Below are 56111 nucleotides of genomic sequence, written 5' to 3'. Positions count from 1 at the left end.
CGATTTCTGGACGTTCGCGAAACAGGGTTTCCTTGTCGATGGAACTGGTATGCAGGCGGACAAGGCGGCGAGACCGATGGGCCAAATAGCTCACCAAAGCGCCTGCAAAACTGTCACCGAAAAGCAGGATCGACGGCCCATCCGGATCACCCCCTTCCCAAATACTGACATGCCCGTGATTGGTAATCCCATTGTTAAAGGTGCACTTCGCGCGGCCGCCACGGATGACAGCGTGCCAGCCACCCAAACCTATGGGCGGATCAAATTTGTTTGAAAGGTCTCCGATTTTTGAGACTGACCAATGGAATTCAACCTCATCCGAAATCGGCTCGATACGGCGGGGAATTTCCAGACCCTTGAAGATATGGTTCGCGACATGCCAAGCGCCAAGCGTAGACCAGTGGGTATCTCCTTTGTTGAAGAAGGAGAGGCGTTCAGCATGTCCTAGAATGAACTTTTCCAAAAACATTGCATGGACAAGGCCCTTGGCGGCTGCCTCAACCTGGTGCACCAGCCTTGACGAAGCTTTCTGAAAATCTGCTGGTACCTGTTCGGGAAACACACTTTCCTTGTTCGGGGCGACGATGACCGGTAGTGAATGTTGTGCCTGCTCATCAAGGCACCACGTTCTGCAAACTCGCGTCGCCAAGCTGCCACCTCGTTATCGTCTAGAAGCAACCGACCTTCGAACTGATCCCAAGTTCGATTTGTGTCATTTGACAGAAAAAGCCAGCCGTCTTTGCCAACGACCGCCTTGGGAACTATATTCATATTAACTCTCGTAATCTCAATATGGTTCAGAATTTAACGAAACACTTATTGGAAAGAACTTCGAAACGCAATTAAATATCCTTTGTTAGAAAGCAGTTGGCGGTTAACCTTGTACCTAATGCTCTCCATTCACGAGGTTCATCCGTGGCCCGCTGTCCGCAGCGCAAGGAAGCGGCGGCAGAGGTTGTGAACCGCGAAGGGCGACAGCGAGTGCAGGCAGGCCATGGCGCGGTGGCATTGTTCGGCCATGGCGATGTAGCAGGGCGCGCAGCTCATGTCACGGCGCAGGGCCACCGCCGAGGGGCCGAGCGGTCCCCATTCCTCGGAGGAGACCAGCGCCGAATGCACCGCCACCGTTGGCACGCCCAGCCCCGAGGCGATATGGCTGGGGCCGCTGTTGTTGCCGACGAACAGCACGCTTTCGGCCATGATGCGCGGCACCTCGGACAGTTTCGACCGGCCGACCAGATTGAACACCCGGTCCTGCCGTTTCACTGCCGCCAGCACCCGTTCGGCGATCTCGCGTTCGTCGGGGCCACCGATCAGCGCGATGCGCATGTCGTCCTGATCGGCCAGCAGGTCGATCAGCCGGCCGAAGAAGGCGGGCGACCATTGCCGCAGCGGCGTGCCCGCCGCCGGGTGGATCACCACATAGTCATGGGCGAAAAGCCCGGCGAATTCGCTGCGCAGCGCATCAGACAGCGGCGGTAACCGTTCGGCCGAGGTGGCGATGGTGCGCCGGTCGGTGGTGAAGGCGGTGCCCACCGCCTCGACCATGGTCAGAAGATCGGTGGTGACATGGTTGCGCTTGTCCGATTGCAGCGGGTCGCGTTCCCATTCCAGGGCGATGTCCAGCCAGGGAAAGCCCCGATCATGGTCGAAACCGGCGGTCAGGGGCGCGCCGCTGCGTTGCAGGATATGCCGGGTGTCGCCCTGTTTGCGCAGATCCACCGCCAGATCGAAGCGCCGCGCCGTCAGATCGGCCTCCAGCGCGGCATAATCGGCCTTGGTCAGCTTCTTGCGCCCGAGGCCCGAGCGGGCATCGAAGAATTCGAAGGGGATCAGCTCGTCGATGGCGGTTTCCATGCTGGCGATGCCCATGGCGGACCGACCGACCAGCGCGGTCAGATGCGCCTGCGGGAACAGCTCTTTCAGTCGCCGGAAGGCGGGCAGCGCGGTGACCAGATCGCCAATATGATCCAGCTTCACCGCAAGGATGCGCCGGATTTCGGTGCGCGCGCCCAAAGGATGCCCGGCATAGACCTCGCGCAGCGGCTCTTCCTCGGGGGCGTAATCATCGGCTTCGCTGCTGATGGCGGGGTTGAGATAGGGATCTCCAGCCAGACAGATATCGCCCCAGGTTTCCAGAAAACCACTGCGGTCGAAAACGTCCTTCAGATTGGCGCGGCTGGCCAGTTCATAATGGGTCAGCCGCGTATGAGGGGTGAAGATCACCGACAGGCCTGCGCGGTGCAGGCGCAGGCAGAAGTCGATGTCGTTATTCACCACGCTATGCGCCTCGTCGAAGCCCGAGACCGCATCGAAGACCGCTCGCCGCACCATCATGCAGGCGCCGGTGACGCAGAGCAGGTTGCGCTGGCTGAGGGCGAGGCCAAAATAGCAGGGGTCGTCGGCCTCGGCGAAGCGGAATGCATGCCGGGCGCTGCCGGGCATGGCGCGCGACAGGAACATGCCCGCATGCTGCACCTTGCCATCGGGATAAAGAAGCTGCGGCCCCACTACACCGACTTCAGGACGCTCGGCCTCTGCCATCAGCACAGTCAGCCAGTCGGGGGTCAGCACCTCGATATCGTCGTTAAGGAACAGCAGATAATCGCCGCTCGCCGCTGCCGCACCCAGATTGTTCAGCCGCGACCAGTTGAAGGGTTCGTCCACCTCGACCACCACATCGGCATTGTCGCGGAACCATTTCTTCCAGGCGCGGCCCTCGGGGGTGATCCGGCGGCGGCGGATGTTGTCGACCACCACGATCTCGAATTCTGCATCCCGCGTCTTGCGGTGGATACTCTCGAGACAGCGCAGGATATGATCCTTCGCGCCGATCGATGGAATGATGATCGATACCTTGCCGGGGTGGGCGGGGCGGCGCTCCAGCCGGTGCAGGAAGGGGGCGGCGCCGGGCCGCACCTTCGCCAGATCGCCCCGGTCGCGCAAATGGGCCTGAAGTGCCCGGCGTTCGGCGGAGGGGCTTTCGCCCTTGCCAGCGGCCCCCAGCATCAGGCCCGGCACATGACGGATCGCACCGCTGGCCGCCGCAGTCAGCCGCAGCACATTGGCATAATCGCCCGTCGCGGCCAGATCGGCGGGGGTGAGACCCGCCCGCTCCGCCAAGTCTCGCGTGGCAAGCCAAGCCCGGCCGATGTAGTTCTGCGACAGCAAAAGGTCCGGCGACCAAGCAGGTTTTAGATAGGCGGCCAGGGAGCTTGGGGCAATTGGATCTGCGCGACGGTCATCGCCATAAAGCAAGCCGTCGCCTGGTTCCGCCGCCAGCAGCGGGGCGAGCAACCCGGGTTCTGTCGCAAAGTTTGTTGGAGTTTGAGTGCGGGCATCGCCCGGACATAATTATGCTGCGAGCTCCGCAAACTGCTGAAACGCGGTAAGGCCGTTGGCATAGATCTGCCCCTTTCGGATCATGTGCGCGGTCTCGATCCCAGCCAAGGTCGCCTCGGCAGAATGGAAGGCCTTGAAGCCGAGCATGGGGCCCGTGATCCGCTTCACGAAGCGATGATCTTGTTCGATGATGTTGTTGAGGTATTTGACCTGCAGGATCTTGATCGTGTTGCCTGAGCCCGTGAACTTCAGGATCACATTGACGCTTTGCAGACCCGCCAGATTGGCGCCACTCTTGTCGATGACGACACGGTCGGGCACGCCGTTCGTGCCAATCGCACCCTTAAAAAATCGACGGGCTGCCGCCTTGTCGCGACGCTCAGATAGCATGAAATCAAGAGTTTTTCCCGTGTTGTCGACCGCCCGGTAATAGTAGGTCCATTTGCCTTTAACCTTGATGTAGGTTTCGTCCATGCGCCAAGATTTGGCGGTTGGCTTCTTGCGGGACTGCGCTTGTGCCGCCATCAGCGACCCAAACTTAACCACCCAACGGTTCAAGGTTGCATGGTCAACTTCAGCCCCACGCTCCTCCATGATTTCTTCCAGGTCGCGATAGGAAACTCCATATCGCACATAGAAATAAACAGCGTACAGGATTACGCTTTTAGGATAATGGGCTCCCTTGAAATCAACCGACATCCGATACACCCTGTTGCTTGCTTGTTTGAGAACCATGTCGCAAAATCAGCCAACAAACGAAAGATCCCAAAAGTTTGCGACAGAACCGCTTTTTTCCCTGTCGGCCCGCTCAGGGTCATTCGATCTTCTGCTTTGGCCCGAAACCGCCTGGCCTGGGTTCCTTGCAGAGGATCCTGGCGCACGGGTCATGTTGGGGTGGCTGTTGTCCGAAACTGGTGTCTTGCTCACCGGCAGCCCGGAGCGGGAAAAAACCGGGGCGGGAATGGTCTACCGCAATTCCGTCCTCGCTATCGCTCCGGACGGCACAATCCTCACACGTTACGCCAAGCATCACCTCGTACCCTTTGGCGAGTATGTTCCCTGGCGCAGTGTGTTGCAGTTTCAGCGGTTGGTTCAATCTCTGGGTGATTTTGCGCCCGGCCCTGGACCGCGCACGCTGGCGATTGGGCCCCACCCCTATGTTGGAGTGGCGATATGCTATGAGGCAATCTTTCCCGGCCATGTCGCCGATGACGCGATCCGTCCGGACTGGATCTTCAACGCAACCAACGATGCCTGGTTCGGCACCTCGATCGGACCATGGCAACATCTGGCTTCAGCCCGAATGCGAGCGGTCGAAGAAGGTCTCCCGCTTGTTCGTGCCGCCAACACCGGAATATCCGCCGTGGTTGATGCCTACGGTCGGACGGTGGCTATGCTCGAGCTTGGAACGGCAGGAATAATTGACACGCGCTTGCCACGACCGCTTTCGCCGACCCCTTATGCTCGCTTCGGCGACTGGACCGCGCTGGCGCTGGTCCTGCTTGCATGGGCTACCATCAGACTGCGACCGCGACTGTAGAATTCAGCGTTCTTGACAAGGAAATCGCCATGATCGGACTGCTATTTGGGGGCATCGGATTTGTGTGGGGCTATCTTCTCGCGCGACAGCGTGGAGGCAAACGGATGGACCGGCTGCAGCATGGGGCCGGTTTCGCCATCGCATTTGGTCTTTTCGGTATCTTCCTAGGGATCGCCTTGGGGCGGTTTCTTGGGGCGCACTGATCGGCGAAACATCGCCGGTCGTCAAAAAACTCACACCAATGTCGCTTGAACCTCTAGCTGCTCAAGGTTCTAGACCACTCAAATGAACCTCTTGGTCGGATATTTCGATGCGCCTTAGACGCCTTCAAATTGGGTTATGGGTCGCCGCCATCGCGGCGATGATCATTTTTGCCGGAACAAGGTGGGCCATCCAAGGCGAGGGTGTTGCTGAAACCAGTCCGGCTTTCACGCCAGTCTTTACACTTGCGGATGAGGAAGGCCGTATCAGGACGAGTGCAGAGTTTCGCGGGAAATTCCTTCTCGTCTTCTTCGGCTTCACAAACTGCCCCGATGTCTGCCCTACGACGCTTTCTGACGTAGCCCAAGTTATGGACGATCTCGGGGCGGATGCCGAGAAAGTTCAACCGCTTTTCGTCTCGATTGACCCCGAACGCGACCGGCGGCTCGGCCTTGCGGCCTACACTGCAGCCTTTCATCCGGCGATCCTGGGTCTGGCAGGGACCGAGACCGAGACGAAAGCCGCGGCCGACAGCTTCAAGATTTTCTATGAACGCGAGAACGATGCTGCATCGCCTGACGGCTATTCCATGGCGCACAGTCCCGGCCTTTTCCTGATTGGTCCGGATGGTGAATGGCTTCGCCAATTCACCTACGGCACTCCGGCCGCCGACATCCTTTCCGACCTTCAGACGAGGTTTTGACCCATGAAACACTTGTTGCTTGCTGCGACCCTGTCGTTGACTGCATCAGCGGCCTTTGCCTGCGAAACCGTGACAGTCGGTGATCTGAGCGTCGAGCATGGCTGGTCTAAGGTCACCATCGGCGCTGGCCGTCCTGGCGTTTTCTATGTCTCGATCAGCAATGCTGGCGCTACCGACGATGCTCTTGTCGGCATTTCCACGCCAGCAGCGGGGATGCCGATGTTGCACGAGACTGTGCTCAAGGATGGCGTCGCGTCGATGCCGCATGCCATGTCGATCCCTGTCCTGGCGGGCCAAAGCGTCCAACTTTCGCCGGGTGGCTATCACGGGATGCTCATGGGTCTGACTGCGGCCCTGAAGGAGGGTGACAGTTTTCCTGTCACGTTGTCTTTCGAGAAGGCAGGCGAGGTGACAGTGAATGTAGAAGTGCTTTCCGTGCGTGCGGAGGGTCCGGATTGCGCCGACGCAGAACAATAATTCTTGGGGTTGGGAGCGTAGTCGGCGCCATGGCCTTCATGTTGGGCCTTGGCGCCTACCGCACGAGCAATGGCCCGGTCTTGAATGCGGCCCTGCCGCTGTCGATGAGCGAAATGAGTTGGCAACTGACCGACCACCGCAAACGGGCCGTTCGATCCGCTGACTGGATCGGCCGCTCGACAATGGTGTTCTTCGGCTTTACCTGGTGTCCCGATGTTTGCCCAACCACGCTAAGTGACATATCCGGCTGGCTGGAGGAGTTGGGGCCAGATGCCGACCGGCTGAACATCGCCCTCATCTCGGTTGATCCCGACCGCGATACGCCGGACGTGTTGGCCGAGTATGTCGCCAATTTCGACCCGCGGATTGCTGGTCTGACCGGAACTCCCAGTCAAATTGCTCAGGCTGCTGAGGATTTTCGTGTGTCCTACCGCAAGGTACCGCGTGATGGAGACGACTACACAATGGACCATACAGCTGGAGTTTTCCTGTTCTACCCGGACGGGCGCTTTGCCAGCATCATCGACTTCCACGAAGACCGGCGCTTCGCCGTGCCCAAAATTCGCCGTGCCCTCAGTTGAAAGGCCATCCTGCCAGATGATCAGACACACCACGCTTTTGCTTCTTGCTTTCGGGCTTGCCGCACCCGTCCCGGTCTTCGCGGACCCACCGACGTCACATGTTCTTTCGCAGTCGACGGCGACGATCGCATCCGGTGATACTCTGGACAGCGTTCTTGGCAGAGCGAGCATTTCGCCAAACGTCAGGGCCGAGGCAGCATTGGCCCTTGCGGGTGTTTATGATCTGACAGAACTGCGCCCCGGACATCGGCTGGAGTGGGCTGCAGAAAAAATTGACCCCACGAGACTCTTGCGACTGTCGCTGTTTGTTGATGATGGGGTCGAGATCAACTTGTCGTTCAACGGACCGATCACAGCCGAGAGGCTTGATCCCCCGATCCGGGAAGTCGACAGACGGGAGACTTTGACCCTGCAGGGTCCCCTGTATGAGGCGCTTGTCGCAGCCAACGCGCCCGAAAGGTTCGCCGTTGACCTGACAGCGCTTCTCGCGGGCCAGGTTGATTTCAGGCGCGACATAAAAGGTGGTGAAAGCTTCGCTCTTGTCTGGCGGGAGGACCAACTTCCCGACGGAAGCATCGCGGGCGAGCCACGCTTGAACTATGCGCGGCTGGAACTGACAGATCGCGTTCTCGAACTTGTAGCGTCTGACGCTGCAGGGCCAGTCATCGTTTTTGAGGATGGAGAAGCCGTCCAACGCTCCGCTGCGCCAATCCTTGGGGCGCGTCTTTCCTCTGTCTTTGGCAGGCGCAATCATCCTGTGCTGGGCGGGGTACGGATGCATACCGGTATAGACTATGCAGCGCCTGTAGGGACCGAAGTGTCAGCAACCGGGGCGGGCCGCATCATCTTTGCCGGGACAATTCGCGGGTACGGTTTGACGGTTGATATTGATCATGGCGGTGGCGTCGTGACGCGATATGCGCATCTGTCGGAAATCACCGACACGGCGGAACAGGGAACAAGGGTAAAAGCCGGGAGCAGGATCGGAGCAGTCGGAGCTACAGGGCTCGTGAGTGGACCAAACCTTCACTATGAAGTTCGTGTGGACGGTCGGCCCATCGATCCGACGGATCGCGAGGCCCTTTCTGCTCAGGAGATCGCTTCAGTTGACGATCTGAATGCTCTTACAACCTGGCGAAAAGAGACCGGCTTCAAGTCGGCCAAAATGGAGGATCGGGGATGACGGGATTGCTGGTCAAACGACGTGAATTTATACTTGCTGCGGCGGCCTTCTGGGCCTTGCCAGTAGACAGTGCAAATTCGCAGGTAGAGCCCCCCATTCATGTCGTCAAAGGGCGCGGTTGTGAATGTTGCGAAGCTTGGGTCGACTACCTGCGCGAGCAAGGCTTCACAGTGACTGATGAAGTCTCGATGGGGACCCTGTTGATCCGCTACAAGATGGACCACGGGGTCCCGGTAAAAGCCTTCTCTTGCCACACAGGAACCGTCGACGGGTATGTGCTCGAAGGACATGTTCCCGCTGCCGACATCCGCCGGTTGCTCGTCGAAAGACCGGATGCGTTTGGACTTTCTGTGCCAGACATGCCCTACGGCTCGCCAGGCATGGGTTCAGAAGACAGCCGCGACGCATATGAGGTGCTTCTGATCAAGCGCGATGGCAGTTTGAAAGTGTTCACCAGCTATCCATCCGACTGAGCGACCAGAGGTTAAAGGAGACCACGGATCTGGGTGGCGGTGTCATCACTGTCCCAATCAAACGGGCCTTGCAGGCGCCCGATCTCACGACTTTCTCGGTCGATCAGTAGCGTCGTCGGAAGTCCGACAAAGGCGAGGGCCAGTTGAACACGAAGGGATTCAGCCCAGAACAATGACAAATTCGCAATGCCAACCTCATTGTAGAAACGCCGCCCCCTGTCAATTCCCGCATCATCGATGCAAAGAGGCAGCACCATGAAATCTGCACCGCCGATCCGCGCCTGAAGTCGGTCGAGCATTGGCATTTCTTCCCGGCACGGCGGGCACCATGTTGCCCAGATGTTCAAGAGAATCACACGGCTCCCGAAGTCTTCGAGACGCCGGTCGCGCCCTGACTCGTCCACGATCGGGGGCGAGAGCAAAGGCTGCGGGTCCCCACGAAGTCGAAAGGGCGCGCGCGCGTGTGCGCGCTGCGTGACGAATGGCATGGCCAGTGCCGCAAGAACGGCGCGTCGTCCAAAGAATCGCGTCATTGCCTATCTCCTGCGAAAAGGGCCGAGGCCCGCAGGCATACTGCGGGCCTCGGCGGCTTTTAGGCCGATACTGCGAACTCCGTCATCATGCCCGTCGAAAGGTGGGGCATGTGGTGGCAGTGCAGCATCCACCGCGCAGCTTCGCCTGCATCCACCGCGACCGTCACCATGCCCATCGGTGGCACATGCACGGTGTCGCGCACCGCACCTGCAAAGCGCGCACCACCCGTGCTGACCACTTGAAACGCATGACCGTGCAAGTGCATAGGATGCGCCATCATCGACATGTTGTGGAACGTGATCTCTACTCTGTCGCCGGATTTCGCGGTGACAGGGACATGGTTGCCCCAGGTCTGGCCGTTGATCGTCCAGACATAGGGCATCATCGACCCGCCCAGCATCAGCATAGGCTGCGAAGCCGGCGCGCGTTCGGGCAGGGGCGTGACAGCGCGCAAAGCAGCCTCTTGCGAAAGGTCAGCGCTGAATGCCGGATGTTCAGCGTCAGACAAGCCAACAACCTTCGTCACTGAAGCGCCCGGGGTCGCAAGAATTACACCCGTGCGCTCTTTTGCCCCTTCTCGCAGCGCGAGGATGGGGAAAGCTCCGCCCTCGGCTGGCACGTCCAGCTCGATGTCAAGACGTTGACCCATGGCCAGGCCGAAACGGCTGCCGGTCATTGGCTGGACCGGCTCCCCATCCACAGCGACCAGCCGCCCCGGCAAGCTGCCAGAGTCGATCCAGAAGACCGTCGCTGCTGCCGCATTGATCACCCGGACAAGGACCCGGCCGCCCTTGTCGACCTGCAAAACCTCTGGATCGTCAAGAGTGCGGTCGTTTGCGAGATAGGCATCAAAGTTATAGTCGTTCAAGTCCATGGCCATGCCATCCATGCCCGGCATCGACATCGCGTCGCCCTGCCCCATCGCACCCATGTCCATCGCGGCCACGCCATCCTGCCCCATCTGGCTGTGATCCATCCCGGCCATCGAAGTGCCGCCAGTGATCTCGGCCAGCACTTCGGCTGGTGGTCTGAAGGAGAAGTCATGCAGGAACAGCGTCACTTCCTGCCTGTCGGCCGACACATCTTCCGGCCGACGGACCACAAGCGGGGCAGCAAGCAGTAGCATTTCATGCTCCGGGATATGGGCATGCATCCAATGCGTCCCGGGACGTGCGGCAAAATCATAGCCGCGAGACTCTCCGGGTTGGAGCATCGGCATCGGCAGGTCGGGCACCCCGTCCTGCATATTGGGCGGGATCTGACCGTGCCAGTGGATGATGGTCGGTGCGTCAAGCGTATTGGTCAGATCAACCGCGAATGCCTGCCCCGGATCAAAGACAAGGCCGGAACGTCCGTTGCCGTCGAGCAAGCCCCAGACTGTCGCAGCCTTGCCTTGCACCTCAATGGTGCGCGATGTGGCCGAAAGGATCATCCGGGTGGATTGAGCACGCACTTGGGCGGGCAAAAGCAAAGTAGCGGCCGAAGCCGAAGTAGCGGCAAGAAAGCCGCGTCGGGTCAAAAGCGACATGTGAGTTCTCCTGTAAGTCGCAGAAAATAGCAGACTGGCAGACCATGGCGCGAGCGCCTGTTCTGCGGGGTCAGATCACTACGACTTTTGGAGGATGTCCGGGGGGCGGAAAGGCCAGGGAGGAAACCAGAGGATCATCTCCGGTCACAACGTCAATCGGGTGCCCGGCTATTTCAATCGTTTGATCTGCTGCCGGCAGGGTCGCAACCACAACCAAACAATGTTGCTGGCACAAGAGCATTGTTTGGTCTGACTTGTCGCTGCCCATATCGGCCGTGGTCATTTCGTGACCGGCCATGGCCATCATCTGCGCATGTTCAGCCTGAGTTTGCTCTCCAACCATGGTCCAACCGGGAACAAGCATCGCCAGCATATAGGCTGCGAAAACCAGGACTTTAACGAAGGGGGCCGACTTGTTCATGGAACTGTGGTTATCAGCATGATGCGGCACAGTCATTTGACATTTTGGTGTCTCAGAACATCCCCAAAAATCTGCGGGCTATGCGGCAGAATTGTCGGAATTTGTATACACCACCTGCCCTATCAGAAAGTTTACTGGATGACCGAAGTTTTGCGAATAATGGTTTGGCTACACGGACGGGTGATACAGATGATGAAGATTTTTCTAGCCATAGCGACAACCCTGAGTTTGGCGGCCTGCGGGGCGGAACCGATCTGGGCACCGGAGGCGGCCGTTGTCGCATCACGCTACACGCATCCCGGCCCGACGTCGGTAACACTCTACACCGTGCTTTCGACACGCAACGGCTCTGGTGCGCATGCCGGGCTTCTGATCAACGGCGCTCAGAGGGTCATGTTTGATCCCGCCGGAACATGGCGCCACCCGCAGCTTCCCGAGCGCAACGATGTGCATTTCGGTGTTACGCCAAAAATGGTTGATTTCTATATCGACTACCATGCGCGCGAGACTTTCGACGTGGTGGAGCAGACGGTCGAAGTTTCGCCCGAAGTGGCCGCACTGATCATGCAGCGGGCAATGGCCTATGGTGCCGTTCCAAAAGCGAACTGCACCATTGCGCTCTCTCGGGTCCTTGAAGGTGTCCCCGGCTTTGAAGGCTTGCCGATGACGTGGTTTCCCAAGCGCATGATGGAAGCTTTTGCTGATTTGCCCGGGGTCGAAACCCGCAAGATTACGGATGACGACGCAGACAACAATCATGGTGTTCTTCTGGTGCAAGCTGATGATCCGCGATTGGAGTAATCTTTCGGTGATCGGGCACAAATCCACCAAAGATTGATGGCTTGGATGCCTGCCGACCACTATAACCACGCCAACGTGTTCAACCGCGAGGGACAAAAACATGCAGATATCTCGACGCACCATGATCGGAGCGATGAGTTGGGCCATCAGCCTCGCCACCACGCCCGTTTGGGCCAAAACAGACGCGAGCATCCACGTGGTCAAAGATCCGGGCTGCCCCTGCTGCAATGCCTGGATCGGCCACCTTCGCGAGAGCGGCTTTGCTGTCAGCTTCGAAGAGCGCAGCGTTGAAGAACTGGCCGCATTCAAGCGCGAACGTGGCATCCCCGATGATCTTGTCTCGTGCCACACGGCGACGATCGGCGACTACACCATCGAAGGCCACGTCCCCGCCGCCGATATCCGTCGCTTGGTGGCCGAACGTCCTGCTGCTACCGGGCTCACCGTTCCAGGCATGCCTTTCGGCTCTCCCGGCATGGGGCCAGAGGCCGAGCGCGAAGCTTATGACGTTCTTCTCGTCGGACTTGACGGCAGCAGCAGCATGTTCACCAGCTATCCGGCAGCCTGACCTGGACTAGGCGAGCGGGGACGCGCCAAAAGCACCGACTCGCAGCGGCGGGGCGCAGGCGGCGATTTCCGAGAACTACAAATTACCAAGGCAGCCCGGACGAGGTTGACCGCCAAGCGTCTTCCAGAGCCGCCCGCGGGATCACACCGTCCAGCGGTCTGATGGCTACATCCAGACGACGCGCTGCGTGATAGCCTGTTGCCGCCATCAAACCGGGCGCTGTGCCATAGGCGAGACGGTAGCGCGCCACAAAACTGTCAGTCCCTACGTCGCTGTCCCATCCCACCGGTAGCACCACTTGCAGCAAGACGGTGCTGTTGGACTGATACTTTCGCGCGGCTTCGCTTGCTGCAGGTTCAGTGCCAAGGACGACCACGACATCGCCGGGCTCGGTAGGTTTACCGATCAGGCCTTCGACCGACCCGGCTGCATCGCGCGGAAGCGGAAGCACATGCACATCGACCCCACCCAGATGCCCGTCAGACGTTTCGTTTGCGTGCCCATCCCGCTCGTCTGCCGCCAGCAGGAAGCCGCGTACGGCTTCTGCGAGGCTTGCTTCACGGTTATCGTCGGCGACTATAAGAGCTGCAGTGAACGAATGCGCCAAGGCATTCCCTGACAGGGCCATCCACACTGCAACCACCAAGATAGACCGCCTGATCGCGGTCTGGACCCTTTCCACGTCCGCAAACGAGAATGGAAGACGGGCGACAGGAAAGCGCGGCAATAGGACACTCATTCTACCGCCCGTGCTGCTGTCACGGCTTCGACCAACTGCGGCTTTTCCACAAAACCGGGGATCAGCTGATCGCCGACCACGAACGAGGGCGTGCCATTGAAACCAAGCGCCTCGGCCAGTCTCATTGAGGTGGCAATATGCTCCTCAACTTCGGGCGACTGCATGTCGATCTTCAGCTTCTCAATGTCGAGACCGACCTCACCTGCTATGCGCAGCACGGCCTCTGCTTCAACCTTGCCGCGCATCGTCATCAGGGCGTCGTGCATTTCGGCGTATTTGCCCTGCTGCCGCGACGCCAGGGCGGCGCGGGCAGCAAAAGCAGACCCCTCGCTCAGGATCGGCCACTCACGCAAAACAAGGCGCACGTTGGTGTCGTCGGCCATCAAGGCATTGACTTCGGGCATGGCCCGTTTGCAGTAGGGGCAATTATAGTCAAAGAATTCCACAATCGTGACGTCGCCGTCCGGATTGCCGAGGATTGGCGCATTGGGGTCGCGTTCCAAAGTGGTGCGTTCTTTGGTGAGGACAGACGCGGCTGTGGCGGCCTGAGCTTCGGCTTGGCGCGCTTCCAGGGCCTGCAAGGCTTCCAGCACCAGTTCGGGATTTTCCCGAAGTGTTTCGGCCACGAGCGCCTTGATCCGATCATCGGAGATCTCTTGCGACAGGGATTGTTCTGGCAACGCTAGTGCAAACGTGGCGGCAAGTATCATTTGGGTAACGCGCATAGGTGAGACCTTCTGGGAAATGGGGCTGATTTTGTCGTGTGTGAACCCTCTAGCCACTTGAGAGGCAAGCAGGTTTCTTCTTGGGGAGAGACTAAGGTGCTGGTTCATTCGCTCGCCGCCTCCATGCGGGTGCGGTCTTCCTGCGTGGCGCGGACCCGCGCTGGCCAAGTCGATTTGATATAGGCGAGGATCGCTTCGATCTCGGCATCCGAAAGTTGCTCACCGAACGCGGGCATGCCTGACATGAAATCGACACCCATCTCGTCCAGCACAACTTGCCCACCTTTGCGGATGTAGTTGAGCAACATTTCATCCCCGTGGTGCCACGTGTGACCTGTCTCATCGTGGGGAGGTGCAGGATAAGTCCCGTTCGAGTTTGCTGATTGCCAGTTCGGCTGCCCTTCCAGATTTGCGCCGTGGCAGGATGCACAAGTTTCCTGATACGTCTTCCGGCCCAACTCGATATCCGGCTCACTGTGAAAGAAGGCGAAGGATGGAGTGGCCACGGTCGCCAAGAGGCCGCCGATGAGCAACGACCTTTGAAGGCGGAACGCCCATCTGTTCTTCTCCCGCAAGGTCATGTCCGGCTCACAATTGATGTCGCACCATCGGGCGGAAGGATGCGATCGGACAAGAGTGCCAGCTGATCGCTGACGCGGGTCCTTTGCGACGCGGGATAAGCGTCCGTCGGTGGCAATCCGCCGTATTGCGCGAACAGCATGATATCGCGTGCTATCGGCGCGGCAGCCGTTGAACCTCCACCACCATGCTCGACTACCACTGTGACTGCATAGCGGGGTGCGTCGAACGGGGCAAAGGCGACAAACAGCGCGTGGTCACGACGGTTCCACGGCAGTTCATCCTGTGATCGGACACCCGCCGCGCGTTCCGCCGCCGAGATCGAGAAAACCTGGCTTGAGCCGGTCTTTCCTGCCATCACTTTTGTCGGGTCGGCAATTCTTGACGCGTAGGCAGTGCCACGCTCGTGGTTAGACACCTCGAACATACCCTGCCGAACGATGGACAGCGCCTCAGCTGAAAGTCCAAGAGACGCTGGAGCAGAGTTTTCCGTCGACGTCCCGCTGATCGGCCGCACCATCCGAGGCAGCACGGCCGTGCCGGAAGCAAGCCGCGCCACCATGGTTGCGAGCTGAATCGGCGAGGCCAGAGTAAAGCCCTGCCCGATTGAGGCGTTGATCGTGTCGCCAATCAGCCAGTCTTGGCCGTACTTCTTCTGCTTCCAATCGCGCGAGGGGTTGTTGCCGCGCGCCATGCCGGACAGCGGCAGATCATACTTCTGGCCAAGCCCGAGCCGATCGTTCATGGCAAAAATGCCGTCAATCCCGATGCGTTGCGCAACCTCATAGAAGTAGACATCGCAGGACTCACGCAAAGCGCCGACCATATCCACCCGCCCATGCCCGCCACGTTTCCAGCAATGGAACCGGCGGCCTGAAATCTCGACATAGCCATTGCAGGCGACCGTTTCTGCAGGGTCCATGACACCGCTCTCAAGTGCGGCCAACGCATTCGACATCTTGACCGTTGATCCCGGTGGATAGGCCCCCTGCACTGTCTTGTCGGACAGCGGGCGAAACTCGTTGTCGCGCAGCGCGCCATAGTCCAGGTTCGAGATGCCACGCACGAACAGGTTCGGATCAAACGACGGTGCTGATGTGCAACCAAGCACATCGCCATCCGTCACGTCCATGACGATGGCCGCCGCGCTCTGACCTTCGAGACGCACGCGCATAAAATTCTGCAGATGATGGTCGAGCGTGATTTGCATGTCCGGCCCGGCTGTCGGCGGATCAAGCGCCAGTTCCCGCATGGTGCGCCCAGACACATTGACCTCGACACGCTGCGTCCCCGGCAAGCCGCGCAGCGCTCGTTCATGTCTGCGCTCAATCCCGATCTTGCCGACCTCAAAGTCTGGCAGACGGAGTAAGGGTTCAGCCGCGACCTCTTCTTCCTTCAGATCGTTCTCGCTCACTGGGCCTACATAGCCAACCTGGTGAGCAAAATCGGGACCAAACGGATAGACGCGCGACAAAACCATTTCCGGATGGATCCCCGGAAGTGCTGGCGCGTTCACAGCCACGATTGACAGTTCTTCCCACGTGACCCGGTCTTTCACGGTGATTGGAGCAAAGCCGCTTGTCCGCTCGATCTGGCCTTTGATCTTAACGATGGCTTCGTCATCAAGACCCAGAAGACGTCGCAGTTTCGCAAGCACGTCTTCAAGATCTTTGACCTCCTCGCGCACCAGCGTGATACGAAAAGCCTGCTCGTTGTCGGCCACTATCTTTCCTGCGCGGTCATAGATGCGACCTCGGTTGGGCGGCACAAGCCGCAAGCTGATACGGTTTTCTTCAGCCAACAGATAATATTGATCTGCGTCACGTACACCCAGTTGCCACATCCGCAGGCCCAGCACGCCGACAAACGTTGTCATGACGCCCCCCATCAGAAGCGCCCTTCGTGTGGTCTTCTGGGATATCTGGGCAAGGTCACGTTGAGATCGTCGCACGGTCTCCTCCCATTTCTTCCGGCCGAGATTTCCCCTTCGCGCGAACGGTCAGCACATAAGCGGCCCCTCTCAGAGCAAAAACTGCGGCGACCAGCCCCAGGAACCAAGGCTGGAGCGTATTCGGCGGCGGGGTCGCGCGGTGAAAACTGAGGAAATGCATGAACAGAAAGTAGGCTACATGCGCGACGGTCAGCCACCAGAGCGGCAGGACGCCCATTTGAAGAAATTTCCAGCCCGAAACACCAAGGCGACGCATGGCGAAGTCGCTCGAAGTCACACCCAACAGGATCGTAAGCAGAAGGGCGGCAACCCCAATGGCATTGGCAAGTCCGAAGCCATGCTGAAGCATCACATAGGTCAGAAGTTCAGGATGCCATTCGAAGCCAAAAAGCCGCATCAGGTCCCATTGGACCCAACCAATCAAGATCACAGCGGCATGAACGATCACAAGAAGGCATGCGTAGATGCCAAGCTCACGCCGGAAAGGAAGAACACGCACGATACTCCGGAGGAACCGAGCCAATGGCCCTAACCCGACGGACAGAGCGACAAGTACCATGGAGGCATCCCCGAATGCTCGGTTCCAGCGGTGCATCGGGCTGAAATCGAAGTGTACGGCGGCAAAGCCAAGAACCAGTCCGGTGGCCAAAAATGCCACAGCCGCATGGCGAACCAGCGTCCGTTGTGCCAGACGACGCGGCCTTGCAGCGTGGCCTGATATTTCGGCGACCCTCATTTGTTGCTCCCAAACGACGTTGAACTGGCGTTTACTGTTCCGCCCGCCGACATTCTGAAATCACGGTATGCCCGCAACGCCCGCATCGCGGCGAATGACATGATGATCACGCCTGCCACCGCCAGATAGGGCCGAACCGGGTCGAACCAGGCCAACAGGGCTGGGCCACCGAAGATCAGCATCAGGACTTTGTTGCAGGTCGGGCAAGCGATGCCGAGAAAGCTTGCAACGCCACCCGCCCCGGACGTTCGCAAACGGCACTGCGGAACCCAGAGGCCGATGATCACGCCAACCAATATCGCAGTTAAGGTCGTCGCCCCAAGCTCCCAGGGTCCAACCGGGGTCATGCGCACAAAGAAGGGATTGATCCAGACAGCGGTGACTGTACCCAAGGTGGCGAACACGGCCAGCCCGGCAAGAGTTCCGCGAATGAGCCTTTGGAGGGCATCTGCGCGCAATTTCTCAGACGCGATAATTTCAGGGAGCATCGAACTGAACCTCCGCAAATTCCTCACCAAAACCGACATTGACGAGCCATAGGCCAGCCATTGGCAGCTTGAGGTTGACCCGCCAAACACCTGCCTCGACCAATTCAAGGGGCGGTGTGAAACCGTCCATGTGCATCTCGACCATGGCAAAGTTGACGTCCGGTCGCATGTCGATCGACTCTGTTGTATCAGCGTCGGGCACGAACTGGATGTCCATACGGACATCTCGGTTCCCCGTGGCGTAGACTTGCACGTCGATTCGTCCGTCCGGCAGCATTTCAGAAACCGATGCAGTCGGTGCGACTCCGCCGGATGATATCGGCACTGACGCCGGGGGCCGCATCGCTGCCCAGATGAATGCACCCACAAATCCGAGGACGCCGAGAGCAACGAGGATGGCCAGAACTCTAGTTTTCATTGCTCATGTCCATGTTTGAATGATCCATCCCCGCCATGGGTGTGTCTGTGGGCAGCGGTCCGGGCGCGGGCACTAATCCAGTGCCATCGGGATCAAGAAGGTAGGTTGCAATCGCTTCGCGGTCGGCGTCCGTAAAATAAGAAGTGCCCTGCGCTACGACCTCAGCCATGCTGCCGCCAAAGGCATCTCCGTTCGGAAGGAGCCCGGATTTGAGGGCATAGCTGAGGTTGCCCACCGTAAAGCCCCGCCCTAGGAGGTCGGCCACGAGGATCGACGGCGCCTTGCTGCCGCCAGGCAGATCGTCGTTTCCCGCAAAACGCGCGCTGTCTTTCAGGCCACCGGCAAGGTTTCGTCCCGTGTGACAGGCCGCGCAATGCGCCGCCCCTTCAACCAGAACACGTCCGCGGTTCCACGGCGACGATGTGCCCATCAGCGCGTCCGTCACCGGCGCATCAAGATAGTTGGCCCGCCACAGCTTCAGCCCGGACCGAAAACTGAAGGGGAAGCCCACATCATGGACAGGAGCTGCTTCGGCGACGGGTGGGACAGTCCGAAAAGCCTCCCACAAGTCGGCGATGTCCTGGTCTGTAAACCCGGCGTAGAAGGAATAAGTGAAGACCGGATAATAGGGGTCCCCTTCTGGGGAAACGCCCTGACGCACGGCACGCGCGAAATCCTGAATGGTCCACCGCCCGATTCCCGCCACAGGATGCGGCGTGATGTTCGGCGGCACGAAAGTTCCGAACGGCGTATCGAGCGGTGCACCGCCTGCAAGTGCGGGGCCCTTCGCCGCCGCGTTGGTGTGGCACGACACGCAACCGCCTGAACGGGCCAGATACGCCCCACGTTCAGGGTCGCCGATCGGAAATGCGGCGGGCTCCGCATCTCCGATGGGCCAGAGCGCCAGCACCCCGGCACCAAGGCTACCCACCACGGTCGGCAAAATGGCAAAAAGCCGGATCAGGCCCCGCATGGTCAGTTCTTTCCCGCGCGAAACTGCGCATGACAAGAGGAGCAGGTTCCGCTGATCCGAGTGAACAAATCATCGGCGGCAAGGCTAGAAAGGGTCGGCGCTAGGGAGGCCGGGTCTGCCTGTCCTGACGAAACCGGGCTGTCTGCGGTCTTTTCGGCATAGCCCATTAACTCTGCCACCGAAAAACCGGGATTGGTCTCTTCGACAGGGGGCATGGCCATTCCGGTATGATCCATCCCCGCCATGTCTGCCGGCAGTGCGGAAGCCGGTTCAAGCCCGTTCGGCGCAGCCTCGGACAGGGCATCTGCGTATACCCTCATCTCTTCTGCCAGAGCTGCAAAATCCTGCCAGTTGGACCAGATCTCCGGCTTGGCATAGGTTACGCCTTCAAGGCTGCCTTCGGGGAAGAGCGACAGCATGGTTTCGCCGGCGTGGCTCGCGATCACGGCGGCGCCTTCCGAGACGATGAAGGCATCGTAGGGCACAGCGCCCTGCATCATTGGCGCCAGTTCCGCCACGGTATCCCGCATCGCCGTCATGCCGTTCATCCTCTCAAGGACGACGCCTTTCGCCCCGTTGTGTGCCATCGCCACTGCCGCGACTGCGGAAGCGGCAAGCGCCATAGCGCCTGTCCATTGTTTTGCCATCTGCCTGACTGCTCTCGGTTTGTTGTTTTTGATTGACCACCGCGCACCGCACTTCAGGCGGTTCGCGAACTGCGCACATGTTTTGGGTCAGGATTAAAACGACAGAGCACTCGACTGGGCCTGAAACGGCACCATCGAACCATGGCTCTTGCCCAGGCTGACCTTCAGATCAGCAGACGTGGAGGGGGCAGACTGACAGAGGGGCCCCCGAAGCGAAGCTGGGTCTGGGCCAAACGCGGTCGCGACATCACTGCATGGCTGGGGATGAACGCAGTCACTGCGCCGACTGGCAACACGAATGCAGTACATGCCAGCGCCGGATGGCAAGACAGCGATATGTTCGTCGATCCGGCAGTGCCGTCTGACATCTCTACCGAGGTCGGGGAGTGATGATCAACCGGGGCGAACGCCGATGCAGATTGGCCAATAGTCAAACCGCAGAGCAGCACGATCATGAAAGACCATGCCCATAGAACACGGACCATCCCGCCCGGAAGCAGGAAGTTCAACGCGGTCCGTTTGGTGTGCGTCTTCAACATAAGGCTAGATCAACTTGACTTGCGTCCCGACCGGAACTCGGTCGAAGACTTCTTCAATATGCTCGTTGTAGAGGCCGATGCAACCGTTTGAGGAACGGCGCCCGATTTTCCGCGTATCGTGGGTGCCGTGGATGCGGTAATATTGCCAGGACAAATAGAGGGCACGCGTTCCAAGCGGGTTGCTGGGGTCGCCGCCCGGCACAAATGCTGGCCACTCGGGATTGCGCTCCCGCATCGATGGCGTCGGTGTCCAGCTTGGTTTGACGCGCTTTTCGACGACTTCGGTATAGCCCCTGCGAGTCAGATCCTCGGATAGCGGGACAGAACTCGGATACAGGAACATCTGACCGTCACCGGTCCAGTGCTGGAGAACCTTCGCGGTCGTGTCAGATATGATGATCCCAAGACCCAACGCATCGAAATGGTCTTGCCACTCGTGAACCCGAAACGACGAGATGTTATTGCGAACCGGGCCTTCGGTGTCTTCGGAGGCAAAGGCGGCCCGGCCCACCAAAAAGGGCGCGGCCAGTGCTCCGACAGCGAAGTAACGTCGATTGGATCGCGTGGGCTGCACCTCGGTTTTTTCATCGTGATACAGCCTTCCAACGTGGGAAGGTCAAACCGGTTTGTCAGATCAAATGGTCACAAACTGGTGATGACGTGGCGATTTCGCCGCGCCGCGCGAAAATAGCAGAGGTCACTGCGATGTGAACAACACTTCAGAGCACATGTGACTCTATATATGGTGATGCGAAAGTTACTCGCCATTCTTTGCAGCGCTGTTGTGCTCGCGTCTCTTTTTGGGGAGGCGCGATCGGATCATGCAGTTCATGAAAGCCCCTTTCTCGAAATGCATGCCATGCCAATATTCCAGGAATCCCACTGCGGCGGCGGTTCTGGTCATGTGGCCTGCCAGGTCCTATTGGCCGGTCAGGTCGCGACTCCGATATTGAAGATCGCTTTTGCCCCATCGCAGTTCGAAATCGGGCCAGTACGGGCAAGCAGCCGCATCTCTTCTCCACAACCGCCGCCTCCGCGATACGTCTCCTGAACGAACCCAAGTCCAATCGCTTCATCCCAGGAGACATCATGATTTCCCGACGTTCCTTTTTAGGCGGTGCCGCAGCTGCCGCTTTTGCCACACCGTCTATCCTGCTAGCCCACACCGAAGAACCTTTCGTTTTGGCCGAAGAATTTCAGCCGCGAGAGGTGCGCGTCCGCGAGCAGCACGCTCCGGGTCAGATCCTTGTATTCCCGCGTCTTTACTACCTCTACCACGTCTTCGACAGCGAACGCGCAATTCGCTACGGCGTCGGTGTTGGCAAGGCTGGTCTCGAATTCAAGGGAACGGCGATCATCGAGCGCAAGGCCGAGTGGCCCTCGTGGCGGCCGACGAATGACATGATACGGCGTGACCCCGACCGCTATGCGCAATTCGCGGACGGCGTGCCGGGCGGGCCCGGCAATCCTCTCGGGGCGAGGGCGCTTTATCTCTACAAAGACGGCCGTGACACCTATTTCCGCATCCACGGCACGACAGATCCGGCCTCCATAGGGCAATCCGTATCGAACGGCTGCATCCGCATGCTGAACGATCATGTAAAGCAGCTCTATGATCAAGTGCCCGTCGGCACGCCGGTGACCGTACTGTGACAGGATCACGCCGTGGCCTGCTCGTTCTTGGCGGGACCGTCGCCCTGATCTACGGCTTGCGTGCGCTGCCGTGGGACCGTCTTCCCGGGCGCGGCCCAGGTTACATCGACTTGCCAGACTTGCCGCCATTTCGCCGGCTTGAGGAACAGGGTCAGACTTCTGGAGCAACGGTCGCACTCATAGGGCTAGACGCACCGCCCGCCGATGTTGATCAGCGACGCGCGCGTGCAGACGCTTTGCGTGCCGACCTTTGCCCTGCTCTGTTCGGCCCGGCGGTACTGACGGAAATCGTCCCAATCGCATATTTCAGTGAATTCCGCTGCCCTTACTGTCGGGCACTTGAGCGGGATCTGGACACGCTTTTGGCAGAGGATACGGCATCCTTCCGCCTCATCCAGCATGAACTTCCGATTTTCGGGCCTGCGTCCGAACTCGCCGCACGCGCGTCGGTTGCGGCCGCACGGCAAGGCAAGCAGCAGGAGCTACGTCGACACTTCATGCGGACGCCACTGGTCGCAGAACCGGCATCCGTCTTGCGCGTAGCCACCGACATCGGACTCGACGTCGATCAGCTTGCCCGCGACATGGCCTCGCCGGAAGTCCAGGCAGACCTTGATCGGACCCGGGCTCTCGCCGATATTTTCGGGTTTATCGGCACGCCGGGGCTCGTGATCGGGCGAACCGTCCTCAACGGCGCAATTCCCTACACACTCCTCCGGCGCATCGCGGAAGACGAGAAATCCAGACAGACATCTGTATGCTGACGCTATGAACACGCCGTCGCACATGTTGATCGGAGCGGCTTTTTTTGCGCGGCCCCTGGCATCGGCAACACTTGTTGCGGCGATGGTCGGTAGCTTTGTCCCGGACTTGCCGATGTTCGCTATGGTCCTGTGGTCCACCCGCGTGCTCGGTTTGCCGGAGCATGATGTCTTTGGACGGCTATACTTTTCGGCCCCGTGGCAAGCGATTTTCGCGGTGGATCACGGCTTCCTGATCTGGGCCCCGCTTTTCCTCGCTGCCCATTGGAGCGGCCGCGTCCTGCTTCGTGCTTTCGCGGGGTCTGGTCTGCTTCACGCTGTAGCGGATTTCGTAACCCATCACGACGACGCTCGACGCCAGTTCTGGCCGCTGTCTGACTGGATCTTCCGAAGCCCGGTCAGCTACTGGGACCAGCGCTTCTACGGCGACGTTTTCGCGGTCTTCGAGGTCGGGTTGGTTGTCTTGCTCGCTCTATTCTTGTTTTGGCAGTTCAGGCGGGCATGGCAACGGGCGCTGATCCTGGCGCCCGCAGCCCTGATCGTCGTGCCTGTGATCCTCACCGGTGGCTTCCATGGACTGCACGGCATGGGGTGACGGGCAAGAATGCTGCGGGCAAGGTGATCATTGGCCACAATGCCCACACCGCAAGTTTGATCACATGCCTTTCGCGGCAAGCCAGGCGTTCATGTCGGCAATCTCCGCTTCCTGGGCCGCGATGACTTCTTCGGCCAGCTTGCGCATCTCGGGATCCGTACCAAATTCAAGCTGCACTTTCGCCATGTCGATGGCAGCCTGATGGTGCGGGATCATGCCTTTGACGAAATCGACGTCGGCATCGCCGGTATAGGGAGCCATATTGGCCATCATGGCGTCCATCGCGGCGGCATAGCCTTTCACGGCTGCGTTGTCGGCCAGTTCTGGCGGGATCATGGCAGCGTGGCTCATCATGGTCATGCCGTCGGTTCCCATGTTCATGCCTGAATGGTCCATCCCTGCCATATTGTCGGTCTGGGCATAGACATAGTTTCCTGCGGCCAGCACGGCGGCCAGCACGGCAGCGGTTGCAATCTTCTTCATATCGTTTTCTTCCTTTTACTTTCTAAACTTTATCTTCATGGCCCAGCTAGCGCGATCACGCAGGTGCATAGCCAACTTCGGTCAAGGCGTTAACCAGTTGGTCGCGCGGAGCCGAGGATTTGACATCGACTTTGCGTGCACCGGGATCGGCATTGACTTCGGCGGTCGGATCAACCGACTGGATTGCCTTGGTCACGCTGCGTGCGCAGCCGCCACAGGTCATGTTCTCAATATGGAACTGCATGAGTACCTCCTTCAGGGTTCCGTCTCATGCAACACCATATGGGGCTTCCCATCGTTGTAAGGTCAAGAGCACAAACCCGTGAGTGAAAAAACAAAAAACAGCCCTTGACCTTACCATCATGGGAAGCCCTATCTCGAATAGCGGAAACATATGCCGAAGGAGTTCCGCTGTGAACATGCAGGCGACTACATTGCCAATTGCTGAGGCAGAGAAATTCGTTCTCGACGTGGAGGGCATGACCTGCGCCTCTTGCGTCGGCCGTGTCGAGCGCGCTCTGAAAGCGGTGCCCGGCGTTCAATCGGCGTCGGTCAACCTCGCCACCGAAAGGGCAGAGGTGAAGGGCGCAGCCGTTGACCGTGCGTTGCTCGTCAAGGCTGTCGAGGATGCGGGCTATGACGTTACCTCTCGCCCTGTCGATCTGCAGATCGAGGGCATGACATGCGCCTCTTGCGTCGCCCGGGTGGAACGTGCGCTGAAAACTGTGTCCGGGGTAACCTATGCCTCGGTCAATCTGGCAACCGAGCTGGCACATGTGATTGGACAGGCCGATCCTGCCGCCCTGATCCGTGCCATCGAAGATGCGGGATATTATGCGCGTCTGGCCGTGTCCGCCGCCGATCTGTCGGAGGAGGTAACCTTGCGCAAGGCCGCCGAGGAAAGCGCCCTGAGGCGGGATCTGCGGATCGCCGCCGCGCTGAGCCTGCCGGTGTTCCTGCTGGAGATGGGATCGCACCTGTTCACATGGGTGCATATGGCGGTGATGAACACGATCGGCATGCAGAACAGCTGGTATCTGCAGTTCGCCCTGACGACGGCGGTTCTCTTTGGCCCGGGTTTGCGTTTTTTTGCCAAGGGGCTGCCCGCGCTGGCGCGGTTTGCCCCGGACATGAACAGTCTTGTCGCTGTCGGCACCTCAGCCGCCTATGGCTATTCGCTGATCGCAACCTTCGTCCCCACTTTGCTGCCACCAGGCACGGTGAACGTCTACTACGAGGCGGCGGCCGTCATCGTGACGCTGATCCTGCTTGGCCGCACGCTCGAAGCGCGGGCCAAGGGGCGAACCTCTGAGGCGATCAAGCGTCTGGTCGGATTGCAGGCCAAGACGGCGCGGGTTTTCCGAGATCGTGCTGTGGTCGAGTTGCCGATTGCCGAGGTTCGTCCGTCCGATCTGGTCGAGGTGCGCCCCGGCGAAAGGGTGCCGGTCGACGGTGAAGTGACCGAAGGGGCCAGTTGGATCGACGAAAGCATGATCTCGGGCGAACCGTTGCCGGTGGAAAAGACGATTGGCAGCGCCGTGACCGGTGGCACGATCAACCAGACCGGTGCCTTCACCTTTCGCGCCACGGCGGTGGGCGAAGCGACGATGCTGGCCCAGATCATCCGCATGGTCGAGGCCGCCCAGGGGGGAAAGCTGCCGATCCAGGCGTTGGTGGACCGCGTGACCATGTGGTTCGTGCCCGCGGTTATGGCACTGGCCGCGCTGACCTTTATCGTCTGGCTGGTTTTTGGCCCTGAGCCTGCCCTGACCTTTGGCCTTGTCAACGCCGTGGCAGTACTGATCATCGCCTGCCCCTGTGCAATGGGGCTGGCCACGCCGACATCGATCATGGTCGGAACCGGGCGCGGCGCGGAACTGGGCATCCTGTTCCGCAAGGGTGAAGCGTTGCAGGCCTTGCAAGACGTCAAGGTGGTGGCCTTTGACAAGACCGGCACGCTGACGATGGGCAAACCCAGCCTAACGGATCTTCACCTTGCCCCCGGCTTTGACCGTAACCAGGTGCTGGCCGCCGTCGCGGCGGTCGAGGGTAAATCAGAACACCCGATTGCCCGCGCTATCGTGGCAGCAGCAAAGGAGGAGAACCTGACCCTGCCCGAAGTGACCGGATTCGCCGCCGTCACGGGCTATGGTGTCCTGGCGCGCGCCGGCGACTCGCAGGTCGACATCGGGGCCGACCGTTACATGGCAAAGCTCGGTCTGGATGTGGCGGTCTTTGCCGATATCGCGGTCCGGCTAGCGGATGAGGGCAAGTCGCCTCTCTATGCCGCGATAGAGGGCAAATTGGCGGCGATCCTTGCCGTTGCCGACCCGGTCAAGGCAACGACACCCCAGGCGATCAAGGCCCTGCATGTGCTTGGCCTGAAGGTTGCGATGATCACGGGCGACAATGCCCGCACGGCGCAGGCCATCGCACGGCAGTTGGGCATCGACGAGGTCGTGGCCGAGGTCCTGCCCGACGGAAAGGTCGCCGCCGTCAAGCGGCTGAAGGCCCTTGGCACATTGGCCTATGTCGGCGACGGGATCAACGATGCTCCGGCTCTGGCTGAGGCGGACGTGGGGCTTGCAGTTGGCACAGGCACAGATATCGCCATCGAGGCTGCCGATGTGGTGTTGATGTCGGGGCGTCTTACCGCAGTGCCCGACGCCATTGCGCTCTCGAAGGCCACGATGCGCAACATCCGGCAGAATCTGTTCTGGGCCTTTGCTTACAATGCCGCCCTGATCCCGGTCGCCGCCGGGGCGCTTTGGCCGGTTTACGGAATTCTTCTGTCGCCGATCTTTGCCGCCGGCGCGATGGCGCTGTCGTCGGTCTTCGTTCTTGGCAACGCGCTGCGTCTGCGCCGCTTTGCCCCTAATCAAGCCTGAAGGAGCCAGATCATGAACATTGGTGAAGCCGCAAAAGCCTCGGGCGTATCTGCCAAGATGATCCGCTACTACGAGTCTACAGGCCTAATCCCTGCGGCAGGGCGCACCGGTTCGGGCTACCGCGTCTATTCTGATACCGAAGTGCAAATGCTGCGCTTCATCCGGCGCTCTCGCGACCTTGGCTTTCCGGTAGAGAAAATCGAGGAACTGCTGGCGCTCTGGCGAGACCGATCCCGCCAGAGTAGCGACGTGAAGCGTCTGGCACAGGAGCAGATAACCGGGCTGGAGCGGAAAATCAGCGAGATGCAGGCCATGATGGAAACCTTGCAGCAACTCGCCGATGAATGCTGCGGGGATCATCGGCCAGATTGTCCAATTCTGGCTGACCTCGGGAATGGCCCCAGCCCCGCAAGTAGGGCTGAAATAGAGAAGAAGACTGGTCTGTCTCGTTCTGGAAGACTGGCCGATGCGCGCCCACGCCAACATCAACCCGTGGATTGACATTGCACCACAGAAGCGTGACGGTCTGCAGGCTCGGCGTTCATGGGGTGTAGAACCCCCGAACTCAATCGGGAATGGGGAAGGGTGGACCCAATTGCGGCACCCGAAGCCCCAGCCGCCCCCGCGACTGTATGCGGTAGCGTCCATTCATTATGCCACTGGGCCAAATTGCCCGGGAAGGCGAAGGGACGTGTGACCCCGCGAGCCAGGAGACCGGCCGGACGCCACTGTAACAACATCCCGTCGGGTGTGACGGGCGGAGATAGCCATGACCACGACCACTCAAGCGATCACGCAAACTGCGGGCATGCTGCGCCCGATCCTGACCACGGCCTTTCTGGGGACATTTTTGTTGTTTGTCGCCGGGTTCTCGTCACCGGATACCCTGCACGCCTCGACGCATGACACCCGGCACGCCACCGGCTTTCCCTGCCACTGATCTGACAGGAGATTGACGATGACCAAGACCCTGCTTTCAAGCGGGCTGATTGCTGGTGCAGTCGCGGGCCTCGTGACGGCCGTGTTGCAGTTCTGGCTGATCCAGCCCCTGATCGGTCAGGCCGAACGATACGAGACTGGTGAGCTTGTTCTGCAGGTGACTGACGCAGCACCATCAAAAACGACAGTTATCGCTGCTGAAGAACCTGCTACTGTCGGCAACGCGCATCCAGACATGGTTGCAGGCAATAGCCTAGACGTGTCGCGCAATTTGCAGACCATGCTGTTCTTGGTCCTCACATGGGGCGGCTTTGGCCTTCTGGCCTCTGCCGCAGTTGCAGCCCTCCCGGCCGTCGGCCGGACGCAGCACGTATCATGGCCTGGCATTGCGCTGATCGGGTTTGCGGCCTTTTGCCTTGCACCTGCACTTGGCCTACCTCCGGAACTTCCCGGCATGCCGGCGGCTGACCTTGAAGCACGTCAGGTCTGGTGGATTTCGACTGCCATCGCCACGTGCGCAGGCGCGGGCTTGATCGTTCTGTGGCACAAGCCGCCAGCGCTTCTTGCCGCTTTGGTCATCGGACTGTTGCCTCATGTCGTAGGAGCACCAACTATTGACGAGAACCTTGCCGCAGTCGTGCCACCAGAACTTTCGGCGCTGTTTTCCGCCCGCGTAATCGGTACCAATCTTGTTGGCTGGATCGTGCTCGGCATGACTTTGGCCCGGATGTCTGGTTTGTCAGCGGTTCGCAAGAATTTGCCCGGTCGGCATGCCGACACAGCGAGACCTGACCTTGATCGCCCGGGAAGAACGTGACCTTTGTGCGAACAACGTCCTCAGCCGGGCCGCCCGCAACGCTGCCGGCCAACGGCGACCTGAACTGATGCTTGCTCTGACGGGTCTTTTCTTCGCAGCGTTTATCGCCGCCACGTTGATCCCGGCACAGTCCGAGGCCGTGCTTGTTGCACTGCTTCTCGCCGGGACACAGCCCGTTTGGTTGCTTCTATTGGTCGCAACGGCGGGCAACGTCCTTGGTGCGGCGGTCAACTGGACCATCGGACGGTTTCTGATGCGCTTCTCCGACCATCGACGTTTCCCGTTTTCGGCAAGGCAAATTGTTCAGGCCCAGGGCTGGTATGGCCGTTGGGGGTGGGTAAGCCTGTTCGGGTCGTGGCTGCCGATCATCGGTGACCCTCTGACGCTTGCCGCAGGCATGATGCGGGAACCGCTCTGGCGGTTTATACTGATCGTCACACTTGCGAAGTTCAGTCGCTACGCTGCTCTTGCGTTCGTGACGCTTTCGGTCGTCTGATCGTCACGGATAGTTCCCAAAGGGCAGGTTCTCTTAACTGGGATACTGGCGCAATCAAAGGCCGTCAGTGCGGTTCCGGGCATCAGGTTCTTTTCGAAACCCTGTCCGGCTCGGCTTGACGCTCGGTCTCGCAGACCTTTCCCAAGTGTACGGTTTTCCAGCTAAGACTTGCCCCTCAGAGATCAACCCTGCGCAGACGCAATGCGTTGGTGATGACTGAGACCGAGGACAGGCTCATCGCCGCCGCCGCGATCATCGGCGACAGAAGAAGGCCGGTTATCGGATAAAGGAGCCCGGCTGCGATCGGTACGCCAAGTGCGTTGTAGGCAAAGGCAAAGAACAGGTTCTGCTTAATATTGCGCAAGGTTGCGCGTGCCAACTTGCGCGCTCGGACAATGCCCATCAGGTCGCCACCCAAAAGCGTGATGCCCGCGCTTTCCATCGCGACGTCAGCCCCGGTACCCATGGCGATGCCGACATCCGCTGCCGCCAGCGCAGGCGCGTCATTCACGCCGTCGCCGGCCATGGCGATCTTGTGACCTTCACGGCGCAACTGGTCGATCAGATCTTTCTTGGCCTCGGGCAACACTCCCGCGCGCACCTCATCTATGCCGAGCTTGCCCGCTACAGCTTGTGCGGTGCGTTCGTTGTCGCCGGTCGCCATGATAACGCGCAGCCCTTGGGCATGCAGTTCCTTGATCGCCTGTGCGGTCGACGCCTTGATCGGATCTGCGACAGCGACGATGCCTGCGAGCACACCGTCGACAGCAATGAACATCGCGGTCTTGCCTTCGGCGCGCAAAGTGTCCGCCTGCGTCTCCGCGCGCGCAGTGTCCAAGCCCATTTCCTGCATCATGGCTGCGTTGCCAAGCGCAACCGCGCGACCATTGACCTTGCCACGCACACCCTTGCCAGTGACCGCCTCGAATCCAGTAGCCTCTTGCCGGGACGCGCCCTGCGCGTCAGCCCCCTCAACAATGGCTTCGGCAAGCGGATGTTCCGACCCACGTTCCAGCGCCGCAGCAAGGGACAACAGGTCTTTGACTGCCACGTCCCCAAGCGTCACCGTATTGGTGAGCTTGGGCTTGCCCATAGTCAACGTGCCCGTCTTGTCGACTATCAGCGTATCGACTCCCGCCATCCGCTCCAGCGCCTCAGCGTCTTTGATCAGCACACCCGCCTGAGCGCCGCGTCCAGCCGCCGTCGTAATCGAGATTGGCGTGGCAAGACCCAACGCGCAGGGGCAGGCAATGATCAGCACCGACACCGCCGACGCGATGGCAAAGACCAGGGCTGGCTCGGGGCCAAAGATCATCCAGGCCGCAAAGGCCAGTAATGCGATCCCAACTACGGTCGGAACGAAGATTGCGGACACCCGATCCGCCAGCCCTTGGATTGGTGCACGCGACCGACGCGCGTTCGACACCATGGCCACGATCTGCGCCAAAACGGTGTCGGCGCCAACCTTGCCAGCCTCGATAACAAGACTTCCGTTCTTGTTGATGGTGGCCCCGGTCACTGCATCGCCCGGACCTTTTTCGACCGGCATCGACTCGCCGGTCAGCATGCTTTCGTCCAAGGATGAATGACCTTCGATCACCACGCCGTCGACTGGCACAGCGTCGCCAGGGCGCACGCGCAGACGGTCGCCCTCCATGATGTTCTCCAAAGGCGCATCGTATTCGGTGCCGTCCGGCAGAATGCGCCGCGCCGTCTTCGGCGCGAGGTCGAGAAGCGCGCGGATTGCATCGCCGGTGCGTTCGCGGGCGCGCAGTTCCAAGACCTGGCCGACAAAGACCAGAGCCACAATCACCACCGCCGCTTCATAGTAGGTGCCAACACCGTGACCCATCCGGTAGACTTCAGGGAACACGCCAGGCAGAAACGTCGCGACGAGCGAATAGAGGTAGGCCGCCGCCACCCCAAGGCTGATCAGCGTCCACATGTTGGGCGACCGGTTCACCAGCGAATCCCAGCCTCGCTTGAAGAAGGGAAGGGCCGCCCAAAGGATGATCGGAGTTGCCAGCGCGAACTCCAGGTAACTGGCCACCTGATGCCCGATCCAGTCGCGCACCGGCAGGGCCACGAACTCTCCCATCGTCAACACGATCAGCGGCACCGCCGCGGCAACTGAGATCCACATGCGTCGGGTGAAATCGGTCAACTCGTGGCTGGGCTCGTCAGAGGGCAGTATCGGCTCCAGCGCCATGCCGCAGATCGGGCACGAGCCGGGCGCATCGCGGATGATCTCGGGGTGCATCGGGCAGGTGTACTGGACATTGGCTGGGGCAGCTTTCTTGCGACCCGCCGCACGGCCTGAGGCGTAGAACCACGGATCGGCCTGAAACTTCGTCTGGCACTTGCCGGAGCAGAAATGGAAGTCCTTGCCGCCAAACGCCTCGGTCCGCGTGTCAGGTTTCAACGTGACGGTCATGCCGCACACTGGGTCAATGGACGTTGGCCCGGTACCAATTTCTGGAACGCCTTGGCCCTCGGGCATATCCGGGTCTGGATGGGCGTGGCTGCTGTGCGGATCGGTGGGTTTCATAGCGTTCTCCTATCGCGGTCAGTGCCGCGCGAAGGCAGATGCAAAGGCCTACCGACTCACGATGCGCCTTCCCATCAATGGAAGGTCAAGCGAAGATTGCAGCTTCTGGTGCAATCAAATTGCCGCAACAACTTTGGCCAGTAGGTTTCGCACCTGACCTGCGACGGCATGCAATGCGGGATTGTTGATAGCCTGCATCGACGCCACCGGATCAATCGAACTTACCTCAACGCCGCCTTCGACCTCGCGCAGGATAACGTTGCAGGGCAGCATCGCACCGACGCGCGGCTCCATCCCTATGGCTTCCATCGCCATCTTCGGGTTACAGGCCCCAAGAATGCGGTAGGCTGGGATATCCACGTCCAGCTTCTTCTTCATCGTTGCCTTGACGTCGATCTCTGTCAGCACGCCAAAACCATTGTCCGCCAGCGCGGCACGGGTCCGGGCGTCGACCTTGTTAAAATCCGCGCCGGTGATCAGCCGGTTGAACGTATAGTCCATCGGGTTTCCCTTCCGCTATTTGCGCAAGTATTTGACCAGCGCCGCAATCGCGAGGCCGACCAGCACAAGGGTGACGATCATCCAGAGCCAGCCGAAGCCCATTCCAAATCCCATACCGTAGCCGTTCATCTTCATGGCCTCCTGATCTGTGTTGGGATTCCTCCCGCTAACCGGAGATTTGCCCAGTTAGTGGGAGAATAAAGCGCGTCAGTCGTTGTCCATCATCCCATGACCCATGCCCGGCATGCCCTGCTGCCCGCCCATGTGGCTTTGCATCATTTCTGCCATGGCGGCCATTTCAGCTTCCGTGACCTGTGCGTCACCGTCGGCGTCGTGCATCTGGAAGGCACGCACGGTCATCGGTCGGGTGTGAGCCGCGTGCATCACCGCGAATTCCTCCAGCGACAATGTACCGTTGGCGTCGGTGTCGTAGGTCTTGAGTTCAGCCTGAATCCCGGCTGTCATTTCCTCGGGGCTGAGCGTGCCGTCTTTGTTGGTATCGAACGTGGCCATGGCATAGCTCTGGCCGCCGGCCATCATTCCCATGGCGCCACCCATCATACCGCCATGCTGGCCCATCATGCCCATCCTTCCGTCCATCATACCATCATGCTGCATCTGGCCCTGCTGCGCGACGACCGGTACGGCTACAGCGGCTACGCCAAGGGCGGCAACGGTTGCGAGGGCGAATTTTGTCGAACGTTTCATTCTGTCTCTCCTGGATCAGATTGCGATGGATCCAATCTGGGAGCGAGGTGTCCCACAGGTTTGTCAGGACGAGGCCTGTTTTGTATCAAACTGTCGCAAGCCACGGTCCTGAGAGAGGTTTGCGACAATCTTCTGTCCGCAGCACCACCGCGTTCAGCTAGGGTCGACATCAGGAGACAAGATGATGACCCAACCGCCGCATATTCTGATCGTCGATGACAACCGCGATATCCGCGATGCCCTGGTGAAGTATCTGGAAAAGAACGGCATGCGCGCGACGTCTGCCGCCAATGCCGTCGCAATGGATGCGGCGATGAAGGTGGGTCAATTCGATCTGATCGTGCTGGATGTGATGATGCCAGGCGAGGATGGCCTCTCGGTCTGCCGACGTTTGCGCGCACAGGGCGCCATTCCAATCTTGATGCTGACAGCCCTGGGTGATGAAACTGACCGTATCGTGGGGTTGGAGGTCGGCGCGGACGACTACCTGCCCAAACCCTTCAATCCGCGTGAGTTGCTGGCCCGGATCAAGGCGATCCTCCGCCGATCCGACCGGCCGGAAGTTGTTGGTGGCAGCCTTGCTGGGCACAGATTGGCCTTCGACCGATGGGTGCTTGATACCGACCGCCGGACCCTGACCGACGACAATGGCATCGAGGTCCCTCTGACAACCGCGGAATTCCGTCTGCTGACGGTGTTTCTGGAACGGCCGCGCTTCGTGCTCAGTCGCGAACAACTGCTCGATCTCACATCGGGTCGCGCCGCACAGGTGTTCGATCGCACCATCGACAACCAGATCAGCCGCTTGCGCCGCAAGATCGAGGCCGACCCGGCCAAGCCTACACTGATCGCAACGGTCTGGGGTGGTGGCTACAGCCTCGCCGCAGATGTCAGTGCAATGCCATGAGCGCGCGCTTCCCGATATTGCGCAAGCTCTTCCCGCAATCTCTTGGCGGGCAGTTGCTGATCATGTTGCTTTTGGCGTTGGCCATCACACAGGGGCTTGGCCTGTTGCTGCTGACAGACGAACGGAACCGTGCAGTTCGTGCAGCCCTCGGGCTGGAGGCGGCAGGGCGCGCCGCGAATGTTGTCTTGCTTCTGGATGGCGCCCCCACTGATCTGCGCATGTCGATACTCCGCGCGGCAAATTCTCCGCTTGTCCGGTTTGAAGTCGGACCGGAGCCCGCAGCGTCCCACGACAGCGCCGAGGCGGACATGGTTCTGGGCCAGATCCGCCAGATCCTTGGCGAGCCGGAACGGGAAGTGCGCGCCGATGTTCATGCGCTGTCCCTCGCGTCCCTGCCATTACCAGAGGGAGTACCTGCGTCCATGCGCCCGATGCATGAGACGATGATGGCGGGGCGGACTGACCCCATTGAGCTGACGCTGTCGATCCGTCTTGTGGCGGGCGACTGGCTGAACGTGCGCACGATGTTTTACCGCCCTGCCCTGCAATTAACTCCGCAGGCCCTGCTGCCGGTGGTGTTAATGGCGGTTGCGGTAGCTTTGGTGGCCTGGTGGACTGCGCGGCGCGTCGTCGGCCCGATGCGTGCTCTTGCTGTTGGCGCCGACCGCTTGGGCCGTGGGCTTGATGCCGATCCGCTGCCGACGACGGGGCCATCCGAGGTGCGCGAGACCACGCAGGCCTTCAACCGGATGAAGGCCCGACTGACCCGCTTCGTGAACGAGCGCACGCACATGCTCGCCGCCCTGAGTCATGATTTGCGATCGCCGCTTACAGCAATGCGGCTCAGGATCGAAATGCTGGACGAAACCGAGGATAGCGTACGGCTGAAGGCACTGGTCGAGGAAATGCAGGCCATGGTCGAGGCGACACTGGAATTCGCACGCGGGGTTGCGCGGGCAGAACCCGCCGCTGAAGTCGATCTTGCCGTCCTGCTGGCTGATCTGGTCAACGATGTAGGGGGAGAACGAGCCAATCTTGCCCCGTCGTCGCCTCTGCCCATCACCGTCCGCCCGCACGCCTTGAACCGTGCTCTAAGGAACCTGATCGACAATGCTGTCCGCTATGGCGGGGTTGCGATGGTAAAGCTGGACCGAACGCCGGGATTGGCCGTCATCACCATCGCGGATAAGGGCCAGGGATTGCCCGGAGACCAGCTTGAAGCGGTCTTTGAGCCGTTCGTACGCTTGGAAGGGTCTCGCAGCCGAGATACCGGCGGCGTCGGCCTCGGCCTGGCAATCGCCCGCACGATCATTCAGGCACACGGCGGGACAGTCGTGCTCCGCAATGTGCTGGCAGGTGGACTGGAAGCAGTTGTACGTTTGCCTCTCGGTGATGCGTGATCTCACCTCACAAGAGCGCCCAACATTCTTGGGCTATCGAAGCCGAGCGTCAGAGAAGGCTGTGGTCAAATCTGGCCGCTAAACCGCCGCACGCCACATCCTGAAACGCCCCTGGCCGGTCACCTCGCGGATCAGCCCCCGCGCCTCCATCCAAGCTAGGTTTCGCTGGACAGCCGCACGGCTGGCACCGATCAGAGTCTCTGCCATCGGTGCAGAGACCAACGGCCACTCGGTCAAAGTAGCGCGCAAAGCTGGAGGCGTACGGCCAGACAATACCGACATGACAGTCTGCGCTTGGGTGGACCATATTTCGAGATCGTCGAGGTGCCGCATTGCTGCGAGGCAAGCGTTGTTCATCCCGTTGTCGCGTGAGACCGTTCAACTACCTGGGGTGCATTTCTGGCCGAACCGCGCTCTACTCGCTGCCAGTCTTGGCAGAGGAGAGGAAGGATGCGCTGGAAAATCAGTATTGAGGGTTCGGACGAAATCACGCGAGGTCGCCGGTTCGAGTTCGAGATCGAGAAGAACTTTGACAATCTGATCGACGGTAGCGTCGGCCTTTCGATTGACGATGGCAAGACGATCATGGCCTCGCTTCAACGGCACATCATCGAGCAGCAGTGTGCCCTCTATGTTCTGTTCCGACGTCATTGCCAGGGATGTGGCGGAAAGCGGCCGATCAAGGACTATTCGACCAGAACGATCCAGACAGTTTACGGCGCTGTCACCGTAGAGAGCCCGCGGTTATACCCCTGCCGCCGCTGCATGCCCGGTGTTGATTTCACAACTACCCCGGTCTCTGAGCTCTGCCCTGACCGTGCAACTGCAGAACTGATGACGCTTACTGCTAAGCTTGGCGCACTTATGCCCTACCGGGCAGCGGCGGAAGTTCTGGCCGAATTCCTGCCGGGGCAGACACCAACTCGGCACACGACCCTGCGACATCGCACCTTGGCAGTAGGTAAGCGACTGGAAGAAAAAGAAGAACAGCGCATGTTCTTTGAACAAGTTGATGCGCAGGAGGGTCGTCAATGTGAGCTGCCGCTGCCTCAAGACCCAGAACGGGAATTTGTCCTTAGCATCGATACTGCACACATCCCGCAGATCCGCGGCCGTGAGACGCGAAGTTTCGAAGCGGTCATCTGCCATGCAAGTCGTGGCGGGGTCGGATCCGACCGAGGAGTTCTGTTCGCCTTTTCAGGTACATCGCGACGGAGAATGAGGGCAGAAGGGCTGCTTGCCCTCAAACGTCTCGGATACGAAGGCAAGGGCGATATCACCGTGATTTCTGACGGTGAGGACTGTTTGAAGCGCTTGAAATCCGCTCTCCCGCAGCCGGCGACGCACATCCTCGACTGGTTTCACATTGCTATGAAGCTGCGCCCCATCGAGCAGACTGCCGCGTGGTTGGCGCAACGACTACCGCCGAACGAGCGGGAGGAGCTTCTGGAAGACATAGCAGCGGTGAGATGGCGTCTCTGGAATGGTCAAAGAGACAGGGCAATTGACCTTATCGGTCGACTGTTTCACGACCTGAAGGCAGATGAACAGAGCAGCTACACGATCGTCACGCTACGAGGCGGTCTATTAAACTTGCGCACCTACATTGAGCAGAACCGGGGTTCGATAACCAACTACGGCGCAAGATATCGCGAAGGGAGACGGATCGCCTCAACGGCCGCTGAAGCGAGCGTCAACAATTTGGTCGCAAGGCGAATGGTCAAAAAGCAGCAGATGCGTTGGTCGGAACGCGGGGCTAACCTGCTCCTTCAAGTTCGCGTGGCCCTTGCCAATTGCGATCTTGCGGAACGTCTCGCCTACCGGCCGCCCGTTCAACCAAAGCAGACTATCATTTCGCCGTTCGTGCCTTTACCGCTCTTTCAGCGTGCCGCATGACCCCAGGTAGTTGAACGGTCTCAAGCCGCCCCTTTGATTTTGTTGATTTTCCTATACCGCATTTAAGGGCTACGCGACAATGGCGCACTGCACCGGGAACTCCACTTCGCTCGGAACCCACTCCAACCCCGAAACGGACAATTGATCCAAAAGAACGTGAATTGCTCGATCAGATCCAGGCTGCGCCAAGCCCAAACCGTCAGTTCCACGCATCGGACCTGTGTCGCTTGATCGGGCAAGCTGCCTACGATGCGCGTGTCTTCGATGTCATCCGGCAGTTCGGATGTCCGAGGTTCACGGCAACCCTTGCGGTCCATGGACGGGCCGTGTTGGCCGGAGAAATTCCGCGGTAACGGTGGAGTGGTTGGCGCCCCCGCGAGCCAGACGAAACCTCTCCGGTTATTGTAAATGTTCTGCCTCGGCACCTATGCTTGATGTCGGCAACGATGATCGGCAAGACACATCGGCAAACTCTTGGACTTCATGACCAAAAAGAGTAACAAGGGATGATAGTTCCGCCCCTACAAGATCGGCAAAAAATGCTTGAGACACCCGGCAGGATAGAACCGTGCTTCTTCGAGGAGCAGATACCTGCCAGTCTGGCGGACCTGTCGGTCGATATTCAGCGCGAGGCAGCCCGGCTTGGACAGGGGCTGCATCCGGATAGCGCGGCCGAGCTGGCGGACTTGGTCAGGGTGATGAACTGCTACTACTCGAACCTGATCGAGGGGCACAACACGCGCCCGCGCGATATCGAACGCGCCCTCGCCGGGGCCGAGCTCGAAGCCGAGACGCGCCCGCTTGCGCTGGAAGCCCGCGCACATGTCATCGTCCAGCGGTCGATCGACAAGATGCATCGGGAAGGCATCTTGCTCCGGCCCACATCCGTCGCGTTCCTCACCTGGGTCCACAAGGCGTTCTACGACGAGATGCCCGAGGAATTCCGCCGCATCGAACACCCGGATGGAAGCACGGAGCCCATCATTCCGGGTCGTATCCGGCAAGAGGGAGACAGCGAAGTCGTCGTCGGACGGCACCTGCCGCCCTCCTCGGGTCGAGTTGCGGCCTTCATGGATCATTTCGACAAACGCTTTCAGATCGCGGCGCGCTCTGCGAGCGGACGGATCATCGCCATTGCCTCGGCGCACCACCGGCTCAACTATATCCATCCGTTTCCCGACGGGAACGGGCGGGTCAGCCGCCTGATGTCACATGCCATGGCGCTCGAGGCTGGTATCGGCGGCCAAGGGTTATGGTCTGTCTCGCGCGGGCTGGCGCGCGGATTGACAGACCGTGGCGAGTACAAACGCATGATGGACATGGCCGACAGCCCGCGGCGCGGCGATCGAGACGGGCGGGGTAACCTCTCTGAGGCCGCCCTGAAGACCTATTGCGAATGGTTCCTGAAGGTTGCGCTGGATCAGATTACCTTCTCGGCCAAGCTCTTTGACCTAGGCGGTCTGGAAAAGCGTTACCGGCGTCTGGTCGAAGATACTGTCGATGACAAGCGCGCGGCCGACCTCATTTCGGCGGTCCTTCGGTATGGCACGCTGGAACGCGGAGAGGCGCAAATCGTCCTCAAGACCTCCGAGCGCACGGCGCGCAACACGCTGAGCAAGCTAACATCAGTCGGCTACCTGTCATCCGCCTCACCGAAGACGCCCGTGCGTTTGGCGTTTCCTCTAGACTACCGCGAGCGACTTTTCCCCAACCTGTTCGCTGACGGGGATCTGCCTGAATAATAGAAGAAGATCTACTGGAGGCCATAAATATTGCTGCGGTTTTCAGTCGGTGGCGCACCACATCCGATATCGCCCCTGCCCGGTCACCTCGCGGATAAGGCCTCGCGTTTCCATCCAGGCGAGGTTGCGCTGGACGGCGGCGCGGCTGGCACCGGTCAGGGTCTCGGCCATTGGAGCGGAGACGACGGGCCATTCGGTCAGCACCGCGCGCAATGCTGGTGGTGTCTTGCCAGAGAGCGGGGCCATCATGGTTTCCGCCCGCGCTGACCATGCCGCGATATCGTCGAGGTGCCGCATCGCGGTCAGGCATGCTGTTTCCATTCCCTCGAGCCAACGCTCTAAGCGCTCAGCCGGTGGGCCACTGGCGCGCAGTCCCCCTGCCCCGCGTAAAGCCAGAGGCGCAAAGATGGCCCCCCCATTCGAATTCGGGCCTTCGCTGGCGGCAATGCGTGCGGCGGTTACCGCCGCTTCCATCCGGTCGCCGTGTTGCCCGAGGCCCGCAAGGCTCCAGAGGTGAAACCCCATGCATGCGCGCGTGATCGGGTGCAGATCGGCGGCTTGCTCCATCAGGTCAAGCCAACCGCCTGCGCGATCCGCGAAAGGCTCGGCTTCGTCAGCCATGTTTTCAGGGTCACGGCGATCAAGGAAAGCGGAAAGGTCCACCTCTGGGCCGGGACCGCCTGTAAGACGCCGCACCGCCCATCCGACACGCGCGAGCGCTGCGGTGTCGTCCTGCACCCCGGACAAGCGCATGGATATCCAGAGCGCCAGCCGATCTGGGCCAATTCGGTCGCCCACAAACCAGCTGAGGTCTGCCGCCTCCATCATCGCGAGCCTGTGCCGCCAGCCCTCCGGGCCACGGTGCAGACGGTCATCCAGCGCGCCAATCCGGCCAGCCACACGGGCGAGACGGGCGGCATTGCCTGCCTCTGCCTTCCGCCAATCGTCGAGGACTGCGGTTTCACGCAGCTCTGCCCTCGTTCCGGGCGGCAGATAATCCGGCTCCACTTCCATCGGGCCGGGCAGGAACCACTGTCGCTTTTCCTTCACGATTTCACTGCGTGGTTTTCACATGATTTCCACAAGGTAGCTCTGGAAGCGGCGAGGGTTTTTGCTTTGCAATTTCAATTTCATTTAGGGCTTCAATAGGGTTCGAAGGGCACGGCGGAATGACAACGCTCAGCAAAGATCGGCCCTTGGAACGGGCAGCTTCCCGCGCTTCAGAGGAAGCTTGGTCGAAGGCGGTTCGGATTGCCCGCGAGTTGGACCGCGTTCTGGACGGGGACTTGCCAATGCGGGAGGCTGTCAGCCGGGCAGCGGTGGAACTGCGCCTGTCGACCCGTCAGGTCTACAATCACCTCGCCCGGTATCGTGGGGAGCGACGTGTGTCGTCGGTTCTGCCGCGAACAAACGGTGCGCGGCGTGCGAGGATATCGATCGGCGTTGAAGCCATCATTTCCGAGACGTTGCGGGAGATGTGGCTGCAGCCGGAGCAACCTGATCTCGCCCCGATCGTCGACGAAATCCGCGCGCGCTGTGCCGACGAAGGGCTAAAGCCCCCGGCCTATGTCACGGTTGCCAGACGGATTGCCAAACTGTTCTCCCCCGAGGAGATCGCGCGGCGGCGGCTTTCCGGTGGCAAACACTTGCACCGCCTGAAGCCGCGTCCGGGATATATCCGCGCCAGCCACTCCCTTGACGTCGTCCAGATCGATCACACGCCGGCCGATATCCAGTTCGTCGAGGTGATCGACGACCACGGCGTTTTCGTGGGTAGACCCTATCTGACCATCGCCGCCGATGTGGCGACCAGTGCAATCATCGGCTTTTGCCTCACCCTCGAGCGCCCTTCCCGACTCTCGGTGGCATTGTGCCTTGCGCACGCGATGTGCCGCAAGGATGACTGGCTGGCAGAACGCGGGATTGCCCATCCATGGGCGATGCATGGCCGGCCCAAGCAGATCGTCGTGGACTCCGCTAAGGAGTTCCAGAGCAGCACCTTCACGACGGGATGTGCCGATTTCGGCATCAGCGTCCGCACCCGGAACAAGGGAACGGTTCACCGGGGTGGCGTTGTCGAACGGCTCCTGGGCAAGGTGAACACGGTGCTTCGCTCCCTTCCCGGCAAGACCGGTCGGTCGATCGCGGACCGCGGAGATTATTCGTCCGACAAGCGGGCAAGTCTGACCTTCGCGGCCCTCGAGCGCTGCATTGCCCTGGCAATCATCGATCACAACCAGACCCAGAACGCGCGCAAGCTGACCGTGCCTCGCCTCGAATGGGAGCGGCGACTTCCACCGACGGACCGGCCGATCGATGATCCTGACCAAGTCCTGCTCAACTTTCTCCCCCGCACAACACGCCGCATCTCTCCCCAAGGCGTCAGCGTGTTCGCCATCGACTACTTCGAGCAATGGCTTGGGCCTCTCGTCGCCCGCCGTGACCGGTTGCCACCTCTGGATCTATGCTACGACCCCCGGGACATCAGCCGGATCTACATCGCCGATCCCGACACGCGGATCTGGCGTCCGGTAAAGCGGCGGGACGGGGTGACCATGCCAATCACCCTTTGGCAGCATGAAGCCGACCGAGCGCGCATGCGAGAGAGCCAACAACGACCGGCGCAGGAAAAGACGCTTCTGCGCCGGGAAATCGCGGCAACGGTCGCCGGGGCCAGATCCACGAAGGCTCACCTGCGGGAAATGACCCGGGCCCGACACGCCGCAGACGCGCCGAAGGCGTATCAAAATGTCGGGCACGTTTCAGAGGCGACCCATACCGGACCAGAACCTGACCGACCCCGCCGCGTCTTTCCTGTGGAGACCTGGTAGCATGGCCGACCATCTCCTACCATCAACCTCAGCGTTGCTCGATGCGGATGCTGCCACCCGCATTGCTCATATTCGGGCGCCACGCTGGATAGGCCATCCCGGTGCCTCTGCGGCACATGATGCGTTGCGGCAGCTGCTGGAACGTCCGCCATCACTCCGCCCACGCGGCTTGTTGATTGCTGGTCCCTATCACAACGGCAAGACCATGATCGCCGAACGCTTCGCCGTCGAACATCTGCGCCGTGCCGACCGGCAAAGGGTCTGGGTGATCCAGACCCGGGAGGGGGCAGGCCTGTCGCATTTCTACGCCAGCATTCTGTCCGGACTGCGCGCCCCGCAGGCTGCCGGCTGGCGCAGCCTGTCCCGCGCCAGCGAACAGGTCGATCATCTTCTCGACAGCCTGAAGCCGCGCCTGCTCATCTTCGACGAGTTCTATAGTGCGCTGCGTGGGCGCAGGCAGGATGTGAAGGCAATCTTCTCGTTCCTGCGGCGGATCGCACGGGTGCATGACATCTCGCCCGTGCTTGTCGGCGAAATCGCCGTCTACGATGCGCTGCACGACACCGATGAAATGGGATCACGATTTGATACGGTCCCAGTGCCGCGGTGGGGTTTCGACGAGGATTTTGCAGCCCTTCTCGACAGTCTCGAGGCGAGCATTCCGCTTGCCCAAGCCTCTAACCTCTCGCGGTTGCCCCTTGCCAGAATGATCCATGATCTGTCGGAAGGGCTGATTGGCGAGGTGGTCGACATCGTCACCCGGGCGGCGGTTGCAGCTATTGAGAGCGGTGAGGAACGGATCACGTCCAGCACCGTCATGGCCCTCGGCTATGTGCCGCTGTCACGGCGACGGAACTCGGCCTTGCGCCATTCAATGACATGACCAGCAATGCGCCGAGGATCATCGTCTCCCCGGCCCGCCGCTATAGAGTGGCGGCGGGACATCGCTGGCCGGTGGACATCAGGCCGGCTCCTGGCGAGCTTTTGTCAAGCTGGCTGCATCGGCTTGCACATGCCAATGGTGTGCCGCCGCGCTATTTTGGAGCGGTGCTCGGAGTGGCCGGCGAGACATGGTCGGCACAACTTGACCGGCATCTTCCGGAGGCAGTTCGCCGCATCCTGCTCGACCATACGTCGATCTGCCCCGAAGATATTGACGGACTTTGTCTGGCCCACAGTCCCTTGTCGAGCGTGCGCTTGCAGCTGCGGAGCCGGCCGCAAGATGCAGGGACATCGACGGCGCAGTCCTGTTGGCTGCAGTTCTGTCCCACCTGCCTGCGGGAAGACGAGGCGCCCTATTTCCGGCAGAGTTGGACTCTGGCAACCCGCGTGTCCTGCTTTCGCCATGGCTGCCGATTGCGCGACCGCTGCCCGTCTTGCGGTCAGGGCCTTGCGCCGTTCAGACAGGATCGCCTTGTTTCACAGCAATACTGCGCCTTCTGCGACGCTCCTCTCGCCAAACCGACGGACCCGGCAAACCCAGGCGCCCGGCGTCTCGAGCGGCTGATCGACGATCTGCTTCGTCTTGACACAGCAGGGCTCGCACTTGGCGTGGGCCGGGGCAAACGGAAAACCCTGCCAGAGAGGATTGCAATATGCCCGGTGCCCGTCGGTACGACGACATCAACGATCCCGCAACTGTCGCATCGGATTCGCCACGATTTCTTCCGGCGGCTGTCGGAAGGGCAGAGCGGAATAGTTGGCCACAAAGGTGGTGGCCCGCTGAACCTTTGGGTCCGGCTTGCCAATGCCGCTGGAAACCACAACGGATTGGTCAAGGAACTCACGGATCAGCTTGCTGAAACTGCAGGGCTGCGGCGGGCCTCCTCCCCCAGAGCGACTGATCTGGCCGCCCTGCTGCGGGCAGCGACCCAGCTTCATGAAGCCCGCCGATCTGCGGCCGAAGCTCAACCCGCTCCTTAAATGTCGTGAGCCTCCGACCTGCCCGCGAGGCCGGCATCTGCGAGTTGCTCGGGATCGGGCAGGTCGCGCAAGGACGCCATCCCGAAGGTGGCAAGGAAGGTCTCGGTGGTGACAAAAGTGTAGGGCGCGCCGCGCCGGGGTTCGCGCGGGCCGGTGCCGATCAGGTCACGCTCGGCCAACCTGCCGATCAGATCACGGCTGATCTCTTTGCCGAAGATGTCCTTCAGCCCGTCGCGGCTTACCGGCTGGTGGAATGCGATCGCCGCCAGCACGGCCAGATCGTATTCTGACAGGTTCAGCGCTTGGCCGTCCACATCCGCCGCGGCGCGGATCGCTGGGGCATAGGCCGCGCGCGTGCGCAGCATCCACGCCTTGCCCACCTGTGCCACCTCATAGGGTCGGCCCTCCAGATCCACTGCCAGATCCTCGATCAACAGATCGACTGAGGCCCCCTGCCCCACGACCCGCGCCAGATCCTCGCGCGCCACCGGGGTCGCGCTTGCAAACAGCACCGCCTCGATTCGTCGCATCCATTCCCGCCAGCGCATCTCAGGGGGAAGAACGGCCAATTCGCGGTCAAGTTCTGTGTCCTCGCGCCGCCCCATGCTTAGACCCCGTACAGACGGAACGTGTCCCGCCCTGTCAGTTCGCGCACGGCGCCGAGCGCAACCAGTCGGTCGCAGAGCCGTCGCGCGGCCCGATCCGACATAAAGGCCAATGCCCCCGGCGCCAGCGCATCGCGCGACAGGAACAGATCGACCGCCCGGCCCGCCGCCTTGGCGCGCAGCTTTGGGGCCACCGCCCGCAGGCGGGCCGCCGCCCGGGCCAAGTCCCCGGCCAGTGGCAGCACCTGCCCGCCGATGGCAGAGACCACGGCGCGGTGACAGGCCAGACGCAGATCATCGCCCCGCAGGCGCAGGTCGCGGGGCCTGAGCGTCAGCGCCAGAAGTGGCAGCACATGCGTTGCCCCCACCCCCTTTGCCAGAACCGCATCGGCAAGGATCAGCGCCGCAGTTTCGGCCCGCGGGTGATCTGTCAGCACCGCCTCAATGACATGCGCCGCGCGGTCGACCGGGGTCTGCCCCATGGCATCAAGGCACAGCGCGATCCGCTCGGCCACGATCCCTTGCAGCGCATTGGTCAGATGCGCGACCGAGACAGGCCGGGCCACCGCGCGTGACCACTGCTGCAAAAGCCGTCCCGCCGGGCCGGGGTCGTCGCCCGGACCCGTCAGGTGCAGGGCATCGCGCAAGGCGCCCGGCCCTTCCCTGCGCCCCGCCATTTCAGCGCAGTTCCCGGCCGCCACCAAAGCCAAGCGGTCCCGCCACAGCGCCACAGGCACATCCCCGGCCGCGGTCACTTGGCTCAGATGCGCCAGCGCGGCCCCAGAGCGGAAGGCCGCTGCCTCAAGGGTTTCTGCCGGGGCAGCACCGATCCAGCCCGGCAGCGGGGGCAGCATCGGCAAGGTTTCCAAAGGCTCGGCGCGCGGTTTTCTCATGCCGGCAGCCTACATTATGACGGCGCTTTCTACCAGCTAAATGCACCAATAGCGCCGCAGCTTTGTCAGCGCCATTATGTCCAATAATGTTGCATTATCGGACGTGCCGGGAGTATGCTCGACGGTATGACCGAAACGCCCGAGAAATCGCCTTCAGAACCCCCGGAACGTCCCGATCGCCATGAGCGGGACGACAGCGCTGATACGGAGCGCGACACGATCGCCCTGCCCTCCCATGTCGCTGGCTCGGGCACGCTCGACCGCCTGGTCGAAACGGCGCGTGACTATGCGCGTCAGGCGGCGTCGGAGAACACGCTGAAGGCCTACACCAAGGATTGGGCCCACTTCGCGCGCTGGTGCCGGATGCGTGGCGCGGACCCTCTCCCCTCGTCGTCCCAGCTGATCGGCCTCTACATCGCCGATCTGGCAGCGCCGAGCGGCAAAGCACCTGCCCTCTCGGCCTCCTCTATAGAACGGCGGCTGTCTGGCCTGACCTGGGGCTATGCGCAGCGCGGAGAGCGGCTCGACCGCAAAGATCGGCACATTGCCAGCGTCCTGGCTGGCATCCGCCGCAAGCACGCACGGCCACCAGCACAGAAAGAGGCCATTCTGCCGGAAGACCTGCGCGACATGCTGGCAACCCTCCCCCACGATTTGCGCGGCCTGCGCGACCGGGCGATCCTGCTGATCGGCTTTGCTGGTGGCCTGCGTCGGTCCGAAATTGTCAGCCTCGACCACGGCAAGGATGACACGCCTGACTCCGGCGGCTGGGTCGAGATCTTGGAGGACGGCGTGCTCCTCACCCTGCGCGGCAAGACCGGTTGGCGCGAGGTCGAAATCGCCCGCGGCTCATCAGATCAGACCTGCCCGGTCCATGCCCTGACGCAGTGGCTGCATTACGCAAGGATCGACTTCGGCCCGATCTTCGTCGCCACGTCACGCAACGGCCTGAAAGCTACGAGCGAGCGGTTGTCGGACAAGCACGTCGCCCGGCTGATCAAGTCCTGCGCCCGCGAGGCCGGGCTACGCCCTGATCTGCCTGAAGCCGAGCGCGTGCGGCTGTTCTCGGGCCATTCCCTGCGCGCAGGCCTTGCCAGCAGCGCGGAAGTTGATGAGCGCTACGTTCAAAAGCAGCTTGGTCATGCCAGCGCAGAGATGACCCGCCGATACCAGCGACGCCGCGACAGGTTCCGGGTGAACCTGACCAAGGCCGCGGGATTGTGACCCCCCTGCCCCACCGCAGCGCCTTTAGTGAAATGATAAGCTCGAACGCGACCGCTCAGATTTCAGCTAATCGCTTCAATTGAAATCGGGAACCAAACGCGACAGCCGGGCGGGCCGGAGAGGGGTTTTCCCCGTCTGTCGGCCGTCTCCGGAGGTGTCATTTTCCCATGAGATACAAGCATATACGCCTATAACGCGCAAGATCCTGCCCTAATGATCCTTGCTGGCAGGTTCCATGGATCGGCACATCACTCACGATAAGTCCCCCTTATCGTGACTCTATGGCTTCGCAACTGCGCGGAACAGAAACGGCCCCGAGGACCGCGCAACAGGCGGCGGGATCAGGGGCTGGGGCGCTGCAGCAGCTGGGCGATGGCGCGATACATCATCGCGTCATGGAAGGGTTTGCTCAGCACCTGACAGCGGCCCAGTTCTGCCGCCTCGGGCACGTCAAGATCGCCGGTGGCAAACAGGATCGGCAGATCCGGGGCCTGTTTGCGGGCCTGTCGCGCCACGCAGGTGCCGGGCTGATCGGGCAGGCCCACATCCAGAAACAGCAGATCAAAGGGCTGGGCGGCCAGAAGCGCCAGCGCCGCTGCGCCCGAGGCGGCCTCGGCGATCTGGCACCCGGCATCCTGCAAGCCTTCCACGATGCCATAGCGGATCAGCGGATCATCCTCGCAGACCAGAACCCGCACCCCTGCAAACAGCGTGGCCGGGTCCGGTGCCGTTTCCGATTGGGGGGCCACGTTGGCGGATGCCGCATCGACCGGCGCAGAGGCAGGGGTCCGTTCCAGCACGGCGCGGATCTTCTGCGCCAGCGCCTCTTGGGTGTAGGGCTTGCTCAGCAGCTGCACCCCCGGATCAAGCCGCCCGCCATGCACGATGGAGTTCTGCGTATAACCCGAGGTGAACAGCACCGGCAGATCGGGGTTCATCGCGCGGGCGCGTTCGGCCATCTCGCGGCTGGTCAATTGCCCCGGCATCACCACATCGGTGAACAGCAGATCAATGCGCGCGCCGCTTTCGATCACCACCATCGCCCGGTCGGCATCGCGGGCCTGCAACACCGTATAGCCCAGATCGGCCAGAAGCTGCGCCGCCGTGGCGCGCACCGCCTCGTCATCCTCCACCAGCAGGATCGTCTCGTTGCCGCGGGTCAGCGCATCGCCCTGCATCGGCGCGATGACCTCTTCCGCCTCATGCGAGCGCGGCAGATAAAGCTTGATCGCGGTGCCGCTGCCCGGCTCGCTGTAGATCTTCACATGGCCGCCGGATTGTTTGACAAAGCCATATACCATCGACAGGCCGAGCCCGGTGCCCTTGCCTTCGGGTTTGGTGGTGAAGAACGGATCGAACACCCGCTCCAGGATCTCGCGCGGGATGCCGCAGCCGGTGTCGCTGACGGCAATCATCACATATTGGCCCGGCTGCACATCGGCATTGGCGCGGGCATAGGCATCATCCAGAAAGGCATTGCCCACCTCGATGGTCAGCTTGCCCTTGCCGTTCATTGCATCACGGGCGTTGATCGCCAGGTTCAGCAGGGCGCTTTCCACATTGGTCGGATCGACATGGGTCGTCCACAGCCCGCCCGCCACGATGGTCTCCACCTCCACGCCTTCGCCGATGGCGCTGCGGATGATGCTGTCGGTGCCGCGCAGCAGGCGCCCCAGATTGATCACCCGCGGTGCCAGCGGCTGTCGCCGCCCGAAGGACAGCAACTGCGACGACAGCGTGGCGCCGCGCATCACCGCCCCCATGGCCTGTTCCAGCCGCGCGGCCAGCGCCGAGCCTTTCGGCGTCTCGCGCAGCGCCAGTTGCAGATTGCCGGTGATGGTTTGCAGCAGATTGTTGAAATCATGCGCAATGCCGCCGGCCAGATTGCCGATCGCCTCCATCTTCTGGCTTTGCCGCAGCGTGGCGTGCAGATCCTCCAGCTCGCGGTTGCGTTCGGCCACCCGGTCTTCCAGCGTGGCGTTCAGCTCGGCAATCGCCGCCTCGGCCAGCTTGCGGTCCTCGATATCGGTATTGGTGCCGACCCAGCGCACCACCTGACCCGCCGCATCATGCAGCGGTGCGGCGCGCACCAGATGCCAGCGGTGATGGCCATCCGCCCCCCGGATGCGGAACTCGGCCTCATAGCGCTGCCCCTGCGCCACCGCTGCGCCCCAGTTTTCGGCCACGCGCGGCAGATCCTCGGGATGCACCACCTTGCCCCAGTCCTCTCCGTACAGATCACCTTCGGCCGCCCCGGTGTAGTCGTAGATCCGGTCATTGAGCCAATCCAGCCCACCCGCCGCCGTGGCGGTCCAGACATGGTTGGGCATGGTCTGGGCCATGCTGTGAAAGCGTTCGCGCGAGGCGATCAGATCCTGTTCGGCCTGTTTCTGGCTGGTGACATCATGCCCCTCGATGATGAGGCCCATGCTGACACCATCGGCATTGCGCAGCGGCTGATAGGTGAAATCGACATGGATCTGCACCGGCGCCGCCCCGGCCTCGCGCTGCAACATGGCGGGCACGCCGCGCAGGGTGATGGCCTCGCCGCTGCGATAGGCCTGATCCAGCAGATCGAAGAAACCTTGCCCCTCCAGCTCCGGCAGGGCCTCGCGCACCGAGCGGCCCACCAGTTCGCGCTGCCCGATCACCTGCACAAAGGCCTGATTGGCGATCTGGAACACATGATCCGGGCCATTGGTGATGGCGATGAAACTGGGCGACTGGTCAAATACCGCGCGAAAGAATTCGGTCAGCGTGCCAAGCGCGAGGTTTTCGCGCGACACCGCCTCGGCGCGGTGCAGCAGCAGCGCCTGATGCGCCGGGGCCGTGCCCGCGCTGTTGCGGTAAAGATCCGAGACATCATAGGTGTTTTGCAGGATGAACTGCACCTGACCGGCGGCATCGGTGATCGGGGTATGGGTCGCACTCCAGTAGCGCGTCACCTCCACCCCGGCGGCATCGCGGATCGGATAGGGGATCAGCGGCAGATGGTCGATGCGGCCACTGGCCAGCACCCGCCGGAACGAGCCGCGCAGCATCCGGTCCGATACCGAATCCTCGGGCGCGGGAAAGGCCTCGGACAGGATCTGCCCGACAATTTCGGCCCGCGCGCGGCCCGTCACCTCCAGATAGGCCGCATTGACCCAGATGATCCGCAGATCCCGGTCCAGCAGCACAAAGGGCGAAGGGGCGGCGGCAAATACCGCCTCAAGGTCGATATTCATGCCGGGTCATCCGCTGAGGGGGTCATGGAGAAGGGGGGACTGGGGATCGGGCCTGAACAAACAGGAATGGCAAAAGACGGGCCGACCTGATGACCCCGATCTTCGCCCCTTCCCTGATCCTGCATGATGCCGGTGGCCTCCCCTGTGGTCTGGCCATCCTGCGGGCCGCAGGGCCGCACCGCCATGCCGAAGGCAGCGGGCGCGACCCTCAGGGCGCAACGCCGCACCCGGGCATCGGTTCCCGGGCGGCAGCTGTTTTTTCTGCCCCCGCCACACAGCAGCGGGGCGGCAGATCAGGCGCTGTAGCCCTTGCCCTGGGCCCAGGTCCAAGCATCGCCGATCATGTCGCGCAGGTTGGAGCGGGTCGGCTCCCAGCCCAGTTCCTGCATCGCGCGGGCCGATCCCGAGACCAGCGCCACCGCATCGCCCGCCCGGCGCGCGCCCTCCACGATCGGCACATCACGGTTGGTGACGGCGCGCGAATGGTCGATCACCTCGCGCACCGAAAAGCCGGTGCCGGTGCCCAGGTTGAACACCCGGTTGCCGCGCCCGTCCAGCAGCCAGCGCAGGCCCAGCACATGCGCCGCCACCAGATCCATCACATGCACATAATCGCGGATGCAGGTGCCGTCGCGGGTGGGGTAATCCGATCCGAACACCGTCAGCGCCGGACGCTTGCCCGCCACCGCATCCAGCATCAGCGGGATGAGATGGGTTTCGGGCACATGCTGTTCGCCGATCTCGCCCTCGGGATCACAGCCTGCCACGTTGAAATAGCGGAAGATCACATGGTTGAGCCCATGGCTCGCGCCGAAATTGGCCAGCATGTCCTCGATGGCGCGTTTGCTGGCACCATAGGAATTGATCGGGCGCTGCACCGAGTCTTCGTCCAGCAGCACGCCGTCCTGATCGCCATAGGTGGCGCAGGTCGAGGAAAAGACGAAATTCTTGCAGCCCGCCGCCAGCGCGCCCTCGATCAGGTTGAGCGCGCCCATCACATTCACCCGCCAGTATTTGCCGGGATCCGTCATGCTTTCGCCCACCAGGCTGAGGGCGGCGAAATGCAGCACCGCCACCGGCTGATACTGGGCAAAGGCCGCATCCACATCGGCGCGGTTCATCAGATCGCCCTTGAAGAAGGGGCCGTATTTCACCGCGTCCTGCCAGCCGGTGTTGAGATTGTCGAAGGTGACGGGCGTGAATCCCGCAGCCTTCAGCACCTTGCAGGCATGAGCCCCGATATATCCTGCTCCGCCCGTCACCAGCACTGTCTGCGTCATCTGTTATAGACCTTTCTGAACATTATCAAACTGTTAGGAGGTTTTTCATCAAGTGCCTCCGCTGTCTGCCACAGTTTTGCGCCCGCTCTATGACGCTATACTGCGCCAAAATGCAATCTTGGGGGCGGGGCGTTCAGCTCTGAAAGTCTGCAAGTTTCTCTTCATCGCAAATAATGGCATTATGCTCTTCTGGCGCGGATACCTTGTGCAGTTCTCCTGGCACAAAGGTCAGCGACCGGAAGAAGTGTTCCATCACATGATGCACCCCGAAGAGATTTACACTCCGCATATCCGGCTCATAAAAGGATCCATGGTTGGCATGCGTTGTGATGATTTCAAAAGACGGGAAATATTCCACACCCGGCAAGCTTGCCACCAGTTCACCCGCGACTGATCTCAAAGTTGCCTTGGAGTAAGTGTTCGCCACTAGGACATGCTCCGCTGACGCCGTCGCTGCCAATGAAACGGGCGAGACGGTCAACAATACCCGCGCATGAGGATTGAGCTCCATCAGTATTTCATGAAAAGCTTTGAAATCCGAAAGAATTTCACTATGGCTGAAATTCTTGAACCGGTATTTCTCTGGTTCGAAGGCTCCGGCCACAGTCCCAGGACAGGTAGCGAAGACCGTGCTGCCGTCTGCATTTGTCCACCCCTCTGTCAGACCCAATGTGAAGACGAACACATTCAGCTGCTCGAACATCTGCCGCACTTTTTTCAGATGCTCTTGGCGTAGCGCAAGAACCGTTTCAGGATCTTTGTGCCCGACAGGATCCACCGAAGGGCGCATGGCATCAAAGAAACGGTCCCCCTTCTGCCACACGATCTCTTCCGGCTCGAACCGGCCAGTTGCCTCACGCGCCAGTTGAAGCAACTGCCGGACCGTATAGAGATTGCCATAACGGCAGGAATAGACCCCGAACCCGTTCTCGGATGCCTCCGAGGGGCTGAGATAGGCGGGAGCAGGCTCCAGATCCAGATAATTCGCTCCGCGTTCCCGCAAGGCGCGGCCGATATGCTGGGCGAAACAACTGCCTGCCGTGGCGATGCGATCATCCGAACGGAGACTCAACGGATGGCTGAGCTCTCTCATATCTGCAAAATGCACATCTGCCACGCCAGAACGCCAGAACGCCTTCGGCGGTTGCGTGCGATAAGGGTTCTGTACAGTCATGTTGCGCTCCTCAGAAGATCCGTTGCAATACGGTCGGCGAGTTGGGATTTTTCTGGGTCGGCAGCCCGCGTGGATGTCTTGGACATATCTGCCTTGCCGGACAGGGCGGATTTTGCGTCGCTGCGCCGTACTGCCATCTCGGCGATTTCTGGCAGAGCGCCTCCCTCGACACCTATCACAGCAGCCAGCCAGGCATTCAATGGCCCGGGCGGATAAGAATGCCCAAGATAGTCCTTGAAGAATTCAGACAAGAAAATTGCATCTGGCTGCCGCGCCAGACTTGCGGCAAGGGGAAGGATCTGCGTCTTGAGATGCGGGTCCATGCAATTTTGCAGCACGATGACCTTGTTATCATAGCCTGCCGCGTATCGCCCGAAAACATCGTCTGCAATCAGCTTGCCAATATCCTCCACTGGCCGTCCCGGCCAGCAGAGTGCAGCATATCTCTGCAGGTTTGTCGGGTATGCGGAAATAGAGGCCAGTGGGTTGACAGAGAGACATATGCTGCCGGGTACAGCATGCGAATGCAGTAAGGCGGGATGTGCGCCAGAAGAGCCCCCGATGAAAACTGTCTTGCGCGGCCGCAACTGCTCAGAGATCCCCGCGCAAAGCTGGTGAATGGCGGCCTGTGTTGCACATGCCTCATCACCTGCATACCAAGTATACAATGTGTCTTGTGAAAGTCGCAGGCCCGGATCTGCGATGGAAATCAAGGTCATGGCGCCTGGAAATGCAGTCACAAACTGACTGCCGTAGAACACAGGCAGATTCCGGACTGTCTGATTCACTGCCCCGTGAAACGTATAGCAGACGGTACTGTTGCCTGGTGACGTCGACAGGAGATTGACGGGCAAAGGCACCGAGGATCCTGGAATCTGAAGATCTACCCGCCCAACGGGAAGCACCTCTGCCCGCAGGCTTGCGATGAATTGATCTATCGTCATGGTCTGGTGTGACATTCTAAGGCCTTGCTATCGGACGCGAAAAATTCTGCCTGTTATAGAGGGCGTCAACACGCTCTCTCCCTTTTCGATACTGCGATGCAGGTGCGAAAGCGACTCACGTATCTCTCCACTCGTCCTCGGCACAATGACGAGGAAACCCGCAACTTCTGGCCAATCTGCCCAATATCCTTGCGGTACGCAATCACACCGCAGCCCATGCTGTTTCCATGCCATCCAACAGGACATGCCCGGGGGTGTCCGGAAGGGACAGGCCCCGAAATCACACCAACACCGGGAGAACTGCACGCGCCCGCTCTCCCAATCACCATGAAAAAAACACATTGCAAGGAATCAGCGGATCCCCGACGATGCGCGGAGCGGCGTTGTCGCTGTTTTCTGGTCTGTTTTTTCGTCTGCTGCCCGCTCTGGCCCGGTTCCGCCTGTGTTTTGCGGAAGGCCGCACCGTACGATTGACCGCTTTTTATCTGTTTTTCTCGTCTTTTATTAAGCATTTAGAGGATCGAATGACGCATCTGCCTCCGGCAGTTTTCGACGTCCGAACTCCGGGTCATTCCGGAGCATGTCTTTTCTGCGTGCCTGCCCGTTCCCGCCGCGCCCGGCTCCGTCTGGCCCCTTCCGGCACTGTCCTGTGCCTTGGGATCTGGGGTCTGGTCTGGCTCGGGGCGGGCCTGACCCCTGCGCCGGTCGCGGCACAGGGGCTGGCGCTTTTGCCGCCTGCCCCGCCCCCTTTCGCCGCACAGGAGCATGACATGACGGCCCAACCCATCTCCGGCAAGGCTGGCCGCATCACGGTCAGCGGCATCCGCGAAACCGAAGGCAACGCGGTGGATTGCCCGCAGATCCGGGACGATGACGGCACGCTGCACAGTGTTTCCTTCCTGTCCGCCGCCATCGCCATTGGCGGGCGTGTGGCTGTGGAGGGGGTTTACGGCATCTCGACCCGCTGCCGGGGTCAGGTGCTGATCGTCGAAACCGAACTCGGGCTGGAGGACTGAACCCCGCCGCGCGGCCCGCCCCGCGCGCATCCCTGAAACATCCGCCCTGCGCCCCCGCAGGGCACCACTGCAAGATCCTGATTGACGCAAGGCCGGCATTCCCGGCGCGGGGTGACACCCGGTTGCGATTTTGAATTTTTGGAGGACTGACCCATGCCACTTCCGACCGATCCGCTTCTGTCTCAGCAATGGCACCTTGGCAATCCCACCTTCGGGTTGCTTGATCTCAATGTCCGCAGCGTCTGGAACCCGACGGAGGGCCCGGCCTATACCGGCGCGGGCACGCGGGTCTTCGTCATTGATGACGGCTTTGATTACACCCATTCCGATCTGGCGCCGAACTACAATATCGGGCTGGATTTCGACTTTGAAACCAATGTGACCGATGCTTTCGGCGGTGCCAGCGATGCGCATGGCACGGCGGTGGCGGGCATCATTGGTGCGGCCTCCAACGGCACCGGCGCGGTGGGCGTGGCCTTTGACACCAATATCGTCGGCTACCGCACCTACGGGTTCATTTCCGACCAGTGGCTGCAGGACATCCGCGATGCGATCTTCTTTGCGGGCAGCGACGAACGCAATGGCGATGTGATGAACATCAGCCAGGGCATCGCCAATGACGAGAACAGCGAATTCGGCGTCGGTTACAATGCCGTGCGCTTTGACGAGATCGAAAACTCGATCCGCGATGCGGTCGGGCTGGGCCGGGGCGGTCTGGGCACCAGCATCGTCAAATCGGCTGGCAACTCGCGCAGCGACAATTACGACGTGAACGCCGATGACTGGACCAATGACACCCGCCAGATCGTGGTGTCGGCCGTCAACCAGGATGGCTTTGTGTCGTCCTATTCCAGCTATGGCGCGGCCCTGCTGGTGTCGGGTTTCGGCACCCCCGGTCAGGTGGTGACCACCGATCGCGTCGGCGCGGCGGGTTATAACAGCACCGATTTCACCTCCAGCTTCAACGGCACCTCCTCGGCGGCGCCGATGGTCACCGGGGTGGTGGCGCTGATGTATGATGCCGAATCCGGGCTGGGCTGGCGCGATGTGCAGTCGATCCTCGGCGCCTCGTCGCAGCATGTCGGCTCTGCCATCGGCGGCGGTCTGGCCGGGGCGGAACGCTATGCCTGGGGCTGGAATGCCGCCAATACCTGGAACGGCGGCGGGCAGCATTTCAGCAATGATTACGGCTATGGCCTGGTCGATGCCCATGCCGCCGTGCGCATGGCGGAAAGCTGGCTGCTGACCGGGGAAAGCGCCCAGAGAACAACGAACGAATTCACCAATACGATGGATGTGCTGAATTCGGCCACGGTGATCCCGGATGGCAATGCCACCGGGCTGAGCTTCAGCGGCAATGCCGCCTTCGACGACATCGTCGAACGCGTGACCGTGCAGATGACCTTCTCGACCACCTTCACCGCCGATATGGAGATCTATCTGATCTCGCCCGATGGCACGGTGAGCGAGCTGATCGACGATGTGGCGGGCAGCACCGATTACAACGGCACCTGGACCTTCGAAAGCCAGGCCTTCCGCGGCGAACGCGCGCAGGGCACCTGGACAGTGCGGGTGGTCGATGATACCGGCACAGATGTGCTGACGGTCTCGGATATCGTGATCCGCACCTATGGCGTGGCCTCGAGTAATGACCGTTATGTCTTCACCAACGAATATTCCGATTATGACGGTATCGCGGGCCATGCCACGGCGATCAGTGACAGCAATGGCGGCACCGATACGGTCAATGCCTCGGCTGTCACCTCGAACTCGGTGATCCGTCTCGATGGTGTCGCAGGCTCGATCGACGGGGTGGGCGTCAGCTTCACCAATATCGAACATGCGATCGGCGGCGACGGCAATGACGATCTTTATGGCAGCAGCGCGATCAACCAGCTGCACGGCATGCGCGGGGCAGACGAGTTGTTTGGCGGTCAGGGGCTGGACACGCTCTATGGTGGCACCGGCAATGACACGCTGAATGGCGGGCTGGACAAGGACAGCAGCTATGGCGGCGATGGCAATGACCGTTTTGTCGTGTCCTTCGGCAATTACGGTGACAATGCCTATGGCGGCAGCGGCACCGACACGCTGGACATGAGTGCGGCCCTGACCACCGTGCCCTACCGGATCGACCTGGCCGCGCAGCTTTACGAATACATGCCCAACGGCGAAGGCTCCAACGGCACCTATGATCTGCAAAGCGTGGAAAATGTGGTCGGCTCGACCGGATCGGACTCGATCACCGGCGACGGCGTGTCCAATGTGCTGTCGGGCAATGACGGCAATGACACGATCACCGGCGGCAGCGGCCTCGACACGATCTATGGCGGCACCGGCAATGACGTGATCGACGGCGGCCTCGACAAGGACGACCTCTATGGCGGCGATGGCAATGACCGCTTCCTGCTGACCGGCTACCACTACGCAGGCAATGTCTATGGCGGCAATGACACAGACACGCTGGATATGCGCGATCCGGCCAATGCCGAAGCCTTCGAGGTGAACCTGAC

Annotated in this window: 54 protein-coding genes, 3 pseudogenes and 1 riboswitch (2 of these 58 only partly in view); of the genes and pseudogenes, 28 read left to right on the top strand and 29 right to left on the bottom strand. The window is 60.9% G+C overall.

Features of this window, described 5'->3' with window-relative positions; all coding sequences use genetic code 11:
• From KM031_RS22330 to KM031_RS22320, 3 genes are all read right to left on the bottom strand, one after another.
• Positions 1–649, bottom strand: the 5' portion of a protein-coding gene (locus KM031_RS22330) for an alginate O-acetyltransferase AlgX-related protein (protein ID WP_215507946.1). It extends 224 nt beyond the left edge of the window; 649 of the gene's 873 nt are visible here — the first part of the coding sequence; its start codon is at positions 647–649; its stop codon lies beyond the left edge, outside the window.
• A 260-nt stretch (positions 650–909) separates the two neighbouring features.
• Positions 910–3123: a glycosyltransferase family 9 protein gene (locus tag KM031_RS22325; protein ID WP_215507948.1), complete on the bottom strand. Its 2214-nt coding sequence runs from the start codon at positions 3121–3123 to the stop codon at positions 910–912.
• Positions 3124–3354: 231 nt separating this feature from the next.
• Positions 3355–4041: an IS6 family transposase gene (locus tag KM031_RS22320; protein WP_260692227.1), complete on the bottom strand. Its 687-nt coding sequence runs from the start codon at positions 4039–4041 to the stop codon at positions 3355–3357.
• A 25-nt stretch (positions 4042–4066) separates the two neighbouring features.
• Between KM031_RS22320 and lnt the strand changes: the two are divergent.
• The 7 genes and pseudogenes from lnt to KM031_RS22285 all read left to right on the top strand — a co-directional run.
• Positions 4067–4882: pseudogene (gene lnt, locus KM031_RS22315) on the top strand (apolipoprotein N-acyltransferase); the annotation flags it as partial.
• Between the two features lie 29 nt (positions 4883–4911).
• A complete protein-coding gene (locus tag KM031_RS22310) occupies positions 4912–5085 on the top strand; it encodes a hypothetical protein (RefSeq protein WP_215507455.1) in 174 nt (57 codons plus the stop codon).
• Positions 5086–5192: 107 nt separating this feature from the next.
• On the top strand, positions 5193–5786 hold the full coding sequence (locus KM031_RS22305) for an SCO family protein (protein ID WP_215507456.1): 594 nt from the start codon (positions 5193–5195) through the stop codon (positions 5784–5786).
• Positions 5787–5789: 3 nt separating this feature from the next.
• Positions 5790–6263: a copper chaperone PCu(A)C gene (locus KM031_RS22300; RefSeq protein WP_215507457.1), complete on the top strand. Its 474-nt coding sequence runs from the start codon at positions 5790–5792 to the stop codon at positions 6261–6263.
• A gap of 38 nt (positions 6264–6301) precedes the next feature.
• Positions 6302–6844 carry an SCO family protein gene (locus KM031_RS22295; RefSeq protein WP_246567364.1) on the top strand — a complete coding sequence of 181 codons (543 nt, stop codon included), beginning with the start codon at positions 6302–6304 and terminating at the stop codon, positions 6842–6844.
• Between the two features lie 16 nt (positions 6845–6860).
• Positions 6861–8027, top strand: a complete 1167-nt coding sequence (locus tag KM031_RS22290; protein ID WP_215507460.1) for a M23 family metallopeptidase — start codon at positions 6861–6863, stop codon at positions 8025–8027.
• A complete protein-coding gene (locus tag KM031_RS22285; RefSeq protein ID WP_215507462.1) occupies positions 8024–8500 on the top strand; it encodes a DUF411 domain-containing protein in 477 nt (158 codons plus the stop codon). Before KM031_RS22290 ends, KM031_RS22285 begins: the two co-directional genes overlap by 4 nt.
• An 11-nt stretch (positions 8501–8511) precedes the next feature.
• Here the strand turns inward: KM031_RS22285 and KM031_RS22280 are convergent, their stop codons facing one another.
• The 3 genes from KM031_RS22280 to KM031_RS22270 form a co-directional block, all read right to left on the bottom strand.
• The gene (locus KM031_RS22280) at positions 8512–9033 is read right to left on the bottom strand and encodes a TlpA family protein disulfide reductase (protein ID WP_246567342.1); all 522 of its coding nucleotides are present in this window, start codon (positions 9031–9033) and stop codon (positions 8512–8514) included.
• 59 nt (positions 9034–9092) lie between these two features.
• Positions 9093–10562, bottom strand: a complete 1470-nt coding sequence (locus KM031_RS22275) for a multicopper oxidase family protein (protein WP_215507464.1) — start codon at positions 10560–10562, stop codon at positions 9093–9095.
• A 70-nt stretch (positions 10563–10632) separates the two neighbouring features.
• Positions 10633–11019, bottom strand: coding sequence for a hypothetical protein (locus tag KM031_RS22270; protein ID WP_215507466.1), 387 nt, complete (start codon positions 11017–11019; stop codon positions 10633–10635).
• A 156-nt stretch (positions 11020–11175) separates the two neighbouring features.
• On the opposite strand from KM031_RS22270, the gene KM031_RS22265 reads away from it, so the two are divergent.
• Entirely contained in the window at positions 11176–11784 is a 609-nt protein-coding gene (locus KM031_RS22265; protein WP_215507522.1) for a hypothetical protein, read from the top strand.
• A 100-nt stretch (positions 11785–11884) separates the two neighbouring features.
• Positions 11885–12352 carry a DUF411 domain-containing protein gene (locus KM031_RS22260; protein WP_215507468.1) on the top strand — a complete coding sequence of 156 codons (468 nt, stop codon included), beginning with the start codon at positions 11885–11887 and terminating at the stop codon, positions 12350–12352.
• An 82-nt stretch (positions 12353–12434) separates the two neighbouring features.
• Here the strand turns inward: KM031_RS22260 and KM031_RS22255 are convergent, their stop codons facing one another.
• The 10 genes from KM031_RS22255 to KM031_RS22210 all read right to left on the bottom strand — a co-directional run bounded on the left by KM031_RS22255 (position 12435) and on the right by KM031_RS22210 (position 20721).
• Positions 12435–12998, bottom strand: coding sequence for a hypothetical protein (locus tag KM031_RS22255; RefSeq protein WP_260692251.1), 564 nt, complete (start codon positions 12996–12998; stop codon positions 12435–12437).
• Between the two features lie 89 nt (positions 12999–13087).
• Complete coding sequence (locus KM031_RS22250; protein ID WP_246567345.1) at positions 13088–13816, bottom strand: DsbA family protein; 729 nt, start codon at positions 13814–13816, stop codon at positions 13088–13090.
• Between the two features lie 104 nt (positions 13817–13920).
• On the bottom strand, positions 13921–14397 hold the full coding sequence (locus KM031_RS22245) for a c-type cytochrome (protein ID WP_215507472.1): 477 nt from the start codon (positions 14395–14397) through the stop codon (positions 13921–13923).
• Positions 14394–16346, bottom strand: a complete 1953-nt coding sequence (gene mrdA / locus KM031_RS22240; protein WP_215507474.1) for a penicillin-binding protein 2 — start codon at positions 16344–16346, stop codon at positions 14394–14396. Before mrdA ends, KM031_RS22245 begins: the two co-directional genes overlap by 4 nt.
• On the bottom strand, positions 16327–17082 hold the full coding sequence (locus KM031_RS22235; RefSeq protein ID WP_215507476.1) for a ferric reductase-like transmembrane domain-containing protein: 756 nt from the start codon (positions 17080–17082) through the stop codon (positions 16327–16329). The genes mrdA and KM031_RS22235 overlap by 20 nt, the downstream gene beginning before the upstream one ends.
• Positions 17079–17570, bottom strand: a complete 492-nt coding sequence (locus tag KM031_RS22230; protein ID WP_215507479.1) for a hypothetical protein — start codon at positions 17568–17570, stop codon at positions 17079–17081. Before KM031_RS22230 ends, KM031_RS22235 begins: the two co-directional genes overlap by 4 nt.
• Positions 17560–17988 (bottom strand): hypothetical protein, encoded by a 429-nt coding sequence (locus KM031_RS22225; RefSeq protein WP_215507481.1) that lies wholly within the window; start codon positions 17986–17988, stop codon positions 17560–17562. The genes KM031_RS22230 and KM031_RS22225 overlap by 11 nt, the downstream gene beginning before the upstream one ends.
• Positions 17978–18961: a c-type cytochrome gene (locus KM031_RS22220; protein WP_246567352.1), complete on the bottom strand. Its 984-nt coding sequence runs from the start codon at positions 18959–18961 to the stop codon at positions 17978–17980. The genes KM031_RS22225 and KM031_RS22220 overlap by 11 nt, the downstream gene beginning before the upstream one ends.
• 2 nt (positions 18962–18963) lie before the next feature.
• Positions 18964–19608, bottom strand: a complete 645-nt coding sequence (locus tag KM031_RS22215) for a c-type cytochrome (protein ID WP_215507483.1) — start codon at positions 19606–19608, stop codon at positions 18964–18966.
• Between the two features lie 543 nt (positions 19609–20151).
• Positions 20152–20721, bottom strand: a complete 570-nt coding sequence (locus KM031_RS22210) for a L,D-transpeptidase (RefSeq protein ID WP_215507485.1) — start codon at positions 20719–20721, stop codon at positions 20152–20154.
• A 515-nt stretch (positions 20722–21236) separates the two neighbouring features.
• Here KM031_RS22210 and KM031_RS22205 point away from each other — a divergent pair.
• From KM031_RS22205 to KM031_RS22195, 3 genes are all read left to right on the top strand, one after another.
• Positions 21237–21800 (top strand): L,D-transpeptidase, encoded by a 564-nt coding sequence (locus tag KM031_RS22205; protein WP_215507487.1) that lies wholly within the window; start codon positions 21237–21239, stop codon positions 21798–21800.
• Between the two features lie 236 nt (positions 21801–22036).
• A complete protein-coding gene (locus tag KM031_RS22200) occupies positions 22037–22564 on the top strand; it encodes a DsbA family protein (protein WP_215507489.1) in 528 nt (175 codons plus the stop codon).
• Positions 22565–22568: 4 nt separating this feature from the next.
• Complete coding sequence (locus tag KM031_RS22195; RefSeq protein ID WP_215507491.1) at positions 22569–23156, top strand: cobalamin biosynthesis protein CobQ; 588 nt, start codon at positions 22569–22571, stop codon at positions 23154–23156.
• A gap of 60 nt (positions 23157–23216) precedes the next feature.
• On the opposite strand, the gene copM is transcribed toward KM031_RS22195, so the two are convergent.
• Both copM and KM031_RS22185 read right to left on the bottom strand, forming a co-directional pair.
• The gene (copM, locus tag KM031_RS22190; protein ID WP_246567355.1) at positions 23217–23639 is read right to left on the bottom strand and encodes a CopM family metallochaperone; all 423 of its coding nucleotides are present in this window, start codon (positions 23637–23639) and stop codon (positions 23217–23219) included.
• Positions 23640–23694: 55 nt separating this feature from the next.
• Positions 23695–23883 (bottom strand): heavy-metal-associated domain-containing protein, encoded by a 189-nt coding sequence (locus KM031_RS22185; protein ID WP_215507493.1) that lies wholly within the window; start codon positions 23881–23883, stop codon positions 23695–23697.
• Positions 23884–24058: 175 nt separating this feature from the next.
• On the opposite strand from KM031_RS22185, the gene KM031_RS22180 reads away from it, so the two are divergent.
• The 5 genes from KM031_RS22180 to KM031_RS22160 all read left to right on the top strand — a co-directional run bounded on the left by KM031_RS22180 (position 24059) and on the right by KM031_RS22160 (position 28779).
• Entirely contained in the window at positions 24059–26527 is a 2469-nt protein-coding gene (locus KM031_RS22180) for a heavy metal translocating P-type ATPase (protein ID WP_215507508.1), read from the top strand.
• A 12-nt stretch (positions 26528–26539) separates the two neighbouring features.
• Positions 26540–27028, top strand: coding sequence for a Cu(I)-responsive transcriptional regulator (gene cueR / locus KM031_RS22175; protein WP_215507510.1), 489 nt, complete (start codon positions 26540–26542; stop codon positions 27026–27028).
• Between the two features lie 12 nt (positions 27029–27040).
• Positions 27041–27264: riboswitch (cobalamin riboswitch) on the top strand.
• 32 nt (positions 27265–27296) lie between these two features.
• Positions 27297–27467 carry a CbtB domain-containing protein gene (locus tag KM031_RS22170; RefSeq protein WP_215507512.1) on the top strand — a complete coding sequence of 57 codons (171 nt, stop codon included), beginning with the start codon at positions 27297–27299 and terminating at the stop codon, positions 27465–27467.
• An 18-nt stretch (positions 27468–27485) separates the two neighbouring features.
• Positions 27486–28283, top strand: a complete 798-nt coding sequence (locus KM031_RS22165; protein ID WP_215507514.1) for a CbtA family protein — start codon at positions 27486–27488, stop codon at positions 28281–28283.
• 67 nt (positions 28284–28350) lie between these two features.
• Positions 28351–28779 (top strand): YqaA family protein, encoded by a 429-nt coding sequence (locus tag KM031_RS22160; protein WP_215507516.1) that lies wholly within the window; start codon positions 28351–28353, stop codon positions 28777–28779.
• 175 nt (positions 28780–28954) lie between these two features.
• Here KM031_RS22160 and KM031_RS22155 read toward each other — a convergent pair whose 3' ends face one another.
• The 3 genes from KM031_RS22155 to KM031_RS22145 form a co-directional block, all read right to left on the bottom strand.
• Positions 28955–31279: a heavy metal translocating P-type ATPase gene (locus KM031_RS22155; RefSeq protein ID WP_215507527.1), complete on the bottom strand. Its 2325-nt coding sequence runs from the start codon at positions 31277–31279 to the stop codon at positions 28955–28957.
• A 162-nt stretch (positions 31280–31441) separates the two neighbouring features.
• Positions 31442–31828 carry a DUF302 domain-containing protein gene (locus KM031_RS22150; RefSeq protein WP_215507517.1) on the bottom strand — a complete coding sequence of 129 codons (387 nt, stop codon included), beginning with the start codon at positions 31826–31828 and terminating at the stop codon, positions 31442–31444.
• Positions 31829–32035: 207 nt separating this feature from the next.
• Positions 32036–32536, bottom strand: a complete 501-nt coding sequence (locus KM031_RS22145; protein ID WP_215507518.1) for an EF-hand domain-containing protein — start codon at positions 32534–32536, stop codon at positions 32036–32038.
• A 181-nt stretch (positions 32537–32717) separates the two neighbouring features.
• Here KM031_RS22145 and KM031_RS22140 point away from each other — a divergent pair, with 181 nt between their 5' ends.
• Together KM031_RS22140 and KM031_RS22135 are read left to right on the top strand one after the other, a co-directional pair.
• The gene (locus KM031_RS22140; protein ID WP_260692250.1) at positions 32718–33443 is read left to right on the top strand and encodes a response regulator; all 726 of its coding nucleotides are present in this window, start codon (positions 32718–32720) and stop codon (positions 33441–33443) included.
• Complete coding sequence (locus KM031_RS22135; protein ID WP_246567358.1) at positions 33440–34843, top strand: ATP-binding protein; 1404 nt, start codon at positions 33440–33442, stop codon at positions 34841–34843. The genes KM031_RS22140 and KM031_RS22135 overlap by 4 nt, the downstream gene beginning before the upstream one ends.
• 78 nt (positions 34844–34921) lie before the next feature.
• Here KM031_RS22135 and KM031_RS22130 read toward each other — a convergent pair.
• A pseudogene (locus KM031_RS22130) lies at positions 34922–35206 on the bottom strand (helix-turn-helix domain-containing protein); the annotation flags it as partial.
• An 87-nt stretch (positions 35207–35293) separates the two neighbouring features.
• On the opposite strand from KM031_RS22130, the gene KM031_RS22125 reads away from it, so the two are divergent.
• The 3 genes and pseudogenes from KM031_RS22125 (at position 35294) to KM031_RS22115 (ending at position 38481) form a co-directional block, all read left to right on the top strand.
• A complete protein-coding gene (locus KM031_RS22125) occupies positions 35294–36739 on the top strand; it encodes an ISKra4 family transposase (protein WP_246567360.1) in 1446 nt (481 codons plus the stop codon).
• Positions 36740–36813: 74 nt separating this feature from the next.
• Positions 36814–37092, top strand: a pseudogene (locus tag KM031_RS22120) (hypothetical protein); the annotation flags it as partial.
• 186 nt (positions 37093–37278) lie between these two features.
• Positions 37279–38481 carry a Fic family protein gene (locus KM031_RS22115; RefSeq protein WP_215507519.1) on the top strand — a complete coding sequence of 401 codons (1203 nt, stop codon included), beginning with the start codon at positions 37279–37281 and terminating at the stop codon, positions 38479–38481.
• Positions 38482–38523: 42 nt separating this feature from the next.
• Here KM031_RS22115 and KM031_RS22110 read toward each other — a convergent pair whose 3' ends face one another.
• Positions 38524–39495, bottom strand: a complete 972-nt coding sequence (locus KM031_RS22110; RefSeq protein WP_215507533.1) for a hypothetical protein — start codon at positions 39493–39495, stop codon at positions 38524–38526.
• Between the two features lie 155 nt (positions 39496–39650).
• Between KM031_RS22110 and KM031_RS22105 the strand changes: the two genes are divergently transcribed.
• Genes KM031_RS22105 through KM031_RS22095 form a run of 3 tightly spaced genes read left to right on the top strand, consistent with a single transcriptional unit; the run spans position 39651 to position 43235 of the window.
• Positions 39651–41312 carry a TnsB C-terminal domain-containing protein gene (locus KM031_RS22105; RefSeq protein WP_246567487.1) on the top strand — a complete coding sequence of 554 codons (1662 nt, stop codon included), beginning with the start codon at positions 39651–39653 and terminating at the stop codon, positions 41310–41312.
• Position 41313: 1 nt separating this feature from the next.
• Positions 41314–42195, top strand: a complete 882-nt coding sequence (locus KM031_RS22100) for a TniB family NTP-binding protein (protein WP_215507979.1) — start codon at positions 41314–41316, stop codon at positions 42193–42195.
• Positions 42192–43235, top strand: a complete 1044-nt coding sequence (locus tag KM031_RS22095) for a TniQ family protein (protein ID WP_215507977.1) — start codon at positions 42192–42194, stop codon at positions 43233–43235. The genes KM031_RS22100 and KM031_RS22095 overlap by 4 nt, the downstream gene beginning before the upstream one ends.
• Here the strand turns inward: KM031_RS22095 and scpB are convergent.
• Together scpB and KM031_RS22085 are read right to left on the bottom strand one after the other, a co-directional pair.
• Positions 43232–43840 (bottom strand): SMC-Scp complex subunit ScpB, encoded by a 609-nt coding sequence (gene scpB, locus KM031_RS22090; RefSeq protein WP_215507975.1) that lies wholly within the window; start codon positions 43838–43840, stop codon positions 43232–43234. The two genes, KM031_RS22095 and scpB, sit on opposite strands and share 4 nt — an antisense overlap.
• 2 nt (positions 43841–43842) lie before the next feature.
• Complete coding sequence (locus KM031_RS22085) at positions 43843–44733, bottom strand: DUF1403 family protein (RefSeq protein WP_215507973.1); 891 nt, start codon at positions 44731–44733, stop codon at positions 43843–43845.
• 126 nt (positions 44734–44859) lie between these two features.
• On the opposite strand from KM031_RS22085, the gene KM031_RS22080 reads away from it, so the two are divergent.
• Positions 44860–45957: a tyrosine-type recombinase/integrase gene (locus KM031_RS22080; protein WP_371879026.1), complete on the top strand. Its 1098-nt coding sequence runs from the start codon at positions 44860–44862 to the stop codon at positions 45955–45957.
• 341 nt (positions 45958–46298) lie between these two features.
• Here the strand turns inward: KM031_RS22080 and KM031_RS22075 are convergent, their stop codons facing one another.
• The 4 genes from KM031_RS22075 to KM031_RS22060 form a co-directional block, all read right to left on the bottom strand.
• The gene (locus KM031_RS22075; protein ID WP_215507080.1) at positions 46299–49184 is read right to left on the bottom strand and encodes a hybrid sensor histidine kinase/response regulator; all 2886 of its coding nucleotides are present in this window, start codon (positions 49182–49184) and stop codon (positions 46299–46301) included.
• Positions 49185–49477: 293 nt separating this feature from the next.
• Positions 49478–50464 carry a UDP-glucose 4-epimerase GalE gene (gene galE / locus KM031_RS22070; RefSeq protein ID WP_215507078.1) on the bottom strand — a complete coding sequence of 329 codons (987 nt, stop codon included), beginning with the start codon at positions 50462–50464 and terminating at the stop codon, positions 49478–49480.
• A gap of 133 nt (positions 50465–50597) precedes the next feature.
• Entirely contained in the window at positions 50598–51638 is a 1041-nt protein-coding gene (locus KM031_RS22065; protein ID WP_215507076.1) for a GSCFA domain-containing protein, read from the bottom strand.
• Positions 51635–52597 carry a hypothetical protein gene (locus KM031_RS22060; RefSeq protein WP_215507074.1) on the bottom strand — a complete coding sequence of 321 codons (963 nt, stop codon included), beginning with the start codon at positions 52595–52597 and terminating at the stop codon, positions 51635–51637. Before KM031_RS22060 ends, KM031_RS22065 begins: the two co-directional genes overlap by 4 nt.
• A gap of 578 nt (positions 52598–53175) precedes the next feature.
• Between KM031_RS22060 and KM031_RS22055 the strand changes: the two genes are divergently transcribed.
• Complete coding sequence (locus KM031_RS22055; RefSeq protein WP_215507072.1) at positions 53176–53598, top strand: hypothetical protein; 423 nt, start codon at positions 53176–53178, stop codon at positions 53596–53598.
• Positions 53599–53751: 153 nt separating this feature from the next.
• Positions 53752–56111, top strand: the 5' portion of a protein-coding gene (locus KM031_RS22050; protein WP_215507070.1) for a S8 family serine peptidase. It continues 1543 nt past the right edge of the window; the window shows 2360 of its 3903 coding nt (coding positions 1–2360); the start codon lies at positions 53752–53754; its stop codon lies off the right edge, out of view.

This window comes from Gemmobacter fulvus, from assembly GCF_018798885.1.
Classification (GTDB): Bacteria; Pseudomonadota; Alphaproteobacteria; order Rhodobacterales; family Rhodobacteraceae; genus Gemmobacter; species Gemmobacter fulvus.
The sequence above is the reverse complement of the archived record's forward strand: the minus strand, read 5'-3'. Positions and strand labels throughout refer to the sequence as shown.

Excerpts from the sequence above, each read along its gene's own strand:
- KM031_RS22150 (WP_215507517.1), bottom strand. The coding sequence starts at position 31,828 with ATGGACTATACGTTCAACCGGCTGATCACCGGCGCGGATTTTAACAAG.
- KM031_RS22300 (WP_215507457.1), top strand. The coding sequence starts at position 5,790 with ATGAAACACTTGTTGCTTGCTGCGACCCTGTCGTTGACTGCATCAGCG.
- KM031_RS22205 (WP_215507487.1), top strand. The coding sequence starts at position 21,237 with ATGATTTCCCGACGTTCCTTTTTAGGCGGTGCCGCAGCTGCCGCTTTT.
- KM031_RS22320 (WP_260692227.1), bottom strand. The coding sequence starts at position 4,041 with ATGTCGGTTGATTTCAAGGGAGCCCATTATCCTAAAAGCGTAATCCTG.
- KM031_RS22260 (WP_215507468.1), top strand. The coding sequence starts at position 11,885 with ATGCAGATATCTCGACGCACCATGATCGGAGCGATGAGTTGGGCCATC.
- KM031_RS22155 (WP_215507527.1), bottom strand. The coding sequence starts at position 31,279 with ATGCCCGAGGGCCAAGGCGTTCCAGAAATTGGTACCGGGCCAACGTCC.
- KM031_RS22230 (WP_215507479.1), bottom strand. The coding sequence starts at position 17,570 with ATGCTCCCTGAAATTATCGCGTCTGAGAAATTGCGCGCAGATGCCCTC.
- KM031_RS22225 (WP_215507481.1), bottom strand. The coding sequence starts at position 17,988 with ATGAAAACTAGAGTTCTGGCCATCCTCGTTGCTCTCGGCGTCCTCGGA.
- KM031_RS22165 (WP_215507514.1), top strand. The coding sequence starts at position 27,486 with ATGACCAAGACCCTGCTTTCAAGCGGGCTGATTGCTGGTGCAGTCGCG.
- KM031_RS22245 (WP_215507472.1), bottom strand. The coding sequence starts at position 14,397 with ATGACCTTGCGGGAGAAGAACAGATGGGCGTTCCGCCTTCAAAGGTCG.
- KM031_RS22105 (WP_246567487.1), top strand. The coding sequence starts at position 39,651 with ATGACAACGCTCAGCAAAGATCGGCCCTTGGAACGGGCAGCTTCCCGC.
- KM031_RS22085 (WP_215507973.1), bottom strand. The coding sequence starts at position 44,733 with ATGAGAAAACCGCGCGCCGAGCCTTTGGAAACCTTGCCGATGCTGCCC.
- copM (WP_246567355.1), bottom strand. The coding sequence starts at position 23,639 with ATGAAGAAGATTGCAACCGCTGCCGTGCTGGCCGCCGTGCTGGCCGCA.
- KM031_RS22310 (WP_215507455.1), top strand. The coding sequence starts at position 4,912 with ATGATCGGACTGCTATTTGGGGGCATCGGATTTGTGTGGGGCTATCTT.
- KM031_RS22215 (WP_215507483.1), bottom strand. The coding sequence starts at position 19,608 with ATGGCAAAACAATGGACAGGCGCTATGGCGCTTGCCGCTTCCGCAGTC.
- galE (WP_215507078.1), bottom strand. The coding sequence starts at position 50,464 with ATGACGCAGACAGTGCTGGTGACGGGCGGAGCAGGATATATCGGGGCT.
- KM031_RS22295 (WP_246567364.1), top strand. The coding sequence starts at position 6,302 with ATGTTGGGCCTTGGCGCCTACCGCACGAGCAATGGCCCGGTCTTGAAT.
- KM031_RS22305 (WP_215507456.1), top strand. The coding sequence starts at position 5,193 with ATGCGCCTTAGACGCCTTCAAATTGGGTTATGGGTCGCCGCCATCGCG.
- scpB (WP_215507975.1), bottom strand. The coding sequence starts at position 43,840 with ATGGGGCGGCGCGAGGACACAGAACTTGACCGCGAATTGGCCGTTCTT.
- KM031_RS22170 (WP_215507512.1), top strand. The coding sequence starts at position 27,297 with ATGACCACGACCACTCAAGCGATCACGCAAACTGCGGGCATGCTGCGC.
- KM031_RS22135 (WP_246567358.1), top strand. The coding sequence starts at position 33,440 with ATGAGCGCGCGCTTCCCGATATTGCGCAAGCTCTTCCCGCAATCTCTT.
- KM031_RS22100 (WP_215507979.1), top strand. The coding sequence starts at position 41,314 with ATGGCCGACCATCTCCTACCATCAACCTCAGCGTTGCTCGATGCGGAT.
- KM031_RS22185 (WP_215507493.1), bottom strand. The coding sequence starts at position 23,883 with ATGCAGTTCCATATTGAGAACATGACCTGTGGCGGCTGCGCACGCAGC.
- cueR (WP_215507510.1), top strand. The coding sequence starts at position 26,540 with ATGAACATTGGTGAAGCCGCAAAAGCCTCGGGCGTATCTGCCAAGATG.
- KM031_RS22075 (WP_215507080.1), bottom strand. The coding sequence starts at position 49,184 with ATGAATATCGACCTTGAGGCGGTATTTGCCGCCGCCCCTTCGCCCTTT.
- KM031_RS22110 (WP_215507533.1), bottom strand. The coding sequence starts at position 39,495 with ATGGAAGTGGAGCCGGATTATCTGCCGCCCGGAACGAGGGCAGAGCTG.
- KM031_RS22250 (WP_246567345.1), bottom strand. The coding sequence starts at position 13,816 with ATGCGCGTTACCCAAATGATACTTGCCGCCACGTTTGCACTAGCGTTG.
- KM031_RS22235 (WP_215507476.1), bottom strand. The coding sequence starts at position 17,082 with ATGAGGGTCGCCGAAATATCAGGCCACGCTGCAAGGCCGCGTCGTCTG.
- KM031_RS22265 (WP_215507522.1), top strand. The coding sequence starts at position 11,176 with ATGAAGATTTTTCTAGCCATAGCGACAACCCTGAGTTTGGCGGCCTGC.
- KM031_RS22060 (WP_215507074.1), bottom strand. The coding sequence starts at position 52,597 with ATGTCACACCAGACCATGACGATAGATCAATTCATCGCAAGCCTGCGG.
- KM031_RS22275 (WP_215507464.1), bottom strand. The coding sequence starts at position 10,562 with ATGTCGCTTTTGACCCGACGCGGCTTTCTTGCCGCTACTTCGGCTTCG.
- KM031_RS22160 (WP_215507516.1), top strand. The coding sequence starts at position 28,351 with ATGCTTGCTCTGACGGGTCTTTTCTTCGCAGCGTTTATCGCCGCCACG.
- KM031_RS22290 (WP_215507460.1), top strand. The coding sequence starts at position 6,861 with ATGATCAGACACACCACGCTTTTGCTTCTTGCTTTCGGGCTTGCCGCA.
- KM031_RS22285 (WP_215507462.1), top strand. The coding sequence starts at position 8,024 with ATGACGGGATTGCTGGTCAAACGACGTGAATTTATACTTGCTGCGGCG.
- KM031_RS22220 (WP_246567352.1), bottom strand. The coding sequence starts at position 18,961 with ATGCGGGGCCTGATCCGGCTTTTTGCCATTTTGCCGACCGTGGTGGGT.
- KM031_RS22280 (WP_246567342.1), bottom strand. The coding sequence starts at position 9,033 with ATGACGCGATTCTTTGGACGACGCGCCGTTCTTGCGGCACTGGCCATG.
- KM031_RS22080 (WP_371879026.1), top strand. The coding sequence starts at position 44,860 with ATGACCGAAACGCCCGAGAAATCGCCTTCAGAACCCCCGGAACGTCCC.
- KM031_RS22140 (WP_260692250.1), top strand. The coding sequence starts at position 32,718 with ATGATGACCCAACCGCCGCATATTCTGATCGTCGATGACAACCGCGAT.
- KM031_RS22195 (WP_215507491.1), top strand. The coding sequence starts at position 22,569 with ATGAACACGCCGTCGCACATGTTGATCGGAGCGGCTTTTTTTGCGCGG.
- KM031_RS22115 (WP_215507519.1), top strand. The coding sequence starts at position 37,279 with ATGCTTGAGACACCCGGCAGGATAGAACCGTGCTTCTTCGAGGAGCAG.
- KM031_RS22065 (WP_215507076.1), bottom strand. The coding sequence starts at position 51,638 with ATGACTGTACAGAACCCTTATCGCACGCAACCGCCGAAGGCGTTCTGG.
- KM031_RS22270 (WP_215507466.1), bottom strand. The coding sequence starts at position 11,019 with ATGACTGTGCCGCATCATGCTGATAACCACAGTTCCATGAACAAGTCG.
- KM031_RS22180 (WP_215507508.1), top strand. The coding sequence starts at position 24,059 with ATGCAGGCGACTACATTGCCAATTGCTGAGGCAGAGAAATTCGTTCTC.
- KM031_RS22125 (WP_246567360.1), top strand. The coding sequence starts at position 35,294 with ATGCGCTGGAAAATCAGTATTGAGGGTTCGGACGAAATCACGCGAGGT.
- KM031_RS22095 (WP_215507977.1), top strand. The coding sequence starts at position 42,192 with ATGACCAGCAATGCGCCGAGGATCATCGTCTCCCCGGCCCGCCGCTAT.
- KM031_RS22145 (WP_215507518.1), bottom strand. The coding sequence starts at position 32,536 with ATGAAACGTTCGACAAAATTCGCCCTCGCAACCGTTGCCGCCCTTGGC.